This window comes from Nostoc sp. (assembly GCF_036918245.1).
GTDB lineage: Bacteria > Cyanobacteriota > Cyanobacteriia > Cyanobacteriales > Nostocaceae > Nostoc.
Genome location: NZ_JBALEF010000056.1, coordinates 173,015 through 230,685 on the forward strand (window position 1 = coordinate 173,015; position 57,671 = coordinate 230,685).

The following is a 57,671-nucleotide window of genomic DNA, read 5'->3' on the forward strand; positions in this document are numbered from 1 at the left end:
AATTATTGGCAGCTTACTAAATGCTAAAAGGATCGAATAAACAATGAGAGTACTTGATAATCTACGCATACCAGCATTGCTACAAACTCTGCAATTAATTGCTAAACCCACAAAAACTTTAGAAACTTGTGCCGCCAAGTATGGTGACATTTTCACAATGCGGGTAATGGGTTTAAAGTCACCACCGATAGTATTTTTTAGCCATCCCCAAGCAATTAGTGATTGTTTTGCTATCCCTGCACACAAGTTAGATTTTAAGAAAGCAACCCATGTATTTAAACCTTTGTTTGGAGAGAATTCTCTAGTATTTCAAGAAGGGCGATCGCATCAACAACAGCGGCAGTTATTACTACCAGCATTTCATGGCGATAATTTAAAGTCTTATGGACAAGCAATTTATCAAATTACTGAAGAAGTTACGCAAAATTGGACATCAGGTACAAATATTTGTATACACAACTTAATGTCAAATATCACATTAGAAATTATCTTACAGGTGGTATTTGGGATTAGTCATGGTGCGCGTTACCAACAATTAAAAGAAAAATTGAGTTCTTTGTTAGAAGACGTAACTAAACCTTGGTATTCCAGCTTATTTTTCTTTCCTTTGCTGCAACAAGATTTAGGTGCATGGAGTCCTTGGGGAATTTTCCTAAAAAGACGAGAGGAAATTGACAAACTCATTTATGCAGAAATTTCTGAAAGACGTTTGCAAAATGATGCTGCACGTACAGATATTCTCAGCTTGCTGATGTCAGCGCGTGACGTAAATGGAGAACAGATGACAGATGAGGAATTACGCGATCAACTAGTTTCATTATTGCTGTTGGGTTACGAAACTACATCTGGCGTATTAGCCTGGGTATTTCATTTAATTCACTCTCACCCAAAGGTTGAACATCAGTTAATGCAAGAACTAAAGACTTTGGGTGATCTCACAAATCCGGAAGCAATTACACAATTACCTTATCTCACCGCCGTTTGTCAAGAAACACTGCGAATTTATCCTATTGCTTTAATTTGCACACCGCGAATGGTAAAAGATAGAGTGGAAATTATGGGGCATAATTTTACATCAGAAACAGTTTTAGTTCCCTGTATTTATTTAGCCCATCGCCATAGTGAGACTTACCCAGAACCAGAACAGTTTCGCCCAGAAAGATTTCTCAACAAAAAATTTTCACCTTATGAATATTTACCCTTTGGTGGTGGTTATCGCGGTTGCATTGGTGGAGCATTCTCCATGTATGAATTAAAATTAGTAACAGCCATAATTTTATCGCATTTTCAACTAAGTCTTACTGATAAACGTCCAGTGCATCCAGTCCGTCGTGGCATTACCATTGTCCCTAGCGGCGGTGTAAAAATGGTTGTTACCAAAAAGGCAAAACTTAAAAAACAAACAATACTTTTTACTTGATTACTCAATCCTCCGACTTAGATATACCGCAATGTAGATTCGCTCCTTAGTATATAGCCTTTACAGTAAGTAGTAGGAAGATATTTAGGAGATACTAACTCATGCAAGACGAACATAACTTGGAAGAAAAAGTTCTATCTCAGAGTGCTGAAATGATGGTATCCCAAGCGTTAGATGAAGTAGAAAAAATAGACATAAATGTACAAACTGATTTATTCAAAATAGTTCAGGGACAAGCGGATGGAGTTTTGTTTGCAGGTGAAGGATTGGTTATACAAGATGACATCCGCGTGCAGGAAATCAAACTACAAACAGATAGCATTGACATCAATCCCTTAAGCGCTCTTTTTGGTAAAATAGAACTCAATGAGTCAGTAAATGCTATAGGTCACATTGTAGTTACTGAAGTAGATATTAACCGCGCCTTGACCTCAGACTTGATTCGCACCCTGATGCAAAACTTGGAGTTAAATGTAGATGGTGAAATTGCAAGTTTTGAGCCGCAAAAAATTCAGGTATTTTTACCTGGTGAAGGCAAAATTGAATGTAGAGGAAGAGTGTTGTTAAAGGAAATGAGAAATACTCGTCCTTTCGCTTACACTGCGATGATTCGCCCACGGACTCATTCACAACCTGCGATGGTGGAAAGTTTTAACTGCACTGAGGGAGAGGGTATTTCAATAGAATTAATTACAGCATTAATGCACAAAGCCAAAGAACTGATGAATATACCATCTTTTAAATGGGAGGATATAGAGTTTTCTATTAAAGATATAGAAGTAGGAATCGGTAGTTTGACACTGATGGTAAAAGCTAATGTAAAGCAAATACCCTCATCAATAACTGAATTATCTCCTTAGTACTATTGACAATAGTTAAGGATAATTTTTGTAACTCAGGAGTGATGTAAATTTTTTAAAAGTTTTATAGGCTTTTGAAAGCTATTTATTTCTAAATTACAATTATGCAAGAGTATGATGTTGTGCTGATCGGTGCTGGACACAATGGACTAGTTTGTGCAGCTTATTTGCTGAAAGCTGGCTATAGCGTTCTGTTACTAGAAAAGCGTTCTGTTCCAGGTGGTGCAGCAACAACTGAAGAATGTTTACCCCAAGAAGCTCCGGGATTTAAATTTAACTTGTGTGCTATTGACCATGAATTTATTCACTTGGGGCCAGTTGTTGAGGAATTAGAACTAGAAAAATACGGCTTGCATTATCTGGAGTGCGATCCAGTTGTTTTCTGTCCTCATCCTGATGGTAAGTATTTCTTAGGACATAAGTCAGTGGATAAGACTTGTGCAGAAATCGCTCGTTACAATGAACGTGATGCCAAAAAATACGCAGAATTTGTAAACTTTTGGCAGCGAGCGCTAGGTGCAATGATTCCCATGTTTAATGCACCGCCAAAATCAGTTATAGACATCCTTGGTAACTACGACATCACTAAAATAAAAGATTTAGTTTCAGTTATTGGTTCCCCTAACAAAACGCTGGATTTCATTCGCACGATGTTAACCAGCGCTGAAGATTTACTTAACGAGTGGTTTGATGAAGAATTCCTAAAAGCACCACTAGCCAGACTATCAGCAGAACTTGGTGCGCCGCCATCACAAAAAACCCTTGCCATTGGTGCAATTATGATGGCAATGCGTCATAATCCAGGGATGGCCAGACCTCGCGGCGGAACAGGCGCACTTGTGCAAGCTTTGGTGAATTTAGTCACAAGTAAAGGTGGCGTTATTCTCACAGACCAGCATGTTGAAAAAGTTTTAGTTGATGATGGCAAAGCTGTAGGCGTGCGGGTTGCTGGTGGTAAAGAATATCGCGCTAAACACGGAGTTATTTCTAATATTGATGCCAAGCGGTTGTTCTTACAAATGACAGAAAAAAGCGATATTGATGGAGCCGACCCAAATTTATGGGAAAGATTAGAACGCCGCATCGTTAACAACAACGAAACCATCCTCAAAATAGATTTGGCTTTAGACGAACCACTGCACTTTCCACACCACGCCCACAAAGACGAATATCTTGTTGGTTCTATCTTGATTGCAGATTCCGTAACTCATGTAGAACAGGCTCATAGTAAATGTACTTTGGGAGAGATTCCTGATGCTGACCCATCAATGTATTTGGTGATGCCTAGCTATTTAGACCCCACATTAGCACCACCAGGTAAGCACACTGCATGGATTGAGTTTTTTGCCCCTTATCAAATTGCTGGTGCAGAAGGTACTGGTTTAAAAGGTACTGGTTGGACAGATGAATTGAAAAACAAAGTTGCAGATAAGGTGATTGATAAATTGGCAGACTATGCACCAAATGTCAAGAATGCAACTATCGCCCGTCGTGTAGAAAGTCCAGCAGAACTAGGAGAAAGATTAGGTGCGTACAAAGGGAATTATTACCATGTTGACATGACTTTAGATCAGATGATATTTTTCCGTCCCTTGCCAGAAATAGCAAACTACAAAACGCCAATCGATAATCTATTTTTGACAGGTGCAGGAACTCATCCAGGTGGTTCGATTTCGGGAATGCCGGGACGCAATTGTGCGCGTGTATTTTTGCAGGCAAAACATCCCATTAGCCAAACTTTGAAGGATGCAAGAGATTCGATTAAGTCAACTGTCGAGTCAGTGTTTGGCATTAATTAAGTGTTGCACAGACAGAGTTAGGACTTACGCATAAGTTTCATCCCAACCCCTTAAAAGCTATGTTTTTAAGGGGTTATACCAATTTGAAAAAATAATGCAACAAATAGACCATTTGTAGAGACGCGATTCATCGCGTCTTTGAAAGAAACCCCCGCCACCTTCCCTAATTTGCGGGGAGGTGGCAAGGGGTCAAAATAATGTACGGTTTCACAGAGAACTGGTATAAGTCCTGGATTATTTAGGCAATCACGAAAATATCTGTATTAGTCATGGCTAGACCTATTGCTAGTTGAGCAACTTGGATTTGACCGGATGAGCCTGTACCATCAGCATCAAAGAAGAAACCCCCTGTATTATTGTTGTAGATAAAGCGATCGCTGCTATCTTGTGCTACTGAACCGATAAAAAATTGCGTGGCTTGAAGTATACCTTCACTAAGTCCACCTCCAAACCCTATTTTAGAAACATAAATTGTGTCATCTAAGGACGAAAAATCTGTAATATTATCAATATCAGAAGGGGTATTAATAGTAAAAATATCAGATCCAGTGCCTGCCGTTAGAGTATCGTTACCTAAACCTCCAACTAAAGTATCGTTACCACTTCCTCCTATAAGCATGTCATTGCCATTTCCACCATTTAACTCGTTATTACCACTATTACCAGAAATAACATTATTAAGGGAGTTATCAGTCCCATTAATATTATCTATACCTGTTAAGGTGAGGTTTTCTTCATTGGCCGATAAAGGGGAGCTAACGGTTGATGAAACGGTCAGAGGTGTCGAAGTGGGCGTACTATTGGCAACAGTGAGTAAAGTTCTAAATACCTTTTGGTTGCTGCTTAGACTCTCATCAAACTCTTGGATTGAATTAGTTGGATCTAGAAATGAAATAACGTAGTAATTTCCAATTGGGATATTAGGAAATGCACCACTCCAAGCCGCTGTTCCCGAATTGAATGGATTAATCGAAGAAATAGTTGTATTCCCAATTAAGTAATGATAACCAATACTATTAGTGATATTGGCATCAGTAGAAGCGTAAAAAGAAACCGAGAAAGTGTCTGTGGCGGCTGTACCATTGTTGCGAGGATAGACTGTGATGCTAAAATTTTCCCCATATTCGATATTGTTATTACTAAAACTTCCAAGAGTTGTGTTAAACCACACGTCAGAATCTACTAAATCAGCTTTGTCAATGGGTTTGCGGGCGGTAGTGTCTTCGTCAATCCAGTTTTGAATCTCGTTATATCGAGTACTTGTAATTCGGGCAAACTCGTTGTAAAGCGGAGTGTTGTTGGTGGTTGTCTCATTTGAAGCTACTCCATAAATAGTCGGTGCATTGGTATTGGAATTATAAAGCCAGAGAGGGCCTCCACTATTTCCAGGTAAAATATCTAGCTCATTACTACGCAAGCTCAAGTCAGTTGTACTTGTGATTTTTCCACTTTGAGTCCACATATCATAGTTGTCCGATTTTCCATCGCTGTTGGAATCAAACTTATCAGCAGGGTATCCAGTGACATTCATTAAAGTTCCACTGCTGAGATTATCGTCATATCCATAGTTAAACCAGCCAGTGAAGTTTCCAATATTGCGGTCAAGAGTAATCAATCCTATATCGTATTGAAAAGTTTCGCTTTTAGTTTGATCTCCTTGAGTCCATCCTTCAAAAGAACGTGTATAAGCAGATTTGGCTTCACTATAGTATTCATAGTCAGCCCGGTTTGTACCAGCAATGATATTTCCTTTAGAACCAAGCATCACCTCAATTTTATCTGCCCAACCCCCATATCTCGTGTCATACACACAGTGTCCTGCTGTTAAAAAGTGGTAGGAATCAATCATGGCACCAGAACCGTTGACGATAATATCATCAGCAGTATCAATAACCCCATCTGGGCCTTTCCAATGTATTCTTATCTTTCCTATAGCATTAAACGGAAAAGTTGTCGTGTTGCTAACTTTTGTCCGACCATCAGGGGAGAAAACAGACATAGTTTTAGATCCTTAATAGAAAATAATGAATACAAAATATACAAAATTAATGCCAAAATTTATCTCCTGGCATTAGCAATTCGCTAGCAATTTTTATGAACAATGTTTCCTATTACTAAGCTTTTAATACCAATTCTCTATGAAGCTGCACATTATTTTGACTCCTCCCAACCTCCCCGAACTCGCGGGTAGGTGCCGCGGTGGGGTTTTTTCTATGCGTCTTCATAAATAAATGGTATAAGTAATATTAAACCTATAAATCGCCATATATTTAATATAAATTATTTCTACGATTTCTCAATAATTAGAGTTGAATTTTAGTTTTATTTTGAAGAAAAAATAAAACTAACTAATAGAGATAAAGATTGGAAAAACTAGCGATTCTGATATTACTTCTGTCTTCACCCCTGTGATCCTGGCTGATTTATACCGTCGGCATTGGCGGATTGAAGAAGCTTTTCATCAGGGTGAATTACTAGATAAGTGTGATGTTTACGACGAGTAACAGCTACGCAATATATATAGCAACACAAATAATTGTTTTTTGAGTAAAGTAGGTTCTAAGCGATTGCTTTATGTGTATTTAATATGATATTATCATACACGCTTGATTTTAATAAATTTTTATGCATCGTCAAAAAGACTGTTTCTGAAAAGAAATATAAGTAAATTAATGGGTAAAAACTAGTGTATTTTGATAATACTCAAAAAACTAACAAATTTTAACATCATCTAATAATTTTTGTAGGTACAGCATGGTTTTTCGGCACTGCTTCGTTGCATCTGGCTTGATAGCTGTCTTGGCATTTGGCTGTAGTGGTGGGGCAAACTCATCGGCAGAAAATACTACACAGGTTGTCCAAGAAAGCAATGTAACCCAACTTTTTATAGAAGCGAAGGCTACGCAAAAAGCAGAAGATTTCTTTCATCAAGGTAATAATTTATTAGATAGACAAAATTATGAAGATGCCATAAAAGCTTATGATAAAGCGATCGCAATCAAAGTTGAGAGTCCTGAAGCTTGGATTAACCGTGGCATTGCCTTAACATCGTTGCAACGCTACCAAGATGCTCTTGCATCTTACGATAAAGCGATCGCCATCAAACCCGACAAATATGAAGCTTGGTATAATCGTGGCATAGCCCTAACATCGTTGCAACGCTACCAAGATGCGATCGCATCTTATGATAGAGCGATCGCGATCAAACCCGACAAATATGAAGCCTTAATTAACCGAGGCATAGCTCTGACAAAGCTGCACCGCTACCAAGATGCGATCGCATCTTATAATAAAGCGATCGCCATTAAGCAAGATTTGCACCAAGCATATTACAATAAAGCTTGCTCTTATGCTTTACAAAGCAATCTGGAATTAGCAATTGAGAACCTAGACAAAGCAATCAAGCTTGTTCCTGATAAATACAAGAAATTAGCAAAAACTGACCCAGACTTTAGCAAAGTACGTAGTGAAAAGCAGTTTCAGAAATTACTGCAATAGTATTTTGTCACCACCACTCAGTATAGAATATAAGCCTCCTGTAGAAAGGATTTTTTCTTGAGCGGTTTACGATTAGACATGAAAAAATTGTTAATCACCGGAGCCAGCGGTTTTTTAGGATGGCATCTTTGCCAGCTTGCAAAACAAGAATGGGAGATTTATGGCACTTATTTATCCCATTCTTTAGAGATTTCTGGCATAAAAATATTAAAAGCGAACTTAACAAATTTTCAGGAATTGAAACGTATCTTTAATGATGTCAACCCAGCAGCAGTTATTCATACTGCTGCACATTCGCAACCAAATTTTTGTCAAACAAACCCCAAAGAATCGCACGCAATTAATGTTATAGCATCTTGCAATATTGCTGGACTTTGCGCGGATAATTCTATTCCTTGTGCTTTTACTTCAACCGACTTAGTTTTTGATGGCTTAAATGCTCCATATCGAGAAACAGATGCCGTCTGCCCTGTCAATCTTTACGGTGAGCAAAAAGCGATCGCAGAAGCAGATATGCTAGAAAGATATCCCATGACCGCAGTGTGTCGAATGCCGTTGATGTTTGGTGCAGCAACACCCACAGCGAAAAGCTTTATTCAGCCATTTATTCAAACTTTACAAGCCGAAAAAGAACTAAGTTTATTTATAGATGAATTTCGTACACCAGTAAGTGGAACAACTGCTGCCAAAGGACTTTTATTAGCATTAGAAAAAATTAACGGTATCATTCACTTAGGTGGCAAAGAGCGGATTTCACGTTATGATTTTGGACAGATATTAATAGAGGTATTTCAACTTCCTACCACCGGACTTAAATCCTGCCGTCAACAAGATGTGAAAATGGCAGCACCTAGACCAACAGATGTTTCTTTGGATAGTTCCAAAGCTTTTGCATTGGGGTATCAGCCTTTATCTGTAAGAGAAGAATTAGAGGCAATACAATTCAGTTAAGGCTAAGTGTTAAAACTAAAAACGCAAATAGGCTATTTTGGGATGCGATTACCTTCGGTACGCTACCCGGTTGCAATGGAAAAACCTGGTTTTATTGAGAATTTAGGGATGTAATTGATAATTTAAGCCCAATTTTACAAAATCACGTTGCTCCCTTCTTTGACAGGCAAGCGACGGTTTCTTTTAACTTTCTCTCCTCTTAATGATAATAATTCCTATAAAATTGAAAATTTAATTTCCTGAAAGTCATATCTGATTGCATTCTTGCTGTATTCCACTATTATTCAGGCTCGTCAATATTTATTTAGATACCTTTGCCCTGTGCTTATCGGCTAAATTTTTCATTGTCAAAGTTACAGCAGTTTTCATGTATTTGAACCATATCTGTTGTAAGGGCGCAAGGCCTTGCGCCCCTACCGCGTGGTCTATTTACCTGAAAATAGCTATAAATTAAATTTTATTTTTACCTTTGATTAAAGTTTGCTTAAACTCATAATTCTAAAATGGGGTGTTTCAAAAAAAATTGGACAGTTGTTTCTTTTTAAATAAAAAGAAAAAATCATTGATTTTATAACTGGTGATAACAGTTATAAATGTCCATTTGGCAAATAAGTAAGATAAAAGCTATTTTCTTAGCTTGTAATTGCATTGCTTACAGAAGTTTATGGTGAGGAAAACTGAGATGAAATTGGTTCCAAAATTATTGGTTGCTGCTGCTACTCTTACTTTAGGTTTTGCTAGCGTAGATGCAAAATCTGCATCTGCTGGAATTCTTAATTACGCTTTCACAGTTGATAGTCCAGTAACTAAGGGAAATGGCTTTTTTAGCTTTGATGACTCAACCTTCACCAATGACTATAATCCCGAAGCTAGCATTAAGTCACTCTCTTTCAAATTTGATGGCGATTCTACCGTTTACACACAACAAGATGATGCCAACTACCCAGATTTTCCTCTTGTTTTTACAAGCACATCCTTAAGAGGACAAACATATTTTGGATTAGATTATCAGTTCAATGATAAAGCTAATCCTTCCAGCTCTATCAGTTATGAAATTATTGGCGAGGATTTTACCATTTTCTCTAAAACTTCTCCAGATGCGGAACTTATATCAGGCACAGTTTCTTATAGACAAGTCCCTGAACCTACACCTTTAGTTGGCGCTCTTTTTGCTTGTAGCCTTGGCTGGATGATAAAGAAAAATATCGCATCAATCAAAAAGGTTAAAGTCTAACCTTGGTTAAGTTGATATTAACGCTTTCTTTGCCAAGGATTAATCTCTTATTAGTAGGCTTTTATGTGGCAAAGCAACATCTAACACAATGATACTAAGAGAAAAATTGGGAATTAAAACCTAATTTTGGTAAGGGAATTAGTTATGAAGTTTGTCTACGATTAACCTGCCTTCTTGGTCTTAGCTGTTGCTGTACTTTAACTTACCTGTTAGCCAGGAGTAGAGAATGGTAAATTACCGGAATTTTGAGCAATTCCTGCACAGTCGAATGAAACGACGCAACTTAATTATTGGGGCAGGAGCATTGTCTGGTTTAGCGATCGCTAACCAATTTTCTCCTCAAAGAGCGATCGCCACAAGCAGATTTTCCAATTATCCTTTCTCTTTGGGTGTAGCATCGGGCGATCCCTATCCTACCAGCGTAGTGATTTGGACTCGTCTCGCTCCTGAACCCTTAAATGGAGGTGGAATGCCACCTGCTAATGTGCCAATTCGCTGGGAAGTAGCAACCGATCCTGATATGAGACGTATTGTCTCCAGAGGTACGGGACTTGCAACTCCACAACTAGCTCATTCAGTTCGAGTTGTGGTAGAAGACCTGCAATCTGATACTTGGTACTGGTATCGGTTTCTTGTCGGCCAAGACGCTAGCCCCATTGGTCGCACTCGTACAGCTCCTTTAGCAGGTAACTACTTAAATAAATTAAACTTTGCCCTTGTCTCCTGTCAGCACTATGAGCAGGGATACTATACTGCTTACAAATATATTGCCCAGGATGACCTCAGCTTGGTAGTGCATGTTGGAGACTACATCTATGAAGGAGGAATATCAAACAATCGCCCCAGAAAGCACAATAGTGCCGAAATTCTAACCTTGGAAGATTACCGTAACCGTCACGCCCTCTATAAAACCGATACCAATCTGCAAGCAGCTCATGCAGCCTTTCCCTGGATTGTCACCTGGGATGACCACGAGGTAGAAAACAACTACGCCAACGACATCTCGGAAGTCGATACTGAACCAGATCAAAATCGGGCAATCTTCCTGCAACGACGGGCTGTTGCCTATCAGGCTTACTACGAACACATGCCACTGCGCCCCTTCTCGCGTCCCGTTGGCCCCGATATGCAACTTTTCCGTCGGCTCTCCTTTGGTAACTTAGCCACCTTCCATGTCCTAGATACCCGCCAATATCGCACCGATCAGCCCTGTGGTGATGGCAATAAAGAACGTTGCCCAGAAAATTTAGATCCGAATGCAACGATTACTGGCAAGCGTCAGGAAAATTGGCTATATGATGGTTTAGATAGTTCACAGGCTAAGTGGAACGTTTTAGCCCAGCAAGTTGTAGTTGCTCAGATAGACACAAAACCAGGGGAAGGCGAAACCTACAGCATGGATAAGTGGGATGGTTATGTGGCTTCCCGCGATCGCCTTATGCGTTTTTTAGAACAGCGCAAACCATCTAATCCAGTAGTCTTATCAGGCGATATCCATTCCAACTGGGCAATGAATTTAAAGGCTGACTTTAATAACCCAAAATCTGCTTCGGTTGGGAGTGAATTTGTCTGTACCTCAATAACTTCTGGTGGAGATGGGGCAGATACCAGCCCAAATGTTGAAGCTTACTTACGCGATAATCCACACATTAAATTCTTCAACGGTCAACGGGGGTATGTTCGTTGTGCGCTGACTCCCACAACCTGCAAGACAGATTATCTAGTTTTATCAAACGTCACAACCCCGAATGGCACGCTTAGTAAGCGGGCTTCATTTGTAGTTGAAGATGGTCGTCCAGAAATACAACAAGCCTAATCGTTTAATTCCCAGGTATCACAACCAGACAATCACAGATAGAAATAGGTCAATTATCAGTATACCTCTTGCATGAATCCTCAAAACCCCACCCCAACCCTCCCCTTGGTAAGGGGAGGGAGTAAACTTGCTCAATTTCCCCCCTTTATAAGGGGGGATTAAGGGGGGTCTATTAATATTTGTGCAAGAGGTCTAGTGTTTATCGAAGGCAGGAGTTAGAAGTTTTAATTTCTAACTCCTAACTCTTCACTTCAGTTTAATAAGCATCCATTGGCAGACAAGAACAAACAAAATTCCTATCCCCAAAAGCTGAGTCAATGCGACCAACAGCAGGCCAGAATTTATACTCACGAGTCCAAGGTGCAGGATAGGCAGCTTGTTCGCGAGAATAGGGATGCTGCCATTCTCCGGTGATGAGACTTTCGGCAGTGTGGGGTGCATTCTTCAAAACATTATCTTGGGCATCCACCTTGCCAACTTCTATTTCGGCAATTTCTTGGCGAATAGAAATCAACGCATCACAGAAACGATCCAACTCTTGTTTAGATTCACTTTCTGTAGGTTCCACCATGATTGTACCCCCAACAGGCCAGGAGACAGTCGGCGCATGGAAGCCATAATCGATCAGACGCTTGGCAACATCATCGATTTCGATCGCAGCCGATTTTTTGAGCGATCGCAAATCTAAAATACACTCATGGGCAACTAGACCATTTTTCCCCTGATATAAAACCGGATAGTACGATTCCAGTTTTTTAGCAATGTAGTTAGCGTTGAGAATCGCCACCTTAGTTGCTTGGGTTAAACCATCTGCACCCATCATGGCGATGTACATCCAAGAAATCACCAAGATACTAGCACTACCCCAAGGTGCAGCCGCCACAGCACCAATATTAGAGTGCTGAGTTGAGTTGTCGATAGTAACAACAGGATGTCCAGGCAAAAATGGCACAAGATGAGATGCAACGCCAATAGGCCCCATACCAGGGCCACCACCACCATGAGGAATACAGAAGGTTTTGTGCAAATTTAAATGACAGACATCCGCGCCAATATCTCCAGGACGGCAAATTCCCACTTGGGCGTTCATATTTGCCCCATCCATGTAAACTTGTCCACCGTGACTATGGACAACAGCGCAGATTTCCTGAATTGGCTCCTCAAAGACACCGTGAGTTGAGGGATATGTCACCATTAAGGCGGCGAGTTCATTGCTGTGTTTTTCTGCCTTAGCCTTCAAGTCATCAACGTCAATATTACCTTGTGAGTCACAGGCAACAGCCACCACCTTCATCCCACACATCACCGCACTTGCTGGGTTTGTCCCATGTGCCGAGGTGGGAATCAAACAGACGTTACGGTGTGCTTCGCCCCGATTTTTATGATATTGACGAATTACTAAAAGTCCAGCATATTCACCCTGAGAACCAGCATTTGGTTGCAGAGAAATTCCCACAAAACCAGTAATTTCAGCTAACCATGTCTCAAGTTGCTGGAATAGGATTTGATAACCTTGCGTTTGCGACGCAGGGGCAAATGGATGAATTTTGCCAAATTCCTCCCAACTTACCGGAATCATCTCAGCTGTCGCATTCAACTTCATTGTGCAAGAACCCAAAGGAATCATCGATGTTGTTAGCGACAAGTCCTTGCTTTCAAGCCTGTGCAGATAGCGCAACAACTCAGTTTCTGAGTGATAGCGGTTAAAAACTGGGTGGGTGAGATATGTACTTGTACGCGAGAGAGGAAGATGTGAGGATGAGTCAGAAGTTAATTCTTCTAAAGTGAAGGGTAAATCATCTGTGCCAGCGAAAATCTGCCAGAGGTCGATTAAGTCTTCTGGTGTAGTTGTTTCATCCAGCGAAATACCAACAGCAGTGGCATCAAAAACCCGTAGGTTAATTTGAAGTTGTTCGCTAACTGTCAAAATATCTTTTAAATTGCGTCTTCCCAGTTCTACTCGCAGTGTATCAAAAAAATCTTTGGAACTGATACTGTAACCCAAACGCTTCAGTCCTTCCGCCAATAACACCGTCAAAGAATGGATATTTTCGGCAATTTGCTTCAGTCCAGTAGGCCCATGATAGACCGCGTACATACTCGCCATTACCGCCAGCAATACCTGTGCAGTACAGATATTACTAGTAGCTTTTTCGCGGCGGATGTGCTGCTCACGGGTTTGCAAGGCGAGGCGTAATGCAGGCTTCCCTTGGGCATCTTTTGATACACCCACAATTCGTCCTGGAACCAGCCGTTTATACTCTTCCTTCGTAGCAAAGTATGCTGCATGAGGCCCCCCAAACCCCAAAGGAATACCGAACCGCTGAGTGCTTCCTACAGCAATATCAGCGCCAAATTCCCCAGGAGGGGTCAGCAAAGTTAAACTTAAAGGATCTGCTGCTACCGTCACCAATGCACCCTTAGCATGGGCTTTTTCTATAAAAGCGCGGTAGTCGTAAATAGTGCCATCACTTGCAGGGTATTGCAGAACAGCCCCAAAAATTGGTTGATCAAAATCAAATGTTTGATGATCGCCAACAATAATCTTAATCCCTAATGGTTGAGCGCGTGTTTGCAACACATCAATGGTTTGGGGATGGCAGTCATGAGAGACAAAATAAGCATTTGCCTGATTTTTGGAGACACCATAGCTTAGGTTCATCGCTTCAGCTGCTGCTGTGGCCTCATCAAGTAATGAAGCATTGGCAATTTCTAAACCTGTGAGGTCAATAATCAGGGTTTGAAAATTTAGCAGCGCTTCTAGTCGCCCTTGGGCAATTTCTGGCTGATAAGGAGTGTAGGCAGTATACCAACCGGGGTTTTCTAGGATATTACGCCCAATCACAGGTGGGGTAATACTGTCGTAATAGCCCATACCAATGAATGAGCGGAAAACCTGATTTTTGGCAGCAACTTTTTTTAACGATGCCAGTGCTGCATACTCACTTTCTGCTTCTGGTAACTTTAGCGGTTGATTCAGCCGAATTGCCTGTGGAACTGTTTGGTCGATTAGGGCATCCAGGCTGGGAAATCCCAAAACCTTAAGCATTTGTTGGATGTCATCGGAGTTAGGGCCAATGTGTCTTGGCACAAAACTACTTAACTTTTGACTTTTTTCGTCCAGCACTTGCTGCTCATTAGACTTGAGAATAGGGGCGTTCAATACCACAAATTACTCTCCAGATGGTACTATTTCATATTTTGCAATAAATACTCTTAAACTGGGGGCTGGGGACTGGGGATTCGGAAGATATTGGATAGGTGAATAAGAGTAATTGTTAATTACCTCCCCCACTCACCTACTCCCTTACTCTTCCACTCAGCACTCAGCACGGGCTGAACTTTAGCTATCCGCTAACAGCACTCAGCACTCCTACTCCCCTTCTACTTGGGCGCGATACTCATCCGCTGTCAAGGCATCTTCAACTTCGCCAGGGTCATTGACGCGCACTTTCAAAAACCACCCTTCCCCGTAGGGGTCTTCTGACACTTCTTCGGGAGAATTAATTAAGGCTTCATTGCGTTCTATAACTGTGCCTGTTACTGGTGAATTCAGTTCTTCAACGGCTTTCACTGATTCAATTGTGCCAAAGTTTTCTCCCCTGGTAAGAGCATCGCCAATTTCTGGCAGTTCCAAAAAGACGATATCACCCAATTCATGTACGGCAAACTCAGTAATGCCAATGGTGGCAATTTCACCATCGATTCGCACGTATTCATGAGAATCCAGGTATCTGAAATCTTGAGGATATTCAAAAGACATATCACTTCCTCTCCCTTATCAAAAAAATTATTTCTTTAACAGTCATCCAAGCCATATCTGGTAATGAACCTTAGTGTAAATTGAATAACTCACAACACATTATTCCTCAAAAGCCCGGCGCTTATCAGTTGGCAACACGATTTTTTGACCGATAAAAGGGACGTTTAACTACAACTGCTGGATAAGCTTTGCCGCGAATTTCGACTTCTAGCTGCTGACCGACAGTTGCTAGCTGGGTGGGAACGTAGCCTAATGCAACAGGATAACCAAGTGTAGGTGACAGAGTGCCACTGGTAACTTCTCCCACGATTTTACCTGCGGATAACACTTGATAGCCGTGACGGGCAATGTTACGTCCTTGGGTTTGCAAACCTACTAATCTGCGCTGTACTCCAGTGGCTTTTTGTTGTGCTAAAACTTCCCGACCAATAAAATCGCTTTTAGTATCTAAGTGAACTAGCCACCCCAAACCTGCCTCTAAGGGTGTGGTGATGTCATCGATATCTTGTCCGTAAAGTGCCATCGCTGCTTCTAAGCGCAAAGTGTCTCTCGCACCGAGTCCACAGGGGATAACACCAGCTTTATGGAGAGTTTGCCACAATTCTACTCCCACATCCAGGTCTACCATCACCTCAAAGCCATCTTCTCCGGTGTAACCTGTGCGGGCTAGGAAGGCAGGTTTACCTAGTAGAGTTCCTTCTAAATGTCCAAAAGCTTTGATTGGTTGTAAGTCTTCTTGCACTAATGGCTGGAGATATTTAATCGCTTTTGGCCCTTGCACGGCAATTAAGACTTTATCTGGTGAAAGGTCTTGGAATTGCAACTTATCTAGGTCAAGGTGTTGCAATAGCCATGCTTTGTCTTTACCAGAGGTTGCCGCATTGACTATGATGAATGCCTTTTGTGTACCAGTGGTGTCTTCACCTTGATAATAAACAATGATGTCGTCAATAATTCCCGCTTGGGGATTTAACAATACGGTGTATTGTGCTTGACCAACTTGCAAACGACTTAAGTCGGAAGGCACTAGTAGCTGGAGTTGGGAAATCAGGTTTTTACCTTGGAGAGTAAATTTGCCCATGTGGGAAATATCGAACATTCCGGCTGTATTTCTTACAGCCTCGTGTTCGCGGCTAATTCCACTAAATTGCACAGGCATTTCCCAGCCGCCAAAGCTGGTAAGGCGTGCTTTGAGTTCTACACCCAGTTGATATAAAGGGGTTCGCGCCAGAGATTGGGCGTTGTCTTCTTGATTAGCCACAGGTAATTATTGCGATCGCACCTCAACATCTATCATCCTACGAGATGCTTTCTGGTTTTACAGTCTTGTGTATCGAATTGGGTATTGGGCATTGGGCATTGGTTATTCCCTTCATCTCCCATCCCCTGTGTCCCCTTCTGTAAGGTTTAATAGTTAATGGTGGAAATGTTGAGATTTATTAAGAAGAGATTATGAAATATTGGCAACTGTTAGCTAGCTTTGTCTTAGCTATGGTTCTTTTTTTGTTTCCCCTATCGGCGCAAGCTGCAAGTTCTTCCAGTATTACCCGTTCTGTGGGTAATGATGAACTTAAGGGCAAGGATTACTCTGGTCAAAGTTTAATTGGTACTGAGTTTACAAATCTCAAATTAGAGAATGCTAATTTTACCAATGCTGACTTACGTGGTGGCGTATTTAACGGTAGCGTATTGGAGGGAGTAAATCTGCATGGTGCTGATTTTAGTGAAGGCATAGCCTATCTAACAAGGTTTAAGGATGCTGATTTAAGTGATGCTGTGTTGACTGATGCAATGATGCTGCGTTCCACTTTTGATGGCGTGGATGTCACAGGTACTGATTTTACGAATGCAATTTTAGATGGGATACAAGTGAAAAAGCTTTGTGTTAAGGCAAGTGGTGTGAATTCTAAAACTGGTGTGGATACTCGCAAGTCTTTAGGATGTAAGTAAATCCTAACCCCCTTCTTCGCTAGTGGAGAGGGGGATATTTTTTTAACGAATTACGAATTACGCGCAGCGATCGCTAGTGATATGCTTCTCTTAAAAAGCTGGCATAATTTGCCCGAACCGTCATAGTTGTCGGATGACTTATACCTAAAGTCCGTTCACAAATTTTTAAAGCTTTCTCAAATAAGGGTTTGGCTTTCCTGTAGCGTCTTGTATAACGGTAGAGTGCTGCTAGATTGTTTAGGCTAATAGCGACATCGGGATGGTTATTTCCCAGCAGGCGTTTACTCAGTTCTAAAGCTTGCTCATACAAAGGTTCAGCTTGCTTATAACTTCCTGTAGATTCGTAAAGTTGTGCTAAATTATTCAGGCTGGTGGCAACATCGGGATGATTATCTCCCAGCAGGTGTTTTCTGAGTTTTAATGCTTGCTTGAGCAAGGGTTCGGCTTCACTGTAGCGTCTTGTATAACAGTACAATGCCGCTAAATTGTTCATACTCGTGGCAACATGGGGATGTTCTTCTCCCACTAAGCGTTTCCACAGTTCTAAAGCTTGCTGATACAAAGGTTCGGCTTCGCTATAGCGCCCTGTATATTCGTAGATTAATGCTAAATAGCTCAGGCTACTGGCGACATCGGTATGTTCTTCTCCTAGCAGGCGCTTTCTCAGTGCTAAAGTTTGCTCAAGCAAGGGTTGGGCTTCGCTATAGCGTCCTGTAGATTCGTAGAGTACTGCTAAATTGTTCAGACTAGTGGCGACATCGATATGTTCTAAACCAAGACGATTTTGAGTTAGTTCTACACACCGTTGCAACCAAGATTCTGCTTGCTGATAAAGACTTTGAGCTTGATAAAACCAGGCTAATTTGGTGAACAGAGTGATTAGATTTTCATCGCCTAGATATTCGCATAGGTGGGTTGCAACTTCTGTAATGTGCGGGATATGTGGAGTGAGGCTGAGAATATCTTCAGGGTTAAGCTGTTGCGGAATTAGCTTTGCTACCTCTAACATCATGGCTGCAAATTTAGTTTTTGCTTCATCCGCCTGACTTGATTTATCCAACTTCACTTGTAAAAGTTGTCGAATCTGTGGATTTAGACGATAAATTCCTTTACTTTTCTGTTGTAGCAAATGCAATTCTAGTAAATCGGCTATGGCTTTCTCGTTAAGTTCTTGTTTTTTGTCATCTTCTATTGTCTCAATAGATAAGGGAATGTCAGCTAAAGCACACAAACTTAGCAAACAGCCAAAGCTCTGTGCATTTTCATCCAACTGTTCCCAATTCAATTCAAAAGCTTCAAATATACCGTATTCATCAGGCATCAATGAGTTAGCATTGACTACTGGTTCATATTCCACTCGTTTCTTCTCTAGCCGCTTCAGCAGTGTTTCCAGAGACAAATCTGGCATTTTATCCAAATATCGTCCCACTAACTCTAACGCTAAAGGTAAATATCCCAAAAATTTACAAATTCTTCTGGCAACCCAAGCTTCTTGTTGCAGTCGTTCCCGAACCACTAGCGATTTGAATAATTTCATCGCCGCCAATGGTTTGAGGACATCCAATTCGCTATTATATTTTGTGCTTAGGTAAGCTTGTAACTTTTCTAGTTTGTCTCGATTGTTAAAAGTCGCTAACTCAGGATTATTCTGGGCAAACTTGGCATACACCTCACCCATCCACTTTGTGAAAGCAGCAATATCAACGTTTAATTCGCTGGCAAGTTTAACTTTAGTTTTACCTAAGTTTTCTGTCTTAAAATATTTTGCAAAAGCTGCCGTTTGCTCTAGAGATAAGCCATTCGTAGCAGCTTCTTCGGCTAGAAAATTAGCCCATTGCATAAAGAGCTTGTAAAATTTATTTTTGATTCTACTTTGTCTGCATTTGTAAATCTACTCTCTTCGGGGTGAAAATACAATTTGTATACAAACATTTAAAAGCAGTGGCTTGCCGTTATACCATTTCACACAAACCCTGATACATATAGATTTCTCGTAGGGGCACAGCATTGCTGTGCCCCTACCAACGTATTTGTATCATTATTAAAGTGAAACGGTATTAGGCATCGCCATTTGAGGCTTTGAACCTCAACGTTGAGCCTTTGAAGCTGACGATTGAGGCTTTGAACCTCAACGTTGAGCCTTTGAGGCTGACGATTGAGCCTTTGAACCTCAACGTTGAGCCTTTGAGGCTGACACTTGAGCCTTTGAGGCTGACACTTGAGCCTTTAAACCTCAACGTTGAACTTTTGAGGCTGACACTTGAGCCTTTGAACTTCAACGTTGAGCCTTTGAGGCTGACACTTGAGCCTTTGAACCTCAAGTTTCGAGTTTTGTACTCAAATAGACTATGCGATGTCTACGATGGGCTACGCCTACGCTCTATTTTTCGCTGTACTTTGGATATGAGGGGGCATAAGAATCAAACTGCTCCAGGCGCAGAGGACACGGAGAAAGAGATTAAGAGGGAGCGTTAGCGTTCGTGCAGCGTCTCGAAGAGAAGCTTACCGAAGGTATCGCTGTTTGAAGTTAGAATTAATAGCGATCGCTATTCTCCTGCTTGTTGTTTGAGTATAATTGACCAAACTATCGGATAACCACAAACCAGCGTCACGCAAAGCTTGAATCCAGGAGATATGCTTGGGATTATTCCACGTCTTTTTGCTAATATCAGCAAGCTTCCGGTTCCGATAGTAATAATGCCTAAAGCTTGGCCACAACGCCGTGCTGCCCTATCGTCAACAATCGCGGCACAGTCGGAATTTTTTAGTGCCAAACTCAATACTTGTGATTCTCCTTTACCTAAATCCCAAGCTGCTACAACAGGAGCAATAGTATTAACTTCTACTGTTTGTATCCAAGAAATACTGGGTAATTGTGTTGATGCGACATCATCTTTTGTTGTGACTTATTCAAAAACACCTAATGGAACTAAAATTTCTGTGAATAATTGGGGAATTAATTTTGCTTGTTGACTTTTCAAAAGAGCAATCAAAGGTGAAGAGTTAATAATTACACAATTAATCGACATTTGCGAGTTCCTGGGCTAACTCTTGGGCAGTATATTGCAAAAAATCTACTTGGTAGCGTGATAAGGCATTAATAAATTCAGCACGAGTTAGCCCAGCAATCTCTGCTGCTTTGGCTTGTGAAATGTCACCTAATTCATACCATTTAACTGCTGCGGCAATTCGCATTTCTTGGATAAATTCTTCTGGATTTTTACGAAGTGCTGAAAATACTGTTTCTGGTAATTGAATTGGTACTGATCGCATAAATTTATTCTCAGTTTATTAGAGAGCATTGCTCTGCTTAGAGTCAAGAGCGCTAATATTGACTCTTTGAACCTCGAAACAGCTAGCGATCGCTCTATTCTTTACTGTACTTTGGATATGTGGAGGCATGAGAATCGAACCGCAGAGGCGCAGAGGACACGGAGGAAGAAATTAAGAGAGAGCGATCGCCATTTAAAGTTAGAATTGATGGGCGATCGCTCCTAAAGTTTAAACTACAACTGTTGTGTGGCATCAATTTGCTGTGATTTTGTGAAAAGGGTGCGATCATTAGCGAGATGCTTCTCTTAAAAATATTGCATAATTTCCCCGAACCATCATTGTATCGGGATGACCTACACCTAAAGTTTGCTCATAAATTGCCAAAGCTTGCTGATACAGAGTTTCGGCTTCGCTGTAGCGTTCTGTAGCATGGTAAACTAATGCGAGATTGTTCATGCTTTGGGCGACATCGGAATGATTGTCTCCCAGTAAGCGTTTACTCAGTGACAAAGCTTGCTTAAGCAAGGGTTCAGCTTCGTTGTAGCGTCCTGTAGAACGGTAGAGTTCTGCGAGATTGTTCAGGATAGTGGCGACAAAGGGATGGTTGTCTCCCACTGAGCGTTTCCACAGTTCTAAAGCTTGCTGATACAGAGTTTCGGCTTCACTGTAGCGTTCTGTAGCATGGTAAAGTAATGCGAGATTGTTCAAGCTTTGGGCGACATCGGGATGTTCCTCTCCCAGTAAGCGTTTGCTCAGTGACAAAGCTTGCTGATGCAGAGGTTCGGCTTCGCTGTAGCGTCCTGTAGAACGGTAGAGTTCTGCGAGATTGTTCAGGATAGTGGCGACAAAGGGATGGTTGTCTCCCACTGAGCGTTTCCACAGTTCTAAAGCTTGCTGATACAGAGTTTCGGCTTCACTGTAGCGTTCTGTAGCATGGTAAAGTAATGCGAGATTGTTCAAGCTTTGGGCGACATCGGGATGTTCCTCTCCCAGTAAGCGTTTGCTCAGTGACAAAGCTTGCTGATGCAGAGGTTCGGCTTCGCTGTAGCGTCCTGTAGAACGGTAGAGTTCTGCAAGATTGTTCAGGATAGTGGCGACAAAGGCATGTTCCTCTCCCAGTGAGCGTTTCCACAGTTCTAAAGCTTGCTGATACAGCGATTCGGCTTCGCTGTAGCGTCCTGTAGCATCGTAAAGTAATGCGAGATTGTTCAAGCTTTGGGCGACATCGGAATGATTGTCTCCCAGTAAGCTTTTTCTCAGTGACAAAGCTTGCTTAAGCAAGGGTTCAGCTTCGTTGTAGCGTCCTCTAGAACGGTAGAGTTCTGCGAGATTGTTCAGGCTTTGGGCGACATCGGGATGGTTGTCTCCCAGCAAGCATTTATTCAGTTCCCAAGCTTGCTGAAACAACGGTTCGGCTTCGCTGTAGCGTCCTGTAGATTCGTAGAGTACTGCGAGATTGTTCAGGCTAGTGGCAACACCGGGATGGTTGTCTCCCAGTAAGCCTTTGCTCAGTTCCAAAGCTTGCAGATACAAAGGTTCGGCTTTGCTGTAGCGTCCTGTAGCATGGTAAACTAATGCGAGATTGTTCAGGCTAGTGGCGACATCAGGATGTTCCTCTCCCAGGAAGCTTTTTCTCAGTTCCAAAGCTTGCAGATGCAGGGGTTCAGCTTCGCTGTAGCGTCCTGTATAACGGTAGAGTTCTGCGAGATGGTTCAGGATAGTGGCAACACCGGGATGGTTGTCTCCCAGTAAGCGTTTTCTCAGTTCCAAAGCTTGCAGATACAGGGGTTGGGCTTCGCTGTAGCGTTCTGTACAACAGTAGAGTTCTGCAAGATTGTTCAAGTTAGTGGCGACATCGGGATGTTCCTCTCCCAATAAGCTTTTGTTCAGTTCCAAAGCTTGCTCTAACAGGGTTTTGGCTTCGCTGTAGCGTCCTGTAGAATGGTAAACTAATGCGAGATTGTTCAGGCTAGTGGCGACATCGGGATGTTCCTCTCCCAGTAAGCATTTATTCAGTTCCAAAGCTTGCTCTAACAGGGTTTCGGCTTTGCTGTAGCGTCCTGTAGAACGGTAGAGTTCTGCAAGATTGTTCAGGCTAGTGGCGACATAGGGATGTTCCTCTCCCAGTAAGCTTTTTCTCAGTTCCAAAGCTTGCTCTAACAGGGTTTCGGCTTCGCTGTACCGTCCTGTAGCATGGTAAAGTGATGCGAGATTGTTCAAGCTAGTGGCGACATGGGGATGTTCTAAACCAAAACGATTTTCAGCTACTTCTACACATAGTTTGTACCAAGGTTCTGCTTGCTGATAAAGCCCTTGACCTTGATAAAACAAGCCTAAGCCTGTGAAAGGACAAATTAAATCCTCATCGCTGAGATATTGGAATAGGTGGGTTGCAACTTCTGCAAGGTGGGGGATATGTGGAGTGAGGTTGAAAATATCTTCACGGTTAGGCTGTTGAGAAATTTGCTTTGCCACCTCTACCATCTGCGCTGCAAAAGCAGTTTTCACCTTATCCGCCTCACTTAACTCATCCAACTTCATTTGGAAAAATTGCCGAATCAGTGGATGTAGACGATATATTCCTTTACTTTGCCATTGTATTAAATGCAGTTTCCGCAACCGGGCTATAGCTTTCTCCCAGAGTTCTTGTTCATTGTCATCTTCTTTCGTCTCAACAGAAAAAGGAATATCAGCCAAAGCACACAAACTCAGCCAACAGCCTAAGTCTTGTGCTTTTTGATCCAACTGTTCCCAACTCAATGCAAAAGCTTCAGCGATACCATATTCATAACGCATCAATGGGTTAGCCTTGGCTACTGCTTCGTGTTCCAGTCGCTTTTTCTCTAGCCGCTTCAGCAGTGTTTCCAAAGATAAATCTGGCATTGTATCCAGATATCGCCCCACTAACTCTAACGCCAAAGGCAAATATCCCAAGGATTTACAAATTTCTCTTGCAACCCAAGGTTCGCTTTTCAGTCGTTCTCTGTCAACCAGCGATTTTAATAATTTCATCGCCGCCAATGGTTTGAGAACACCCAAAGGTAATTGCGGTAAAGTTCTATCAAATTCCTGGCGCGTTGTCAGCAATACTTTAAACCGAGGTGATTCTGGGGGTAGATAAGCCTGAACCTGTGTTTTGTAGTCGGTGACATCATCAAACACCAGCAGTACTTCACCTTGTTGCCAATTCTGCCAGCAGTATCTCAGTCTATCTGCTAATTCCCAATCGTCCGGTGCAATGAGTTTAAATTTCAATTGGGCAAATCTGAGAATCTGAATTCCGACATCTATTCCCTGTGCAGATAACCAGCAAACCCCACCTTGATAATTCTGCAAATGCTGTTTGGCGTATTGGGTAGCCAGTTCAGTTTTGCCTACTCCACCCATACCCGCCACAGCTACAATTGCAACTTGCCGAGATGTTTGTAATTGCTGGTGCAGCTTTTGTAGTTCCGCCTCTCGTCCCACAAATTTTTCAAATGCAACAGCAGGGGGAATATTTTGATGAATTTCTTTAATTGTGGGTTGGGCATCTTGCCCGCCATTATATTTCCTTGTCAGGCAAGCCCGTAACTTTTCTAGTCTTCCCCGGCTTTTAGAAGCAGCTAACTCAGGATAACTCTGGGCGAATTTGTCATAAACCTCAGTCATCCGCTTTTTGAAAGCAGCAGCGCCGATGTTCAACTCGCTGGCAAGTTTTGCCTCACTCTTGCCTGAGTTTTCAGTCTTCAAACGCTCTACAAAAGCTGCCGTTTGCTCTGGGGATAAGCTATGAGTAGCAGCTTCATTGGCTAGAAAATCAGCCCATTGCATAGACAGCTTGTGAGATTTCTTCTCGATTCTACTTAATTTCTACTTTCTCTCTACTTTGTCTCCATTTCTAGGGAATCTCCTCTTCTTCTGGCAGAAATACCATTTGCATAGAAACATTTAGAAGAGGTTCAGCTGTGAAAACTGCCTTAACAACTCCAGTCAACTCCAATCAAACCACCCAAACTTCGCAATTAATCCCCGCCTCGCCAACATCGGTAGAAAATCCATCTACCTGGATGCGAGATGGATACAGTCCTACTGAAATCATCCTCGCGGCGGCAATTTTAACTTCATTGTCCATTGGGGGAATTGCCTCTGTGATTGTGGCGATTACGGGTTTAGTTAAAACTTTAGTACGCCCGACAAGCGAAAAAACAAAGTAGGGGTACTTGCAAAGGCAAATTCTTCACTTCGTTGCTATCCCGCCTCGGAATCAATTCCGAGGCTAATAGCCTAAGTCCATTCAAACGGACTAAATTTTAGTTAATTTGAGTCAGTTTTAACTGACTTATGGTGTTAGCCTGTGATTTGAATCGCACGCAGGCTGAAGGTATCGCCCGTCACTTGAGACTTTGAGCTTTTGAACTCCAACGTTGAGCCTCTGAACCCGAATGTTGAGCCTCTGAACCTGAATGTTGAGCCTTTGAACCTCGACGTTGAGCCTTTGAACCTGAACGTTGAGCCTTTGAACCTCGACGTTGAGCCTCTGAACCTCAACATTGAGCCTCTGAACCTCAACATTGAGCCTTTTATCCTCGAAGTTGCACCTTTTATCCTCGAAGTTGCACCTTTTATCCTCGAAGTTGGGATTTGCTACTCAAAACAGCCAGATAAATACTCTATCCCTCCTGCCTTCTGCCTTCTAATACTAAGGTGACTGATTTAACACCCATTTCAACCACTGCCCAAAGGAACTTACAACATTCAACCTTTGAACTCCAGGCGCACGGGCGGCGGCGAGTCCATCAACGGCGACTAATGCGGCGTACTGCAAGCCCAAGAAACTATCAACTGCGGCATAAGGGCCACCTAAAGTAATCGCCCCAGCAGCATACATTTGACCTCTATCACTACGCATTTCTACTAATTCAAAATTGTTCGCTACAGTCAATCGCCCCAAATGATTCACTGGGAGATTGTAATGTTTCACCAAATCTGCTAATAGGGGATTGGCATCTACCTTGGCATCCAGTCCGGTAGCATCAACAATAAAGTCAGCTAGCAATTTCGTTTCCCCAAAGCTTTTTTCTCGGATACGGGTAATAGTTCGGTTTTGGGCATCTCGTTCCACATCCAGTACCTCTCCGAAGGTAATTTGATACCAGCCTTCGCTAATCCCTTGGGCGGTAATTTGCTGCCAATCTCGGCGGTCGGCGGTGGTAGTTCCACCCCAGTCTGCTAGTAAACGCTTGCGTTCATCAGGACTAGCTTTTTCTAACATTGCCCGGAGTTCGCCGCCCCAACAGGCTTTCGGCCAGTTAAAGGGTTGAAATTCGTAATGATTTTTGACTAGGCGCGTGGCTCTTTGAAATTTGTTGCCTTGAGGTTTAGGCGATCGCATTAAATGCAAAACTGCAATATTCCGATTTCGTTTTCTAGCTTCGTAAATGCGCTGCACAATCCGCGAAGCCACAATTCCCCGCCCCCGAATCAATACCGTACCACCATGTTGCTCTAGTTGCTCATAAACATGATCGTGGGCTTCATAAGCATTGACTACAGATTTAAAGTCTTGATATTTTTCTCTATAAGCTTGCAAATCTGGGAGAAACTGAATTGCTGGATATCCAGTAGCTAAATGTAAATAACGACTAACTAAAAAAGCATAATTTCCTGGGCCGCGAGAATAGGCTACGCAATATCTACCGTCATCAGTTTTGCGAATTACCCTAACTCGCCCATAGCGATAAATTTGATTCCAGCCTATGCGCTTCGTCTCCCTGTCTATGGAATCAAAGACGTTACCCGCACGGGGAGTATAAGTTTCTGCAAATGTTGGTTCAGCAAACACTTGCCATAAATACTTGAATGCTGACTTTATCTCTCCCTTGGCTAAGTCTCCCCAAGCTTCACGCAAGGCATAACTAGGCCAACCCCAAATATTATCGGGACAAGAGTCAGAATTAGAACGCAATCTTTCATATAAGGGAATTTGCGAATTTAAACAGAGGCGCTTGTAACGGGCATAAGGTTCCGCCTCTAATCCCAAAGCCACAATTTTGTCAGCACGCACACCACTAATTCGCAACAAATCAGCCCATAAAAAGCTACCCAATCCTGCCCCGATCGCTAGATAATCAGATTCATCTACTAGTAATCCCGTAGCATGAAGTGCTTGCACAGAAACCTTTTGTGCCTGAAACGCTAATGGCGGGAAATTACTTGCCACGGGCGTTAGCGGCTGAACTACAGCCAAGCTGGGGTCTGGGTGATTGGTATTTGCGTTGAAGTGAATCGTTGAAGGGGGGCTGGTATCTGGTTCGGAGGCGCTAGCAACAAATGTCACTGCAATCAGATACGGGCCAATTTGCAATGTATCGCCATTAATCAGAACACTACGCGTTTGTGGTTGACCATTGACATACACACCGTTAACACTGCCTTGGTCAATCACTACTAAATGGTCTTGTTCCCAGTCAATTAGGGCATGGTAGCGAGAAACTTCATTACTGTTAAGCAGCATCCGAGAAACGCGTACTCCCCTGAGTTCAGCAGGTAAGCGAGCGAATTCTCGACCAAAAGCGATTGGCATATTCAATAGTGGTTCTCGCCGTTCACCCGTCGCTGGTTCTTCCCAACTCAATTGGATTTGTAAGTCATTTGTCATTTGTCATTTGTCATTGGTCATTTGTCATTGGTCATTTGTCAAGAGTTAGGAATTCTTCCCCTGCTCCCCTGCGCTCCTTCTCAACTACCCGGTGCTACTAATACACTCACAGCCGCAGCTAAAGATGTCCCACACCAATGACAGCCAATTTGTAGATTCTCTCCTGGGGAAACTTTATGACATTTGGGGCATTCTAAGCCATAAACTCCTGGCGGTGGTGCGGAGGGTGTTGGTGGATGGTGGTGATGTCCGAGATTTACTGCTGGATTGGGTGGTAACAAAATTGTTGCTGGAATGCTACCCGTGGAAACGCTTGTAACATTGAGTTTTATTTGTCCCAAAGAGATACTAGTGCCCTCAGTTAAAGGCATTTCACCTTGGACTAATTGCCGTCCATCGACAACGGGGGGATTTTGCGATCGCAAATTCCTGATATAAAAGCGCTGTTGCTGGTGATGAAAAAATATTTCAACGTGCAGACCAGACACAGTAGGATGATTCAGAACAATATCGCACCGGAGGGGGTCGCGACCGATGCGGACAGTGCCATGATTTTGACTTGGCTGTTGTTCGTAAATGTTCTGAGTTTTATCTTGACCTGCATCGTGCCACTGTAAAGTTAGTGCGTTCATGGTTCTAACTTCGTAAATCGTATTTAGCTACTTCAACTTCTTTCTGTGCGATTCCTAACACGATTGAGTCGGTGCAAGCAAGTATTTAGAAAAAATTTCAACAAGCTTTATTTTGCCGACGCTAATTTATCAGCGATGCGTGTTGTTTCTGGTAGCCGATATTTGGGCGTACAGCGTAATACATAGTCAATCGCTGTCGGTAAACTAATTCGATGACCACTGGAGATATATAGAGGTTTTACTCCTGTGCGCGATCGCAAAACTGCCCCAATGGTTTCACCGTTATGTATCAGTGGTTGTCTGCTACCTTTAGTTTCTGCCAATTCTTCATGCTTACCTACCAACCTGGACTTAGCTACACCAATTGTCGGCATATCTATAAGTAACCCTAAATGGCTAGCTATACCTAATCTGCGGGGATGAGCAATTCCTTGACCATCACACAAGATAATATTTGGTGTTGTTTTAATCTTTTCCAAGGCATCGAGGACAGCTGGAATTTCCCGAAATGAGAGGAACCCAGGAACATAAGGAAAGGTTGTAGGACGATGTGCTAGGCTTGTCTCGATTACTTGCAAATCAGGAAAACTCAGTACTGCGACAGCTGCACGGCTAATGGTTCCATCAGCTTCAAAACCCATATCCACTCCAGCAACATACTGGATAGGTTCTTGCAGTTGATCTTCAGTAATTACTTGATTTTGCAGCGTTTCTTGGATAACTATGGCTTCCTCCAGCGTTGAAGGCCAAGCATGATTTCGATAAAACTTCATATTGAAAATTGAAATTAAACTGATTAATATTAATCCTGTGAATTTGGCAACCATAAAAACAAGAGTTTTTAATGTTGAGACAGGGAAAATATATTTTTGCGAAAGTCTGTGAAAGACTATCTTTATACTAAATATTTTAGCCCAAGTTAGCTGATATCTTGCATCATAATGTTACTCAAGGCTATTAAGAGGGAATCCTGAGAATATAAGTTTATTTTTCTAAATTTTCTCTTTTACTGGTTATGACACAGCCAAATATTCTCAAACTTGCAAAGCAGGGGGATGTAGAAGCGATCGCATCCCTGATGAACCGCCACTTACACCCCAAAGGAGTCGCTGCAAAGGTTACTTTCCAAGATGCTTGCTTGGAGGTAATGCTAGAATCTGCCGAAGTACCAAATCAGCAAATTTTAGTTGCATTTATCCGCAAAGGGTTAACGGCTTTAGAGGCTGCATCTATTGAAATAGTGAGAGTTTATGGACAACAAACGGATAAGGAGTTTCCAGCTTGGAGTCAAGAGTTTGATTTGGGCGTAGCACAAGCTGAACTAGAAGCAGTAGATAATGAACAGTCTGCTAGTAATCCTCAACTCCTAACTATTTGTATTAATTTAAGTGGCGATACTGTACAAGGATTAACAAATCAACATTTTGAGTTTATTGCTAATCAAATCAGCACTGATATTTTCTCCTCTTGTAGTGACGTCTTTATTCAAAAAGTAAGCATTACTAATGGTAGTTCTGTGATTACAAAGGAACGGTAGTATTTCATTGACCTTATGTAATCATCTAGAAAAAAGTCTCACGTCTGGATTTTTATATAGAGATATAACAAATCTAACTAAAAATTTGAATATAGAGATATAAAATTTCTGACAATGTTGCTTATAGGTGTAGATGGTTAACCATAAGATAGACGATAATTTATCAATTTTTTGAATTTATTGGTTATGAAGCAGCCGAAGAATCAGAACGTTACTAAGCAAGAACTACAAAAGTTTTACTGGCCATTATGGTTTCCTTATCCTAGTTCTTGGTTAAAAGCATTGATTTTGACTCTATTTTTGAGAGTTATTATATTTGTAGTCAAAAATGCTGGAAAGGTCGGCTATAACATCGTATATTTTGTACACAGCCCGGAATTATTTTTTATATTTACAATATTGTTAATTTTATCTCCAATTCCGATAATTTCTTTGACTCATCACTGCTTATACTTACTTATTAGTCGGTTTGTATTAGAAATTCAAGCACCCGAAATAGGTAGAACACAAGGATTATTACCAGGAATAATAAGTTGGTGGGAAGGATTGTACGCTTGGCTTGTAATTGCAATTTCTACACTGATAGCAGCTTTCTTTTCTACAATACTTCTACCATTATTTTATCCTAGTTACGACAGACAAATTGAATACTATACACAAATAGAAAATATTAACAGTAATCTAATATTAATATTTGGATTGTTCTATCTTTTTACAGGCGCATTGATTTACCAGATTAAATATTTGGTAAGACACCGAATAATATCTGCTTATTCTGGCAACAAAGAAAAGGATACAACTGAATCAAACATTAATTTAAATACAGATAAAGAACTTAATAGATTGCGTGGGGAAATGGGTTTGCACATAATAAAATCAAATATTTCATCAAATAATGAAAAAAATACAATTATCGAGAATCGACGGAAGCATCGTAATTTAAATAAAAAGTTGTTATTCGTTTTTATAATATTTTCAATTTTTCTAGGAATATGCTTTTCTTCAAGATTTGTAGAAATATTCCCCCTAACTTTTAAAAGTTCAACACAAATACCATCAAAGCCTGTATTAGTTACACCCTCACCAGTGACTTCAGAATCGCCGACTGCGTTACTTAAAACTGATACATTTCGAGAGGCAGTAAGTAAAGCAATTAATGCAGCTAACCTGACTCAATCTGCAAAATCTCCAGATGAGTGGAAAATAGTTGTGAGTCAGTGGCAAGCTGCGATCGCACTTATGAAAGCCGTGCCATCTTCAAGCCCAAATTATGTAGTAGCTCAACAAAAAATCAGTGAATATCAAAGAAATTTCAACTACGCTCAGAAAAATTCCCTTGGTAATAAGTAAAGCGATCGCACCTCAAAGCTAAACTAGAAAAAGTAGTGCGTAGCTTGCCGCCATAGGCATCGCTCGACTGTCCGAATCAAAATAAAACCCTATAAAGACCAAAACATTAACTGCCATTCTTCACAAAGAAGATTTGTATGTTGCTGAATGTCCTGAAGTCGGTACAGTTGACCATTTCGGCTTGATCGAGTTGAAAGAAGATATTATCCAATATCTCGTTTGTTTTGCTTGAATCAGATGCGATATCCTCTAAGTTAGAAGACAGTAAATAGACTGTTGAGGCTGTTATCTATCACGCAAAAGCACAATAACATGGCTTTTTCTCATGAATTTCAGCGCTATCGGAGCGTGCGTCCCCTCGATATCCTCTCAGGTCTAGTTAGTTCCATCCTTCTACACTCTATTTTACTGATCGGGAGCAAATATTGGTTCACAGCTTTTATGCCTGAGCCTAAGCAAGAGATTCCAATTGAGGTAGTTGAAGTTTATCCCAATGAAACACACATACCCCAAAAAACCTCATTCCGGGCTACTAAAAATTCAATTGCAGGTGGTAAAGCTTTACCGAAAAGACCTGTTTCTGCTGTGAAGTCAGTTAATTCAGATGCAGATAAAGCCTCTAGTAAGAGTCTTTTTGACTCAACAACCTTATCTTCAGCACAGGTATTCCGGCCAGAACCAAAGCAGCAGAAAGCGGAATCACCAAATCTATCTCTTCAACAACCCAAAGTTGAGCCAACTGCGATCGCAAGACCAACTATACCACCAGCACCCAAAGTTGAGCCAACAGCGATCGCAAAAGCAACTATACCACCAGCACCCAAAGTTGAGCCAACAGCGATCGCAAAAGCAACTATACCAACAACACCCAAAGTTCAGCCAACTGTGATCGCAAAAGCAACAATACCATTAGCACCCAAATTTCAGCCAACTGCGATCGCAAAAGCAACTATACCACCAGCACCCAAAGTTCAGCCAACTGCGATTAAAAGAGCAACTATACCAACAACACCCAAACCTAAAAAAATAGCAGTAGCGCCTAATACCACACCACCGCCAGCCCTAACCCGAAAAACAGCGCTTGCACCTGCTATTACATCACCAATACCCAATCCGAAGAAATTAGGCCAGTCGAGAACACTCTTAAGTGGGCGAACACCGTATAGAGCTCAGTCATGGAAAACAGGTGCAGCAAGCTTGCTGGGTGGTACTCAGAGTGTATCTAGTCGGAATTTTAGCGGTGATTATCTGGCAGCCTTACCTAATTCCAACCGAGATAACCAAGCGACTTCTGGTATTGATGCCAGCAGTCAAGATATAGATATGACCTCTTACTTAAACCAACTACAGCAACAAGTCAAGCAGCAGTGGCTACCAGAAGTGAGCCAGTCTTCCCGGCGAACAGTGCTTAACTTCACTATTAACCGTTCCGGGCAACTAAGCAATCTCCAGCTCGCACAAACCTCTGGATTCAGCGTCACTGATCAAGCAGCGCTCAACGCTATACAGCGAGCTGCACCCTTTGCACCTTTGCCCACAGGATATACCAGTAACCAGCTCCCTATTCAATTTACATTTGATATCAATGTCTATGGGCAGCTAAATTTATCGGGGGACGGCGACTAACAACAGGCAAGCAATTAATTCAATCATGTATTATACCCAGGTAAGCGCATCTCAAATCCTATTGACACGGTAGTTTTGGGGTTCACCCAAAGCACAAATAAGTTCAAAATCACTATACTGAGCCAAGGGGTGGGATTGATATTTTCGTCTTTATGTGGTTCAAAAACATAAAAAGCTATTTGACCCATGTTTTTTCAATCATTTGCGACAATTCGTCCTATTTTGAATGAAAAATTGATATTAAAATAAAGTTTTAAGTTGTATTTCTGTATCAATAACTACAAAATTAAATGCGCTTACGCTGGGATTATACTGACTTTACTTAATGTTAAATAGCGTACTTTTCTAACCAATGAGCAGCGGTTTCGGAGTGTTGCCGATATATCAGTAATTTTGCTTTCTCAGATTAAATCTCCCTAGCTAAGATATTAGAATAAAAATCATTTCGCCCTCGAAGCCAATCATGACAGAAGGAAAGACGCGGCGTAATTTCCTAATTACCAGCATTGCTGTGACAGGAGGTATTGTGGCAACTAATGCTTTACAGCAAAATCCTACCAACACCGCAACACCGCCAACAACCATGCCAGAACGGTTACTCGGACGCACGAAAGTAAAACTCCCGATCTTCGGGTTGGGAGGAGCAGGACAAACGCCACTATCTTGGGAAGGAAAAGAGAGTGATGCTGCGGCAATTATTCAAAGAGCGCTGGAACTTGGCATTCGCTACTTTGATACAGCACCTAGTTATGGGCCGAGTGAAGATTATTTAGGCAAAGCGCTACCACCTCATCGCTCAAAGCTGTTTCTAGCAAGCAAGACCGATAAAAGAGATCGGGATGGAGCATGGCGAGAATTGGAGCGATCGCTTAAACGTCTGAATACAGATTATCTCGATTTGTGGCAGTTGCATCACGTTTCTTTTTCCGAAGAACTCGACACCATCTTTAGTCCATCTGGTGCAATTAAAGCTTTAGAAGAAGCCATAGAACAAAAATTGGTGCGCTTTGCTGGTATTACCGGACATCACGACCCTGAAGTAATTGCCGAAGGCTTACGTCGCTATCCTTTCCACACTACACTGATTCCTGTGAATGCCGCCGACAAACACCACCCACGTCCATTTATCCCGGTAGTTTTACCAGTTGCTCAAGAAAAAAATGTCGGTGTGATTGCGATGAAAGTCCCGGCTTATGGTCGGCTGTTTAAATCAGGTGGGTTGACTGGTATGGAGGAAGCTTTAGGTTACACACTGTCTCAGCCTGGAGTTAATTGTTGCGTGATTGCAGCAGAGACAATTGCACAATTAGAGAATAATGTCAAGATAGCACGGGCTTTTGTACCTCTGAAGGAGCAAGAATTGACAGCGATCGCTCAACGGACTGCTAATATCTGGGAAGATAGCACATTCTTCCGTGCTTGGACTTAGTACAGCCCGCCATAAAAAATGCTCAAATCAAGCCGCAAACTATCAAATCAAGCCAAATTGTATGGTGGACATTGCCCAACTTCATGTTAAATAGTTGGATCGCTTTAAATCAGCATCCCTTTTGCGGTATGGTTTTACCCGCTATCATGTAGATACAATTGTATGCTTACCGCACAACAGGCTCTTGCCTGCGTCAGAGTGTGCCAAATGCTCTCAAATGGGTTATCAACCTATTCATGTATTTCGCTACAACCAAAACACCAAGACCGTGTTTATCCTTGCTGGTGTGACTGAGAGCCTAGAGATTCTAATTTTTTCCGATGGTCAATCGGGGTTTAACGATGACGAAGCCCAACTTTAGTAAAATGTCCCGACAAGAACTTAGAGCATATATTTTAGCTCATCGTGAAGATGATGAAGCGATTGAATCATTAATCAGACGGGGAAATCCTAATAGTCCAACATATCCATTTCCTGAGACTAACGAGGATTTGAGAAAAATGGAAGAGATACTCAAGAAAAAACTGGGTAGTAGTGGAGAGGCTGTCTAATCAGTTGAAAGGTTTGACGATAGGTTCAGATAGGGAAATCTTGCAGATATTACAACTTACTAATCACACTGATAGTATTGTGCTGCTTGCGACATATTAAATTGTAATAGCTTCTCCTGTGCCAACTTGTATCCCAAACTCGGCTTAAAAGGCGAAATATTCAAACTGCGAATAATTTCTCCCGCTACAGCCTTTGCTAGTAACGGTGGTACAGAGTTACCGACTTGTCGAAATCCGTGCCATTTGGTTACATGAAATCTAAACCAATCGGGGTAAGAATGCAATCTCGCCGCTTCCCTGACGGTGATACAGCGCGGCGTAGATGGATGAATCGGTCTCGGAGATGTGAAAGAACCCCTATACTTGTCTGTTCCGGCTCTTAAAGTATTACAGACACCAGCAGGATGCAGCTTATAAAAACGACTAATTTTTTCTCTCTCGCCTTGTTGAGTCTCCTGAAAACGTTGAATAGTTTCCGTAGAATGTTTTGTTCTTAAACTTGAAGAAAGTATTCGCAAATCATATTCTCGTTTGTAAGAATAATCATCGTCTAGGCATTTGATACCGCGAAGTACAAGAGCATAGTTGCTAGGCTTTTCGTATTCTGCCACAACCCAATCTCTTTTTAGTAACTCTGGATATTTTTCTATTTCAGGTAAATCTCCAATTGCATCCCATACTGTAGGACTCAATGGAATATCAGATATTTTTTTAGAATTTAAATTATTTAGTAAAGCTTGTTTAGTAATCGGTTGAGGATATTTCGGTAATTCTATATCCTCCCTTGCGCCTATAAGAAATAATCTCTCACGGGACTGTGGGACTCCGTAATTTGCAGCGTTGAGAATTTGGTAATTTTCTTCTACTTTATAGCCAGATATTTTAAATTCGCTAATTAAGATTTGCAGGATTTGTTTATGTTCGCCAACTGTAATCCCCCGAACATTTTCCATCACAAAAAATTTTGGTTTTAGCTCAAAAACCAGCCGATGAAAGTGAAACACCAAAGAGTTTCGGGGATCATCAACAGCCCGTTTACCAATTAAGGAAAACCCTTGACATGGTGAGCCACAAATTACCACATCAATTTCGCGATCGCCAATCTCAGAGCGATTCCTAATTTCTTCCCCGGTTGTATCCACAACGCTTTTACATAATACTGAGCAATAAGGGAAGTTAAACTCATGTGTTGCACAGTGGATCGGGTCGATTTCCACAGACGCTAGCACATCAAAACCAGCTTGCTCAAAGCCAAAAGTCATACCGCCCGCACCAGCGAATAAGTCAACTGCGATCGCTCTTTGTTTTTTCATCTCATAAGCCATGACACCCCAATCTAATTCGTAATTAACGCGCGGATAAATGCGGGTTCTAGTAAAAACAGGTGTTTTACACTTATTTTATTCATAAATAAACTGATTGATTATCTATTTTCAATTACGAATTACGAATTACGAATTACTGTCTTCTCTACGAGACGCTCCGCGAACGTAGCGGTAGCGAGTCCGCGTACTCTTACAGAGAAGCAAGCTACGCTTTTAGCGTCTGTCTGCGACACGCTGCGCGAACGTAGAGAGCGTCATTACGAATTAATTTGGTCGCATTTGCAAAATTTCTTGAGCAGCGCGATCGCACACCCCAACTTCTCCTAAACTTTGCCGCATTTCTTCATAATCTAGCAAAGTTTGCTCTCTGCGACTGGGATTGAGTAGCAGTTCCATCGCTGCTTGGATAATATTCTCTGGTGTGGCTTGCTCTTGTAAAAATTCTGGTACAATCGGCTTCATCACTACTAAATTAGGTGGCGATGCGAAGGTTATTGAACCTTTGAGGATTTTCCGAGCTATCCACGCAGTCAGACGACTGAGGCGATAAACTACAACCTGTGGCACATTTAACAGAGCGAGTTCTAGATTGACAGTACCAGATTTGCTAATAGCTAAATCAGCTGCGGCAAAAACTTCCATTTGCTGACCTGATATAACTGTCGCTCGTAAACCGTAACGCTCAATAGCCTTTTCAATTGGCTGTCTATAGACTTCCAGTGATAGGGGAATCCAGAAACGAACTTCAGGTAATTTAGCTTGAATAGTTTGGGCCGCTTGAAAAATAATTGGTAAAAGATATTTTAGTTCTTGGTGGCGAGAGGCGGGGAGGAGTGCGATCGCAATTTCTTCTGATGCAATCCCCAGTGTTGCACGAGCTGCTTCCCTACTAGGAGCATCTTGCATTCGGTCAACCAAAGGATGTCCCACCCAACTAACTTTTGCACCTTTTTCGCGAAAGTAACGGGCTTCTTGTGGGAAGATTGCCAACAGCTTATCTGTAAAACCAACAATCCGCTTAGTTCTACGCAAACTTATTGACCAAGCCCACTCTTGGGGAGCGATGTAATACACTACAGGCACATTTGGTAGATGCTGTTTCATATAAGTCCCAATTTCCAGATTGGGAGTCATATAATCGATCAGTACTACTAAATCCGGTGGATTTTGTTTTAGGGAAGCGATCGCCCGTCGTTGCACCTGGAGAGTCGGTAAAACATAAGGCAGCCCTTCTTGAATACCCACTGAGCCAATACTACTGGTATTTCCCAACAGAGTTGCCCCAGCCTCTACCATTTTCTCGCCACCCAGCGCTACAATCTCTAATTCCAACCCAATCGCCACAGCTTGACGCTTCAGCGCTGAAATTAGTAGCGACCCTTGTAAATCGCCAGAGACTTCACCAGTGCTGATAAATATCCGCATTTGATAATTGGTAATTAGTAAAAATGAGGAGTTAGGAGTTAAAAATTTAATTCATCAACTCATAACTCATAAATTATGATGTCTGGAAATTAACCACAATTCCTCATAATCCCACCCCGCCAGTTGCGCTCTTGCTCCCCTCCTCGCTTGCGGGGAGGGGTTGGGGGGTGGGGTGCTTATGGGTAATTCGACAAACATGACATATCTTACATCTCACGATTCATCACTTGCGCCTTTTTTCCCTTTACTGGGAATCAAGCCACGTCTTCCAGGCATCTGAGAAAGTAGCAGGAAGCGTCGCAGATGCTGCAATTCTTCGCTATCCCCTAACAATTCCAACTGTTCCAAAGCATCTTTAAAAGACAAATCAGAACGGTAGAGAATGCGGAAAGCTTTTTTCAGCATTTGTAAATCTGCTGAATCCATACCAGACCGTTTGAGTCCCACAAGGTTGAGGGTTCGCACCCGCGCTGGATTTCCCTCCACCAGCATATATGGGGCTACATCTCGGTCAATACGTGCCATACCCCCCACCATTGCTTGTCTACCAATATGCACAAATTGATGTACACCTAAAACCCCACTTAGCCTAGCGCGTGACTCTATATGGACATGACCAGCCAACGCCACAGAGTTAGCAATCACTACTTGGTCTTCAATCACGCAGTTATGAGCCACATGGACATAAGCCATCAGCAGGTTCCCGTCGCCAATTACGGTCGCTTCACCAGCACCGGTAGCGCGGTTAATCGTAACGTACTCACGAATCAAGTTGTTATCACCAATTTTGACCCAGGTTGGTTCTCCTACAAACTTCAGATCCTGGGGTTCCATGCCAATGGCTGCACCTGTAAAAATCTGATTTTGCGCCCCAATTTCACAAGGCCCCTCTAGCACTGCATGAGCGCCGATTATTGTTTCAGGGCCCACTTTGACATGCGCTCCAATCACAGCATAGGCACCGACTTGCACTGTATGGTGGAGTTCCGATTTCGGATGAATTACAGCAGTTGGATGAATTAGCGTTTTCAAGGGTGAATCTCCAGAACTGTCTTAATAATCCAGCGCCAGGCGGGGTTTTTGAGGCAGCGCGTTACTCTGGTTAAGAGAGTTGTACCGACTACCACCCCATTGAGGCGACTGGCGTTGTTGAGCGTGAAATATTTCAGTGAACGAAAGTGTCGGGCAAAGCAAGTTAAATGTGTTTGTGAGTGCGTCTCGTAGAGAGGGCGGCGAAAATCAAGAAATTATTCAGATGCTGTTGTGGATTTTTTAACTGTTATCCTGTTTCAGGATTCAGTAGGGGCATTTCACGGCTATACCCATACCACGAAAGCAAACTTTTAGCTAACTAAAGAAAACATTAATTCCCCTTCACAAGCAAGTTGACCATCAACTTCGGCACGACCTTGCATCTTACCGAAACGACGTTGTTTTACCCATAACAGTTCCACCGTCATTACTAGTTGATCCCCCGGCACAACCTGGCGGCGAAAGCGGACTTTATCGATACCAGCAAAGACGAACAGTCCGCCTTCTACCGAAGACATTTGAGTTAGGACAATGCCTCCAACCTGTGCCATTGCTTCAACAATTAACACCCCTGGCATCAGTGGACGTTCAGGGAAATGTCCTTGAAAATGGTGTTCGTTGATAGTGACATTTTTAACCCCAACAGCTTTTTTACCTGGCACGTAGTCAATTATTTTGTCTACAAGTAAAAATGGGTAGCGGTGGGGTAGCAATTTCTGAATTTCTTCAGATGTGAAAGTTGTTTTAATCTCAGAACTGATTGTAATCTCATTTATAGCCTGTGGTTCAGTAGATGTAGGTGTAGTCGTATCGATGGTATTCACTTCAGTAAGGATTGACATTGGCCGTGTAGTTGATTTTTTCTCTAAAAGCTGAGTAGGCAGGCGTATATCCAAAGCCTTAATAATCCAGGATTTTAAGCTTTAACTTCAATTTAAAATCTAAAATCCCAAATCTAAAATTCTCTGAGCCAGTTGAATGTGTAAATTATGACTGGCTTTATACGCTAAAAAATGAGCACGAGGAAAAGTTCCTAGTAAACTCAAATCTCCTACTAAATCCAAGATTTTATGACGGACTGGCTCATTTGCAAATCTCAACGGTGGATTTAGCCAGCCTTCTGGCCCACAAACGAGTGCATTATCTAAACTGCCACCTTTAATTAACCCTGTTTTTTGTAAGTGTTCAATTTGATGCAGTAACCCAAAAGTACGAGCAGGAGCAATTTCCGCAGCAAAGCTAGCAGAAGCTTTTCCTCGTTCAGCAGTTAGTGACCAACTATACCATTGATTACCAATAGCAGGCAGGTCAAAATCAATACCGTAACTAAAGCGGGTTTCTGGTGCTGGAAGGGCACATACAAAGGCATCACCTTGATAAACCCATAAGGGTTCTGTAATAGTCAAGGGAACTTGGTTGTTAACGGGTTGTGACACTAAGCCAACTTGGGCAATATTGGCTGTCCACACACTTGCTGAACCATCTAAAAGTGGGACTTCTGGGCCATCAATTTCAATTCGGGCATTATCCACGCCCATACTCGAAAGTGCTGCCAACAAATGCTCTACCGTGCGAACATATACCTCACCCTTACCCAACTGAGTTGAGAGAACAGTGTGACTAACTGCTGCAACTTGGGCTGGAATGATCGGCAAATCCGGTAAATCCACCCGCACAAAGTAGCGTCCACTTCCCGCCTCGGCTGGTAATATCCGCACCTGGGTATTCACACCGCTATGCAGTCCCACCCCTATTTGGGTGATTTGGGCTGCTAGAGTGTGCTGTCGCATAGCCGAAAAGTTAATATATTTCCTTTAGTATTGTTCATCGTCTGTTTTGGTAAAATCCCTGATATTCCCTGAAAAATCTCATTAATCCCTTTATCGGAACAGTATTGAGGTAAATGTAAAAATTAGCAAGCTCATTAGGAAAAAGAATTGTCATTAGTCCTTTGTGATTCACTAATGACCAATGACTAATGACTAATTAAAATCTTTCGCCAATACCAAAATTAATCCGGCTATCACCATCATCGTTTATACCGTAGTCAATCCGAATTGGCCCCAGTGGAGACTGGACGCGAACGCCAAGACCATAACCATAGCCACTGCCATTTTTGTTCAACACTTCAGCGGCCCTACTACTAGTTCCCAGGTCACTGCCGAGATCAAAAAATAGTGCGCCACTGACTACTGAAAAAACTGGAAACCGATACTCAACTGATGCTTGCACATAAGAGCGTCCACTACCTAATGCTCCTTCTTCATAACCCCGGACGGAGTTGCTACCTCCAAGGGTAAAAGCTTCGTAGGGGGGCAAGTCACCGAGAATGGTTCCTGCTTGCAGGTTAAATGCTAAGGTTTGTGCCCCTTTGCTGAGGCTAATCAGCTTAATGGGTAAATATTGGCTGTAGCTACCCCGCAATCTGGTTAGAAAGATGTTGCCTAACCCTACAGGGACTGACTGATCGACTCCAAAGCGGAGATAAGAACCGCTAGTGGGTTGCAGCGGGTTATTACGGAGATCGCGCTGTGCCCCTACTTGAAACAGTAATAAATCGTCTTGACCGCCGCTAGAGAGAGTCAGTGGAATTTCCTCACTGATACGGCTTCCATTATCATCATCAAATACCGCTCCTGTTTTTCTAAGATTGCCATCAGCATCACGGGCAGAAACTCGTTGATACTGTAAACCCGCTGAGGCAGTCCAGACAGAAGTTTTATAAGGATTGGCAGACAAGGGACGGGTAAAGGTGACACCACCGCCTACACGGAGAATGCGGGGGCGATCCTGAGAATCTACATCGGTGGGATTATCTGGATTAAACGTCCTAATGTCTTCATCTTGACCATCGAAAATTAAGGAAATAGAACTGCGGCGGAAGATATTGGTTGTGTAGGAAGTCCGGTAAGGATCTCCTGCGATCCAGGGGTCGGTATACCGCACGTCAAACAGCAGTTCCCGTTCTCCCACCTGTATTTCTGTCCCCAGTTTTTGGTTCCTACCGTTCAGGTTTTGCTGTTGATAACTTACTGTTCCAAAAAGTCCGCTAGCAGAACTAATCCCTGCCCCAGCCGCAATAGAACCGCTGCTACGTTCAGCTACATTCACAACTACATCCACTTTGCTGGGGTCAGTACCAGGGTCAAGGGACACATTCACATCTTCAAACAGTCCCAGCCCATACACGCGCTGTAGGTCTTTTTGCACTGTATTGCGATTGAATACTTGTCCTGGCTTCAACTCCACTTCTCGTGTAATGATATAATCCTGTGTCCGTCCCCGGATTGGTTGTCCCTTTTCGTCTGTTTCCTGACCATCTTTGTTGCGGAACCGGACTCTAATGTTTTCTACTACCCCTTCTGCTACTTGTAAGGTAACAACTCCGTTTTCAGAGACTTGTGGCGCTCCAATCACGTTAGCTAGGACGTAACCTTGGTCTTGATACCGCTTGTTTAACTGCTTGATGCCTTCTTGCAAGTCACGCAAATTGAGGATTTTGCCATACTGCTCCCGAAATACCTCATCCACAGTGTTAGCTGGTAGTACAGAAGCGACACCAGTTCCAGGATTGGCTTGCACTTCTACTTTATTGAGGACGGGGTTAGGCTGCACAACAAAGCTCACCCGCACTCCCAAGGGGGTATCTTCTGGCGCTGCTTGGACGTTGGAGAAGAAGCCAGTACCAAAGATGGCGTTAATATCTTCTTGCAGTTGGCTGCGGGTTGTCGTTTGCCCTGGTTGGGTACGAATTACTCTGTAAACTTGGCTTTCCAGTTCTGGTGATAGTTGGCCAGCCTGGGATCTAACTACTACTTCCGATACCAGTACGCGGGGATCGTTAGCTTCTGGGGCTGTGTTGGGTTGAGTATTGCCCGGAGTTATGGGTGGATTAACATTCTGCGGACTGGGAGTAGTGCCTGGGAATGGAGTATTGCCCGGAGTTGTGGGTGGATTAACGTTCTGCGGACTGGGAGTAGTGCCTGGGAATGGAGTATTGCCTGGAGTTGTGGGTGGATTAACGTTCTGCGGACTGGGAGTAGCGCCTGGGAATGGAGTATTGCCTGGAGTTGTCGGTGGATTAACATTCTGCAGACTGGGAGTAGCGCCTGGGAATGGCGCAGGTGTTCTTTGTTGACTAGCTGGGGGGGGAATATCTGGAGTAGCTGATGGTTCTGGATTTGTGGGTAATAAAGGTTCTGTTGTCGGTGGATTTACATTTTCTGGAACTGGAGTGGTCTCAGGAGTTGGAGAAGGCGTTGGTTGTTGAATTTCCGGCGGTGGAATGTCTGGAGCCGGAGACGGCTGTTGAGTAGGGCTAGGATTAATTTGAGGGGTTTGTGCAGTTGTTGATGTTGTGGAGGTTGGCACAATTACCTTTGGGGTCGCACTTGCTGCTGGGTTGGCAGGGTAAATTGCGACGACGCGGGATTGGGGACGCTCTGCCTCTATAGTTCCTGTAGATTTAGGTTGAGATTCTAGACTTTTACTAGAGTTAACCTGACCAGTGTCCTTTTCTGAGTGTTGATTTTTTTCTAGTGTCAAAACTTCTGTTGTCTGTTTGGAATTGTTGGCGGTTTCTGCATTCGCACTCAATGAGCCACCTAAAGGGGCTACAATTGCTACTGCTGCCAGCAATACGGGAGATAAACGCATTTTACTTATATTCCTCTTCACGACCACACACACACCATCACAAGGCAATAATGCCCTTATGCCAAAGGTAAAACTCAAAACATAATTTTTTTCTTTTGCTTTTTTACTTTACAAGGCAAAAGGCAAAAGGCAAAAGTTAAATATAATTCCTTCTGACCTTTTGGTTTTTACCTGGTTAGCTTATAGTTTCTACTGCTTTTAGCACTCTTTGTAAAACCTCCTGGTAGGCATCCTCTACATTTCCTAAGTCTCGGCGAAAGCGATCTTTGTCCATTACCCGGCGGTTTGAGTCCTTTTCTGCGGTATCCCACAAACGGCAGGTATCGGGGCTAATTTCATCTGCCAAGAGCAACTGCTGTTGTGAGTCCAAACCAAACTCTAGTTTGAAGTCTACTAGGGTAATGCCACACCGCTGCCAAAAGTTATTGAGAAATTCATTGATTTGCAATGCTAGATGTGTAATTGCGTCTACTTGTTCCGCAGTCGCTAGTTCTAGCAGGTACAAGCGATCGCGTGTCAACAAAGGATCTCCTAATTGATCGTTTTTGTAATAAAATTCAACCAAAGGCTGTTTCAGAATTGTACCCACTGGTAATCCTGTTTGCTGACACAGACTGCCAGCAGCAATATTTCTGATCACTACTTCTAAGGGTAAAATCTTTACAGCCCTCACCCGCATTTGATTCGGGGCAGGGCTATCAATAAAGTGAGTCTTTATACCATAAGCCTCCAACTGTTTAAAAAGCTGACTAGAAATACTACAATTAATTTTTCCTTTACCTTCGATGCTGCCACGCTTTTGGGCGTTAAACGCCGTGGCATCGTCCTTAAAATCAGCCAACAAGACTTCTGGATCGTCGGTTCTATAAAGAATTTTCGCTTTGCCTTCGTATAACTTAGAATTAACAGACATAGTGGCAGGTAAAGTTTTAGGCGATGGACAAAAGTTGTCCTTTGAGGCTTCACCATTTTATCTTTAGTTATTAACTATTAGCCATTGGTAACTATTTAAGAGGAAGCAGGGGCAAGATAAAATAATTAATAACCAATGCCCAGCCCAATTTCCTCTTCTCGATTGCTGCTTAATAGCCTGTTGCCAAAAATTTAGAACTAAATCTCTAACTTTTAACAGAGGACAATTAGCTTTTATATATAGTATGTTTACCTAAGTAGTTTTACTAACAGGAATTTAATTATTTTTAAAGGAAAATTTACAAATATATACTAGTATGTTTTAATAATTTGTACCTCAAGGTTTGGACTGAAGCTAATTACAATTTAAACTTCATAAATTAAGATGAGATAAATTAATAACCGGGAGGAAAATCAAATAGTCTCTTTAGTTACTTTAGGGACAAATTTTTTTGTAATATTTACAACATTAAGTATTTCAAGCTTTATCTTCTAGTCGCAAAATCTGAATCAACCAATTCCTGCATCCAATTGCAAAAGGAGTTAGATGATTTGATTTCCCCTAATCTGACGAAAAAAAGATTAGGTTAGCTAGTAAGCTTCAGAAATCCAAACACAAGGTGAATTGAATAAATGGAGAAAAAAATAGTGAACAAGGATGATTTTCTCTTCCCTCGCGGTCGCTACTACGGTCAGGTTAAGCCAGAAAACTTGGTTTTTAATGCAAATCTACAGGAATTTGCTCAACGGGTAAGTTACATTTGCAACTTAGAAACAGGTGGAAAAGTGCCTCCAGGTGCAGCTTACGAACAAATAAAGGATCTATGGAAACAGTTGAAACGCTCCAAAAAAGAGCTAGGAATTGGCGAAGATCCGTTTCAGGATGACCAGGGAGAGGCTCAAGGTTGAATGGGCAATGGGGGATGAGGTATTGGAAACTGACTAATGACAAGTGACAAATGACTACTTAGTAAGCATTGTCCAGACACCATCCCAGGACTCTGGAGGCGGCATTTGTTGGTAATTACGCGCACGCTCTAGGTGGATATCAACAGCTTGGTCTTGGGGTTGGATAGATTTGGCGGACTTGAAACAAGCGATCGCTTGTGAGAAGTTGCGCGATAAATAAGCATCGCGTCCAGTATGATAGTGAAATAAAAACTCTTGAGTGTTGGCATCTAGAGGAGTAGTGCGATCGCCAATTAACTCGTAGATATTAACTGCCTGGTGTTTCCCTTTAGCTCGGATTTTATCTAACTGGCGCACCCAAATGCGATCGCTGCACAATTTGTAAGTAAATTCACTTAAAATAATATCACAACTGTGATCTTTAGTTACCGCTTCCAAGCGCGAACTTAAATTTACACCATCTCCAATGACAGTGTAATCCATCCGTTTGCGGGAACCAATATTACCCGAAACCACATCCCCAGAACTAATCCCAATGCCAATACGAATTTGCGGCTGCGCCTGGATAATTCGCCGTTGGTTAAATTCCTCTAAGCGGCGTCTCATATCTAACGCTGACTGCACAGCCCTCCAAGCATGATTTTCTGTCAATGGTAGCGGCGCACCAAATACCGCCATTAAGGCATCACCAATAAATTTATCGAGAGTGCCTTCGTGGTTAAAAACCGCCTCCACCATCGTTTCAAAATACTGATTGAGCAGCAATACCACCTCAGCTGCACCGAGATTTTCTGTAAGTGTTGTGTAGCCCCGGATATCAGAAAACAAGATAGTTACTTCCTTCCGTTCGCCTACCATTAAAGCATCTTCCCCTAGTGCCATAACTTGTTCAGCGACATGGGGCGTCAGGTAGCGGGACATGGTAGTTTTCATCCGTTTTTCCTGAGTAATGTCTTCTAAGACCACCAAACCACCGCGTACACCGCCTTCTGGATTAGTCAGGGGATTAACAGTAAGATTGATATTGCGCTCTAATGTTTGTACCTCATTAAAAGTGAGAAACTCAGATTGGGGAGTCAGAGGTTGATTCCAGGGAATAAAAATATCGGGGTTAGTGCGATCGCGCAGTGCTAAAATTGAGTACTGATTCCTAAGTCCTGTTAGCGGTAGCGGAGCGTTTAGCCCGTCCTGATTTTCACTCAGCACTTGGTAAAGTCCCAGCATCAAACTTTGCTCTGGCACATAATGTTTAGCTCCAGTTTTTAGACTATCTTCTAGTCGCATTTGGAGATTTTCAATTGGCACAACTTCCCAAACTAGGCGACCAATCAAATTTTGTTCCCACAAAAGCTTGTTGTTCTTACTATTAGCGTCTCCTATCGGACAACCCAGCAACTCTAGGGCTGCATCATTAATCGTGACAATCTGTCCTGCCATATCTGTAGAAATCACAGCATCTGACAGACTTTGTAAAATATCTTTTTGATACTGTTTTTCTAACAACACATTTTCAAACAGCCGAGCATTTTCTAAGGCAATTCCGGCCTGATTATTAAAAGCCCGCATAAACTCTTCATCAGAAGCAGTAAAACTACTTTGTTGCTTATTAATTAATTGTGTAACGCCAATCAACTCATTTGCAGAATTAAATACTGGTAAACATAAGATATTACGAGTTATATAACCAGTTTTCTTATCTGTACTCGGATCAAAGCGGGGGTCTTTATAAGCATCAGAAATATTTAAGGCTTCACCAGTGGAAGCTACATATCCAGCTATGCCACAGTTAGCAGGAATGCGAATTTCTATCAAGTTTGTGCCATCTGCTGCCACTGCAACTTTTGTCCAGAGTTCGTTTAGCTCTTTACGATATAAAAACAGTGTGCTGCGGTCTGCTTGCATTAAAATTCGAGCTTGCTCCATGACTATCTGCAAAGTTGCTTCTAAATCTAAACTTTGCCCTAGTGTCTGAGTTGCCCGCAATAAAGCCGTTGCGCCTCTTTGATTACGAGCCGCTACATAAAAAGATTGGCAGCTTTTCAGGATAATACCAATTGAAGCTGCAAAGTCTCGAAAACGTTCTTCATCATCATGATTAAACGGAACATTCCCAGTTTTATTAGCTAGTTGCACTACCGCTACAGTCTGGTTTTTGCTACTAATAACGGGCATACATAAAATATTACGGATTTTGTAGCCCATTTGTTTTTCAAGTTCTGGGCTAAATAGTGGATGAGTATAAGTTTCAGATATGTTGAGATATTGACCTGTACTGGCAACATGGCCAGGGATACCCACTGTAATGGGAGTCCGAATTTCTAAGAATTTTTGGGTATTATCTTGAGGAACTTTTGACCACAGTTGACCTTTGTCATAGTCAACTAAAAAAATAGCTGTGTGTTCTGCTTGGAGAATTTGACCAATTTTGAGTGTGATAGCTTCTAATACCTTCTCCAACATAGTTTCTAGAGCTTCATTATTGATCAGTTCAATAGCTCTCAGAAATTGCTGGAACTCAGCAGTTATAAAGTCGAGTAAGCAAACAAATTCATTAACAGATAAGTCTTTGACGCGACGCAGTAGGGCGTGAGTACGATTAACTTGAGTCAGTTCAGTTAATGTAGCCAAGACGCTGCCAGGGTTGGGGAGTGTCATGGTAATTTTAGATTTTAGATTTTAGATTTTAGATTTTGGGCATAGGGCATTGGTTATTAATTCTTCTCCCCCTGCTCCCCCTGCTCCCTCATCTCCCTCATCTCCCCACTCCCTACTCCTTTATTTTGTCAACTGTTCAGAAAATATCACCTTTTGATAGTAATCTTGTAGCTGCCTGGTGGCAGCTGCCCAACCCCAACTTTCTGCTTCTTGGCGGGCATTTTGACGGATGATATCTCGTTGTTGTTTTTGTTCTAAGAGTCGAAGAGTAGCAGCTAACGCTCCTTGAACATCTGCTGTTGGCTCAAAAAGATATCCATTTATCCCATCTGTCACAATATCAGGAATTCCCCCGGAACGGGCTGCTACCACGGGACAGCCAGCAGCCATCGCTTCTAGTAGTACTAAGCCTAGTGTTTCTGTACGGGAAGGAAAGATGAAGGCATCAGCACTCGCAAAGGCAGAACCTAACTCTTGCCCCATAAGATAGCCAACAAAATAAGTGTTTGTGCCAGCAAAGTGTTTTTGCAATGCTTGACGGTGTGGCCCATCTCCAACCAATGCCAACCGCGCTTGGGGAATTGCTTCTAAAATTGGTTTGATGCGCTCAATTTCTTTTTCAGCCGAAAGCCGCCCCACGTAAAGTAGCAATGGGCTTTCTGGATGATTTTTTGATAAGCGCGATCGCATCTCTACACTAGCTAAATCGGGGTGAAATAATTCTGTATCCACCCCACGCTGCCATAAATCTACACGTTCAATACCATGTGCTGTCAGTTCCTCTATCATTGCTGTGGAGGTACACAGATTTAAAGCTGCTTGATTATGAGCGCCTTTGAGCAGTTCCCACAGAAAACCTTCCAGCATCCCTAAGCCATAATGCTGGAGATATTGGGGTAAATGGGTATGATAAGAGGCCACCAAAGGGATTTTGAGGATTTTGCTATAAAATATGCCAGACAAACCCAAAACGGCTGGATTCACGACATGAATAATATCAGGCTTAAACTCTTCTAAGATGTAACCAATGGCTGGGCGAGGTAATGCCATTTTCAATTCTGGATACAATGGCAGAGGAAAGCCAGTAACGCCGTAAACTTTAGCGCCTTTGTGTTCTGTGATGCCTCCATCAGGGGCAATCACCAACACTTGATTACCACTGCGCTGGAGATGGTCAACAGTATGGCGCAGGCGCGTTACAATGCCGTCAACCTTGGGTAAAAAGGTTTCGGTAAATAGGGCAATTCTCATAAAAAACTATTCAGTCCAGGCAGATAATCTCAGCTTAAGAGTGCATTTTGCTATTAAACACAGAGTAACCTCTTCGATCACTCTTGGAGAAAGCAATCGCTGCAAGGCTTACGAGACTTCACTTTCCAGGTTTTAGCTACATTTTGGAATTTATATTAGAAAATAAAGCCTCAAATCTTGATTTAGTCATAGTTTCAGTTTTCTGCTTCGATTATTGTTTTCTGAGAGTGATTGGAAGAGCGGTAAACTGTCTCACGTCCTGTAATCAATTCTGCAAAATCAAAATCACTGTAGTAAACGGCAAATTTAGTAGTAGCTGGACGATACGCCTGATAAATAATAACTGTTTGGTCGTCATATTGTGCTAAAATACGACGACCAATTTTAGACCCACGATTTACTGGGGTTTACGCTAATTTCTGTGCCAAGAGACTTTAGGCAGAATTTGTTTGTGATCAACTCGCGTCTGATACTTGATGGCAAAGTTTAACAGAGAATCGAGGAGAGAATCAGAGAGCAGGTGAGGCTGTAAACCTAAATCAAGCAATTTTGTATTTTTAGCGTTGAAGTAATGTTTTTCTTTTTCAACTCTGGGATTATCTAAATGATTGATTTCTACGTTCAATCCGATAGCATTACCAGCTTTTTTCACCATCAATGCCAAATCGCCAACACTAAATTGTTCGGTAAATTGGTTAAATACGCGGAATTCGCCTGGTTGTGCAGGGTTAGCGATCGCTAATTCCACACATCTTACTGTATCCCGAATATCTAAAAATCCGCGAGTTTGTCCACCTTTACCGTAGACAGTTAACGGATGTCCAATAGCTGCTTGAATACAAAAGCGGTTCAGTGCTGTACCAAACACACCATCGTAATCTAGCCGATTAATCAATAGTTCGTCTATCCCCGTCTCTTCGGTTAAGACGCCATAAACTACACCTTGATTTAAATCCGTTGCCCGCAATCCCCAAATCCGGCAAGCAAAGTGGATGTTATGACTATCATGAACTTTGCTTAAATGGTACATTGAACCGGGTTGTTTGGGATAAGGTAGGGTATCCTTGCGTCCATTGTGTTCAATGGTGATATACCCTTCTTCTATATCAATATTGGGTGTACCGTATTCACCCATCGTTCCCAGCTTCACCAAATGACAGTCCGGGAAATCTTCCCGCATGGCGTACAGTAAGTTCAACGTCCCAACTACATTATTGACCTGGGTGAGAACTGCGTGTTCTCGGTCAATCATGGAAAATGGGGCCGAACGCTGTTCACCAAAATGCACTAGGGCATTTGGCTGAAATTGATGTAATGTTTTCTGGAGAAATTCGTAATTCGTAATATCGCCGATGAACAAGTCAATAGATTTACCCGTCAAATCTTGCCAGCGCTGGAGACGTTGTTGAATTAGTGCGATCGGAGTGAGAGTTTCGACACCAAGTTCATTATCCCAGTGCCGCCGCACCAAACTATCTAAAATTCCAACTTCATAACCTCGATTGGAAAGGTAAAGAGCAGTTGCCCAACCGCAATATCCATCACCACCAATAACCAGGACTTTCATCTTCACCAGTTTTTACTCGCTGATAGCTAAATCTATCAGGTTTCTGTACCCTCTTAATCATCATTCTGGGGGAGATGTGGATTTTAAGGGGAATGGGAAGTGGGGAGATGAGGGGAACAAGGAAGAATTATTGAATAAGTCTCTCCCTTGCTGTCTCCTCCCAATGCGTAATGCCTAATACCTAATACCCAATGCCCCATTAAAACTTTGAAATCCGATACTGCTGGGCAATGTAATAAAACAAACGATAGTAATTTTGAAATTCTTGGCTCTTACTCCGTCCCTGTAAATGGTATTTCACTTGACTCTGAGTTAGCGTCAGTGTCATCGAACCTGCTCGTCGATCGACTTCTACAACCAGCACCCCAGATACTCCTTGAACGGTCTGAAAGTTGGATTTTATCTTTTTCACGGACTCTTGATCGTTTGGTAGCTGATGACTTGCCCACCCGCGAATTTCCACTGAGTTATCCTGTGGTGAAATAAACGCAATTCCATCACCATTTTCTGAGGCTACTAAAGAAGTCCAGTTACTCGGATATGGAAATTCAAAGTCATAACGGGAGTTGCTATAAGTTTTCCAGGCGATCGCTCCGGCGTTAAAATCATTTGCAGTACAACTCCACAGCATTATTAACAGGGCAACGACTCCGCTAACGCTGGCGGCAAACGGATAAATTCTTCGCCCCAAACTATAGATTTTATTAGCAGTAGCCATTTACATCACACATTTTGCCAAAGTTACTGATTTTATAGAAATACCAGAAACTCAGATCAATACCTTTGCCAATTTACGAGTTATTCACGAATCGGGAAATGCACCGACAGAGCGTTCATTAAAAATTAAATAATATTCAGGATATTCACCATTCTCTTTTGAACTCTCGGTAGAAGAAGCTCAGACAAGGTGTTTTATCACACAAACTATGGACAATGTATCTCAGACAAATCGGCTAAATTTAGAGCTTTTTCACTTCCAAACAAACACATCTTTGCAATTTCCGCCAAATCTCTCTGTAATTTGCATCGGTAAGCCAAACGACCAAAAACCCCCAGATATTGACGTTTCTGGTTTACCAGATTCGGATGTGGTATCTCGCATCCACGCACAAATTTGGATAAATGGGGATGAATACTATATCACCGACTTGGGCAGTTCCAATGGTACATACATTAATGGTGCAAAACTTCAACCTCAAGTTTTTTGTCCATTGCATCCAGGAGACAGAGTTTCCTTTGGACAGGGAGACAAAATAACTTTTATGTTTAGGATGCAGCAGCACTCTGCATCTGCCACAAAAAATTCTGCACCAAACTCCGCGCCAACAGAAATTACAGCACCTAACATCGTTAAAGAAGAAGATCAAGTAATTTTTGCCTGTAAGCTTATTGGTTTAGGGCTAATCCTAGCAGGGATTACATTTTTAAGTACAAGCATTTATATTAGTGTTTATTTACGCAGCACACCTGGAATTTTACTGTGTATGGGAGGTGTAGTAGCTCTGAATTGGGGTGGGCGCGATAATCGGAAACTGGGATGGGTGTTGATTGGGATAGGAATCGCTCTTTTCATCGCCAGTGGTGTTGTAATCGGCTCGGTGTCTCTTTTTTCTATGCTATTGTCATTCGCTGGCATCTCCTGTGGATATCAGTTGTTTACAACCGGAAAGGTGTTCAACTTTAATCCGCTGACGCTCCTAGTTATTAAAAAATAAGCCAAGTCAGTCCTAATTAATTCTGAGAGGTTTATAATGAGCGATTTATCACTCAATAAACAGCATTTCACCCCCATTTGTAAATAAATGTAACGAAACTGACGTTAAAACGTTTTACCGTCTTGACAACCAATAAAAGAACCGATAACTTGATATACATACCCGGGTAAGACCGTTAAAGAGTTATATGCAAACGCAAACTAAGCAAAAGGTCACTTTGTATTTATCGCCAGAGTTGCACAGAAAACTGAAGATTCGTTCAGCAGTTGATTCCGAGCCAATGTCTGAACTTGCCGAACGTGCCCTTGGTTTTTACCTATCTAATCAAGAATTGGTTGACGAGCTAGAAGATTCTTCTTATGGGCGGACTCATAGAATTTATTCATGCCCAACTTGTGATAGCTCACTAGTCTTACGTGATGGGGAACTGGTTACTTTAGGCAATCAACCAGGAGTAGTTGGTCAAGAGCATCTTTCTCTCAATGAGATGGATGAAGATAAAACCAATGCCAAAGGTGAGGAAGAGTTAGTTCCTTGCTAGATAGATATTCATGATTCGGTTTTCTTTACCAGAAGCAATGTCTCTACTGTCTCTATAAGGTCTCAAGTAGGTCGAAGTATGAACGAAGAGCTCAAGATCCTAATTCAAGCTCAATACCCTTTAATCTACCTTGTTACCTCCGAGGAAGAGCGGGCCGAGCAAGCAATTTCCACAATCGCCCAGTTGTTAAAGCCCCAGCGCCGAGTATTTGTTTGGACAGTAACACACGGGATTGTTGAATATGGTCAACCCCGGAATGTCACCCAACATAATACCGTATCTCCAGAGGCGGCAATTGAGTGGATCATCCGGCAGAAAGAACCAAGTATATTTATTCTTAAAGATTTACATCCCTTTATAGATGCGCCTGCAACTAATCGGTCGTTGCGTGATGCGATCGCTAGTTTCAAAGGTATGCAAAAGAACATCATTTTGATGTCTCCGATGCAGCAAGTACCTATAGAACTGGAAAAAGAAGTTGTTGTTCTCGACTTTACATTGCCAGATATGGCTGAGTTGAATAAAGTCTTAACTCACCATATAGAGCAGAATCGTGGTCGGCGACTGACAACAGAAGCCAGAGAAAAACTTCTCAGAGCTGCTTTGGGTTTAACTAAAGATGAAGCTGAGAAAGTCTACCGTAAGGCACAGGTAACTAAAGAGCGTTTGACGGAAGATGAAGTAGACATCGTTTTATCTGAGAAAAAGCAACTAATTCGGCGCAATGGCATCTTAGAATACATTGAAGAAGATGAAACTATTGATGCTGTAGGTGGCTTAGAAGAGTTAAAAAGATGGCTCAAGCAACGCTCTAACGCTTTCACAGAAAGAGCTAGAGAGTATGGTTTGCCTCAACCAAAGGGAATGTTAATTTTAGGAGTTCCCGGTTGCGGTAAGTCATTAATTGCCAAAACTACTTCCCGACTGTGGGGTTTACCACTGTTGCGGTTGGATATGGGGCGAGTCTACGACGGCTCAATGGTGGGACGAAGTGAAGCAAACTTGCGAAACGCCCTGAAAACAGCAGAATCTATTTCCCCAGCGATTTTGTTTATCGATGAATTGGATAAATCCTTTGCTGGTAGTGGAGGTTCCTCTGATTCTGATGGAGGGACTTCAAGTAGAATCTTCGGCTCTTTCCTCACATGGATGCAAGATAAGAAATCACCAGTGTTCGTGATGGCAACCGCCAACAGAGTAGAACGCTTACCTGGCGAGTTCTTGAGGAAAGGACGCTTTGATGAAATTTTCTTTGTGGATCTGCCAACACCGGAAGAACGGCAGGATATCTTCAATATTCATCTGACCAAACGCCGTGAAGACATCTCTCGATTCGATCTTGAGCAACTAGCCAAGATGTCTGATGGCTTTTCTGGGGCAGAAGTTGAACAAGCGATCGTTGCGGCAATGTATGAAGCTTTTGCCCAAGATCGGGAGTTCACCCAACTAGATATTATTGCTGCACTGAAGGCAACATTGCCGCTGTCTCGAACGATGCAAGAACAAGTAACGGCTCTGAGAGATTGGGCCAGACAGCGTGCACGCCCCGCAGCATCCTCCGTAGCTGAATATCAGCGAATGGAGTTTTAAAAGCTTTCCTCTGCCATCCCAGGGGGAAAGGCTAGCTGAAAATGCTAGCAGTTATAAGAAAAGCCGCATCCTGTTAAGCGCGGCTTCGCCCAAAACAAACCGTTGTCGTTTTTCTCAATCTTCTCATTGGAGGAAACCCAAATGTCTCACTTTAGCACCCTGCGTACCAAAATCACCGATGCCGAAATCCTCAAGGCTTCCTTGCGCGACCTCGGTATCAGCGTAAAGACTGAAGCTGATGTCCGTGGTTATAACGGTCAGCGTGTCCGTTCTGACATCGTTGCCGTGTTGGAAGGCGAATATGACCTCGGCTGGTCTCGCAATGGCGATGGTTCTTTTGACCTAATCGCTGACTTGTGGGGCGTTGCTAAGAAGCACAACCAAACCGAGTTGATCAACTCAATCAACCAAAAGTATGCCGTTAACAAAACTTTGGCTGAAGTGAAACAGCGCGGTCTGCAAAACGCCAATGTGAAGTTGGTATTGCAATAACAATTTCTCTGCGCGTTCCCAAAGCTGCACGGGTTAACCATATAAATAGCGGTTAGCCCGCTTTTTTATCGGGACTGAGATTTATTTCTCAGTCCCTATTTTTTTCATCTAGCTAATTTTGAATATCCTATTTTGAAAAGCTTTATAGTTCCTTTTGGATATTTCCCATTTCTTCTTCTAACTCAATATTTGAAAACTGTGTTCTGTTTGTCTGTTGCTAAAGCCTTTTTAGTGCTTGCTTCATAATAGGAAGATGATTAGTAACCGTAGAAATTCCTCCACCACAACTAATTCCGTTAAATGTATCAGAACCCAGTGAAAGTTTAACTACAGTGCGAAAGCGAATTGGTAAAATAAAAAGAAGCAGTGCGACGGGGAACTAGGTAAATTAAAAAAGGCTGTTTTGAAGCATTACCTAATGTTAAAACTTCGCGCAAGTTTTCGCTGTGAGCAATTATTCCATTTGCATTGTAAGCGATATATTGATTTTTATATAAATCTAATAACATCTGGCGGTTACGATTTAACCACTTGAACATTTCATCTGTTTCTCTTTTAGAGGGAGTTGTGTTCATATATTTAATGTTGTCCGTGGATGTGGAATATTGGCACTATTTTAATTGTCTGGTGCAAGAGGTGAGCTACCAAACCTGACTTAAATCTAAATCTAAAATAAACCCACCATTAGAACTAAAACCCTGCACCTGTATCATTTTGCTTGTTTCTGGTAATGTGTAGTGTGCGATCGCATCTCTGGAGATCCACTTTTGCACCTATAGCTTAGACTTAAAAAAAAGCTTAGTATCGATGAATCAAACTGTAAGTGGTACTCCCAGTCTGGAAGAACACACTCATGAAAATCTTGTTGTTACCAAACAACAGCTATTTGGCAAGCAACTAATTGTCCTTGCCTTGGAAATGCTTCTGGCATTACCTCTGGGTTTACTCCTTGCAAAGTTCCAAATTGGCAGGATTGCCTGGATATTTGGCGGGATTGCGGCTGGTACAGTGGTTCTCCAAGGGTGTCGAATTTTTTATCAATATTCTCCCCAACCTAACCGCACTGCTAGAAAAGTGGGAATGGCACTTGTCGGCTTAACTGTCGGCGCTTCCAATTCCCAGGCTAATCTAGCTAGTATTGCTTCTTGTATTCCCATATTTATTTTTCTTACCTTATTTCTGCTGCTGAGTGGAAGTTGTATCGGTTACATTTACTCCCGCGTCAGCAAAACCAACCTATTTACAGCAATGCTGGCTACAGTTCCTGGCGGTGTAGGAATTATGGCCGCGATCGCTGCCGATTACAATAAAAATGTTAGCTTGGTTGCCCTAGTTCAGGCGATTCGCGTCACCTCTGTAGTTGTTCTAATTCCCTTCATCGCTAGAACATCAACTGGTAATTACTATCCGCAAACGCTCCCAATCAACGCTGCTTGGCTCAATTTCGATCCATCTCAATTAGAATTACTCTTGTTAGTACTCCTAATTACTGGATTAGTAGTTTATTCAGCTATATTATTTAAAATTCCCGCCGGCGATTTCTTTGGTGCATTATTGATTGGTATCGGGTTTAATCCTTTGCTACATTGGCTGCCTTTTGTGGGTGATATTAGCTTTAGTCCGCCGCCTTTAATTAACTTATTGGGTCAAATGCTTCTAGGAATTACTATTGGTGAATATTGGGGAGACAAACCCAACTTTAGAAAGCGGACTGTGGGCTATGCCTTGATGTCTGTGGGCATGACCCTCATCGCCGGAGCGATCGCTGCTATACTAGCGATGCAATTAACCTCTTGGGACTGGTTAACCTGTCTTTTAGTCACAGCACCAGGAGGATCGGCAGAAATGATCTTAGTTTCCCTAGCATTGAATCATAATGTTGAAATTGTCACAACTGGTCATTTAGTGCGACTAATTGCGATTAATAGTTCTCTACCTCTTTGGGTATTTCTGTTTCGCCGTCTGGATAAGCAACTTTCTGAATCACTTTGATTCTCTTAAAAATAAAGGCTATAACAGAGCGATCGCACGGAGTTTGATCAAGATTGTGCACCAGTATTTGGAGTGTTCCACCTATCACATAGAAGCGAACAATCGCACAATTTCGCTCGATGCCAACCTTCCTTGCTCAAATCTGGGACTATCTAATCTATTTAGGAAAAACGAATTTCTTCAATAAAGGAGATGCCATCAAAAATGCCATCTTTAAAAATTTGGGTACTACGAACTCGGTGATTTTCATCGAGTAAAGTCATTGTTTCCATAAATGTAATCAGCGCCTTATCTTGAGTTTTCGTTACCCGAAAGCAAATTGTGTCCTGACCTGCATCCCAAGCGATGGACGAAAAATCAGAATAATTACTAGAAAACAATTTCAGAATCCTATCTTCAAAGTATCCTTCAAAATTAAGCTGGAGATGAGAGCCATCTGAGTATTCATAATTGTTAACCTGTCGGTACTGGCTTCCCTCAATCAAGATGGTAAAACTACCGAAAAAGCTGCGAGAAAAATGTCCGCGTTTATCAGTTTTAATATACTCACCTTTCCAAGTGCCAATATGACGAGTAAAAATTTCCGGAACTTTCTCCAGATCGGGAGATATCACAGGGGTGATAATATCTTTGCTAATTACAGGATCGTTACTCATTAATTTTAGATAAAAACTAACTTTACTTTAAGTTTCACTTGACTAACGACGACCAATTTTCTGGCTCATTTCACGACTCGTGCGTTGATATTCGTGGACAAGGGGTAATCTTTCCGTCTGATAATTTTCCAGAGCTTCAGCAATACTACCACTAGACGTGAGATGTTGCGTTAAAGACAAACCATCTTCCCAACCTGAAGTCATGCCTCTAGCGCGAGTCGAACTTTTCGCGTGAGCTGCATCACCAATTAAAATAACACGACCATCATAGAGTTTCGGCAGGGGATCGATGTCATAGGAATAACGACAGATAATATTTTCCAGAGGAGTTGACTCAATCACATTTCGTGCATCCTCTGGGAGTTTGGCTAATTCTTCGGGAGGAATAGATATATTAGCCGGTTGTAGTGCGCCTATTTCAGAATCCGTCTGCTCTTTTTCTACAAAGAAACCCCAATGAGTCAGATTTCCACCAATATGAAAGAAATTTGCATAAATTCCCCGACCGCGTACATAAACAAAAAAGTTTCCTTCTGGACAGAAGCTATTATCTGTCACAATCCCACGCCAAACTAGATCGCCTAGATAGCATAGTTCTACATTCGGAACCACAAACTGCCGAAC

General features: G+C 42.2%; 51 protein-coding genes (1 of these 51 cut by a window edge). 25 read left to right on the forward strand and 26 right to left on the reverse strand.

Features of this window, described 5'->3' with window-relative positions; genetic code table 11:
• The first annotated feature begins 43 nt into the window (after nt 1-43).
• From V7L12_RS15880 to crtO, 3 genes are all read left to right on the forward strand, one after another.
• Nucleotides 44-1,420: a cytochrome P450 gene (locus V7L12_RS15880; protein WP_335085485.1), complete on the forward strand. Its 1,377-nt coding sequence runs from the start codon at nt 44-46 to the stop codon at nt 1,418-1,420.
• 101 nt (nt 1,421-1,521) lie between these two features.
• Nucleotides 1,522-2,280, forward strand: coding sequence for an LmeA family phospholipid-binding protein (locus V7L12_RS15885; protein WP_335085487.1), 759 nt, complete (start codon nt 1,522-1,524; stop codon nt 2,278-2,280).
• A gap of 104 nt (nt 2,281-2,384) precedes the next feature.
• Nucleotides 2,385-4,079 carry a beta-carotene ketolase CrtO gene (gene crtO, locus V7L12_RS15890; protein ID WP_335085488.1) on the forward strand — a complete coding sequence of 565 codons (1,695 nt, stop codon included), beginning with the start codon at nt 2,385-2,387 and terminating at the stop codon, nt 4,077-4,079.
• Nucleotides 4,080-4,317: 238 nt separating this feature from the next.
• Here the strand turns inward: crtO and V7L12_RS15895 are convergent, their stop codons facing one another.
• The gene (locus V7L12_RS15895; protein ID WP_335085490.1) at nt 4,318-6,078 is read right to left on the reverse strand and encodes a trypsin-like serine protease; all 1,761 of its coding nucleotides are present in this window, start codon (nt 6,076-6,078) and stop codon (nt 4,318-4,320) included.
• A gap of 755 nt (nt 6,079-6,833) precedes the next feature.
• Between V7L12_RS15895 and V7L12_RS15900 the strand changes: the two genes are divergently transcribed.
• The 4 genes from V7L12_RS15900 to V7L12_RS15915 all read left to right on the forward strand — a co-directional run bounded on the left by V7L12_RS15900 (nt 6,834) and on the right by V7L12_RS15915 (nt 11,578).
• Nucleotides 6,834-7,577: a tetratricopeptide repeat protein gene (locus tag V7L12_RS15900; RefSeq protein WP_335085492.1), complete on the forward strand. Its 744-nt coding sequence runs from the start codon at nt 6,834-6,836 to the stop codon at nt 7,575-7,577.
• Between the two features lie 78 nt (nt 7,578-7,655).
• A complete protein-coding gene (locus V7L12_RS15905) occupies nt 7,656-8,528 on the forward strand; it encodes an SDR family oxidoreductase (protein ID WP_335085494.1) in 873 nt (290 codons plus the stop codon).
• 682 nt (nt 8,529-9,210) lie between these two features.
• Nucleotides 9,211-9,762, forward strand: coding sequence for a PEP-CTERM sorting domain-containing protein (locus V7L12_RS15910; RefSeq protein WP_335085496.1), 552 nt, complete (start codon nt 9,211-9,213; stop codon nt 9,760-9,762).
• A 226-nt stretch (nt 9,763-9,988) separates the two neighbouring features.
• Nucleotides 9,989-11,578, forward strand: coding sequence for an alkaline phosphatase D family protein (locus tag V7L12_RS15915; protein WP_335085498.1), 1,590 nt, complete (start codon nt 9,989-9,991; stop codon nt 11,576-11,578).
• 256 nt (nt 11,579-11,834) lie between these two features.
• On the opposite strand, the gene gcvP is transcribed toward V7L12_RS15915, so the two are convergent.
• From gcvP to gcvT, 3 genes are all read right to left on the reverse strand, one after another.
• On the reverse strand, nt 11,835-14,747 hold the full coding sequence (gene gcvP, locus V7L12_RS15920; protein ID WP_335085500.1) for an aminomethyl-transferring glycine dehydrogenase: 2,913 nt from the start codon (nt 14,745-14,747) through the stop codon (nt 11,835-11,837).
• A gap of 204 nt (nt 14,748-14,951) precedes the next feature.
• Nucleotides 14,952-15,341 carry a glycine cleavage system protein GcvH gene (gene gcvH, locus V7L12_RS15925; RefSeq protein WP_069072677.1) on the reverse strand — a complete coding sequence of 130 codons (390 nt, stop codon included), beginning with the start codon at nt 15,339-15,341 and terminating at the stop codon, nt 14,952-14,954.
• A gap of 124 nt (nt 15,342-15,465) precedes the next feature.
• Nucleotides 15,466-16,602, reverse strand: a complete 1,137-nt coding sequence (gene gcvT / locus V7L12_RS15930) for a glycine cleavage system aminomethyltransferase GcvT (protein WP_335085502.1) — start codon at nt 16,600-16,602, stop codon at nt 15,466-15,468.
• 191 nt (nt 16,603-16,793) lie between these two features.
• Between gcvT and V7L12_RS15935 the strand changes: the two genes are divergently transcribed.
• Nucleotides 16,794-17,291 carry a pentapeptide repeat-containing protein gene (locus tag V7L12_RS15935; protein ID WP_335085504.1) on the forward strand — a complete coding sequence of 166 codons (498 nt, stop codon included), beginning with the start codon at nt 16,794-16,796 and terminating at the stop codon, nt 17,289-17,291.
• Nucleotides 17,292-17,364: 73 nt separating this feature from the next.
• On the opposite strand, the gene V7L12_RS15940 is transcribed toward V7L12_RS15935, so the two are convergent.
• Nucleotides 17,365-19,131, reverse strand: coding sequence for a tetratricopeptide repeat protein (locus tag V7L12_RS15940; RefSeq protein WP_335085506.1), 1,767 nt, complete (start codon nt 19,129-19,131; stop codon nt 17,365-17,367).
• Nucleotides 19,132-19,370: 239 nt separating this feature from the next.
• Here V7L12_RS15940 and V7L12_RS15945 point away from each other — a divergent pair, with 239 nt between their 5' ends.
• Nucleotides 19,371-19,766, forward strand: coding sequence for a hypothetical protein (locus V7L12_RS15945; protein WP_335085508.1), 396 nt, complete (start codon nt 19,371-19,373; stop codon nt 19,764-19,766).
• Nucleotides 19,767-19,988: 222 nt separating this feature from the next.
• The gene (locus V7L12_RS15950) at nt 19,989-20,264 is read left to right on the forward strand and encodes a hypothetical protein (RefSeq protein WP_335085510.1); all 276 of its coding nucleotides are present in this window, start codon (nt 19,989-19,991) and stop codon (nt 20,262-20,264) included.
• A 45-nt stretch (nt 20,265-20,309) separates the two neighbouring features.
• On the opposite strand, the gene V7L12_RS15955 is transcribed toward V7L12_RS15950, so the two are convergent.
• Nucleotides 20,310-20,564, reverse strand: coding sequence for a UPF0175 family protein (locus V7L12_RS15955; RefSeq protein ID WP_335085512.1), 255 nt, complete (start codon nt 20,562-20,564; stop codon nt 20,310-20,312).
• Between the two features lie 66 nt (nt 20,565-20,630).
• Between V7L12_RS15955 and V7L12_RS15960 the strand changes: the two genes are divergently transcribed.
• A complete protein-coding gene (locus tag V7L12_RS15960; protein ID WP_335085514.1) occupies nt 20,631-20,789 on the forward strand; it encodes a hypothetical protein in 159 nt (52 codons plus the stop codon).
• A gap of 63 nt (nt 20,790-20,852) precedes the next feature.
• Here the strand turns inward: V7L12_RS15960 and V7L12_RS15965 are convergent, their stop codons facing one another.
• On the reverse strand, nt 20,853-24,377 hold the full coding sequence (locus tag V7L12_RS15965; protein WP_335085516.1) for a tetratricopeptide repeat protein: 3,525 nt from the start codon (nt 24,375-24,377) through the stop codon (nt 20,853-20,855).
• A gap of 134 nt (nt 24,378-24,511) precedes the next feature.
• On the opposite strand from V7L12_RS15965, the gene V7L12_RS15970 reads away from it, so the two are divergent.
• Both V7L12_RS15970 and V7L12_RS15975 read left to right on the forward strand, forming a co-directional pair.
• Nucleotides 24,512-24,760, forward strand: coding sequence for a hypothetical protein (locus tag V7L12_RS15970; RefSeq protein WP_335085518.1), 249 nt, complete (start codon nt 24,512-24,514; stop codon nt 24,758-24,760).
• A gap of 197 nt (nt 24,761-24,957) precedes the next feature.
• A complete protein-coding gene (locus V7L12_RS15975; protein WP_335085520.1) occupies nt 24,958-25,254 on the forward strand; it encodes a hypothetical protein in 297 nt (98 codons plus the stop codon).
• Here V7L12_RS15975 and V7L12_RS15980 read toward each other — a convergent pair.
• The 3 genes from V7L12_RS15980 to nfi all read right to left on the reverse strand — a co-directional run bounded on the left by V7L12_RS15980 (nt 25,246) and on the right by nfi (nt 28,609).
• Entirely contained in the window at nt 25,246-27,204 is a 1,959-nt protein-coding gene (locus tag V7L12_RS15980) for an FHA domain-containing protein (RefSeq protein ID WP_335085522.1), read from the reverse strand. The two genes, V7L12_RS15975 and V7L12_RS15980, sit on opposite strands and share 9 nt — an antisense overlap.
• Before the next feature lie 80 nt (nt 27,205-27,284).
• Nucleotides 27,285-27,836: an FHA domain-containing protein gene (locus V7L12_RS15985; protein WP_335085524.1), complete on the reverse strand. Its 552-nt coding sequence runs from the start codon at nt 27,834-27,836 to the stop codon at nt 27,285-27,287.
• A gap of 107 nt (nt 27,837-27,943) precedes the next feature.
• Nucleotides 27,944-28,609, reverse strand: a complete 666-nt coding sequence (gene nfi / locus V7L12_RS15990) for a deoxyribonuclease V (RefSeq protein WP_335085526.1) — start codon at nt 28,607-28,609, stop codon at nt 27,944-27,946.
• Nucleotides 28,610-28,851: 242 nt separating this feature from the next.
• Here nfi and V7L12_RS15995 point away from each other — a divergent pair, with 242 nt between their 5' ends.
• From V7L12_RS15995 to V7L12_RS16020, 6 genes are all read left to right on the forward strand, one after another.
• Nucleotides 28,852-29,373, forward strand: a complete 522-nt coding sequence (locus V7L12_RS15995) for a hypothetical protein (RefSeq protein WP_335085528.1) — start codon at nt 28,852-28,854, stop codon at nt 29,371-29,373.
• Nucleotides 29,374-29,559: 186 nt separating this feature from the next.
• Nucleotides 29,560-30,723: a hypothetical protein gene (locus V7L12_RS16000; RefSeq protein ID WP_335085530.1), complete on the forward strand. Its 1,164-nt coding sequence runs from the start codon at nt 29,560-29,562 to the stop codon at nt 30,721-30,723.
• 312 nt (nt 30,724-31,035) lie between these two features.
• Nucleotides 31,036-32,349 (forward strand): energy transducer TonB family protein, encoded by a 1,314-nt coding sequence (locus V7L12_RS16005; RefSeq protein WP_335085532.1) that lies wholly within the window; start codon nt 31,036-31,038, stop codon nt 32,347-32,349.
• A gap of 463 nt (nt 32,350-32,812) precedes the next feature.
• A complete protein-coding gene (locus V7L12_RS16010; protein WP_335085534.1) occupies nt 32,813-33,778 on the forward strand; it encodes an aldo/keto reductase in 966 nt (321 codons plus the stop codon).
• Between the two features lie 217 nt (nt 33,779-33,995).
• Complete coding sequence (locus V7L12_RS16015; protein ID WP_335085536.1) at nt 33,996-34,139, forward strand: DUF6888 family protein; 144 nt, start codon at nt 33,996-33,998, stop codon at nt 34,137-34,139.
• Nucleotides 34,120-34,329 carry a DUF6887 family protein gene (locus tag V7L12_RS16020; protein ID WP_335085538.1) on the forward strand — a complete coding sequence of 70 codons (210 nt, stop codon included), beginning with the start codon at nt 34,120-34,122 and terminating at the stop codon, nt 34,327-34,329. Before V7L12_RS16015 ends, V7L12_RS16020 begins: the two co-directional genes overlap by 20 nt.
• Nucleotides 34,330-34,388: 59 nt before the next feature.
• Here the strand turns inward: V7L12_RS16020 and V7L12_RS16025 are convergent, their stop codons facing one another.
• The 7 genes from V7L12_RS16025 to purC form a co-directional block, all read right to left on the reverse strand.
• Nucleotides 34,389-35,642, reverse strand: a complete 1,254-nt coding sequence (locus V7L12_RS16025) for a DNA cytosine methyltransferase (protein WP_442947893.1) — start codon at nt 35,640-35,642, stop codon at nt 34,389-34,391.
• 276 nt (nt 35,643-35,918) lie between these two features.
• A complete protein-coding gene (gene lpxB / locus V7L12_RS16030; protein WP_335085543.1) occupies nt 35,919-37,079 on the reverse strand; it encodes a lipid-A-disaccharide synthase in 1,161 nt (386 codons plus the stop codon).
• 213 nt (nt 37,080-37,292) lie between these two features.
• A complete protein-coding gene (gene lpxA / locus V7L12_RS16035) occupies nt 37,293-38,111 on the reverse strand; it encodes an acyl-ACP--UDP-N-acetylglucosamine O-acyltransferase (RefSeq protein WP_194046773.1) in 819 nt (272 codons plus the stop codon).
• A 311-nt stretch (nt 38,112-38,422) separates the two neighbouring features.
• Nucleotides 38,423-38,953 (reverse strand): 3-hydroxyacyl-ACP dehydratase FabZ, encoded by a 531-nt coding sequence (gene fabZ / locus V7L12_RS16040; protein ID WP_335085546.1) that lies wholly within the window; start codon nt 38,951-38,953, stop codon nt 38,423-38,425.
• Between the two features lie 99 nt (nt 38,954-39,052).
• Nucleotides 39,053-39,901 carry a UDP-3-O-acyl-N-acetylglucosamine deacetylase gene (gene lpxC, locus V7L12_RS16045; RefSeq protein ID WP_335085548.1) on the reverse strand — a complete coding sequence of 283 codons (849 nt, stop codon included), beginning with the start codon at nt 39,899-39,901 and terminating at the stop codon, nt 39,053-39,055.
• Between the two features lie 196 nt (nt 39,902-40,097).
• Nucleotides 40,098-42,767, reverse strand: coding sequence for a BamA/TamA family outer membrane protein (locus V7L12_RS16050; protein WP_335085550.1), 2,670 nt, complete (start codon nt 42,765-42,767; stop codon nt 40,098-40,100).
• A gap of 175 nt (nt 42,768-42,942) precedes the next feature.
• Nucleotides 42,943-43,680, reverse strand: coding sequence for a phosphoribosylaminoimidazolesuccinocarboxamide synthase (gene purC / locus V7L12_RS16055; RefSeq protein ID WP_335085553.1), 738 nt, complete (start codon nt 43,678-43,680; stop codon nt 42,943-42,945).
• A gap of 632 nt (nt 43,681-44,312) precedes the next feature.
• Between purC and V7L12_RS16060 the strand changes: the two genes are divergently transcribed.
• Nucleotides 44,313-44,588, forward strand: a complete 276-nt coding sequence (locus V7L12_RS16060) for a DUF7219 family protein (RefSeq protein WP_335085555.1) — start codon at nt 44,313-44,315, stop codon at nt 44,586-44,588.
• A 54-nt stretch (nt 44,589-44,642) separates the two neighbouring features.
• Here the strand turns inward: V7L12_RS16060 and V7L12_RS16065 are convergent, their stop codons facing one another.
• From V7L12_RS16065 to V7L12_RS16080, 5 genes are all read right to left on the reverse strand, one after another.
• Nucleotides 44,643-47,243, reverse strand: a complete 2,601-nt coding sequence (locus tag V7L12_RS16065; RefSeq protein ID WP_335085557.1) for a GAF domain-containing protein — start codon at nt 47,241-47,243, stop codon at nt 44,643-44,645.
• A gap of 120 nt (nt 47,244-47,363) precedes the next feature.
• Nucleotides 47,364-48,494, reverse strand: a complete 1,131-nt coding sequence (locus V7L12_RS16070) for a glycosyltransferase family 4 protein (protein ID WP_335085559.1) — start codon at nt 48,492-48,494, stop codon at nt 47,364-47,366.
• 194 nt (nt 48,495-48,688) lie between these two features.
• A complete protein-coding gene (locus tag V7L12_RS33220) occupies nt 48,689-48,877 on the reverse strand; it encodes a DUF4291 family protein (RefSeq protein ID WP_442947894.1) in 189 nt (62 codons plus the stop codon).
• 29 nt (nt 48,878-48,906) lie between these two features.
• Nucleotides 48,907-50,061, reverse strand: coding sequence for an NAD-dependent epimerase/dehydratase family protein (locus V7L12_RS16075; RefSeq protein ID WP_335085562.1), 1,155 nt, complete (start codon nt 50,059-50,061; stop codon nt 48,907-48,909).
• Between the two features lie 199 nt (nt 50,062-50,260).
• Complete coding sequence (locus V7L12_RS16080; RefSeq protein ID WP_335085564.1) at nt 50,261-50,779, reverse strand: hypothetical protein; 519 nt, start codon at nt 50,777-50,779, stop codon at nt 50,261-50,263.
• Nucleotides 50,780-50,987: 208 nt separating this feature from the next.
• Between V7L12_RS16080 and V7L12_RS16085 the strand changes: the two genes are divergently transcribed.
• The 4 genes from V7L12_RS16085 to V7L12_RS16100 all read left to right on the forward strand — a co-directional run bounded on the left by V7L12_RS16085 (nt 50,988) and on the right by V7L12_RS16100 (nt 54,399).
• The gene (locus tag V7L12_RS16085; RefSeq protein ID WP_335085566.1) at nt 50,988-51,776 is read left to right on the forward strand and encodes an FHA domain-containing protein; all 789 of its coding nucleotides are present in this window, start codon (nt 50,988-50,990) and stop codon (nt 51,774-51,776) included.
• 187 nt (nt 51,777-51,963) lie between these two features.
• Nucleotides 51,964-52,317 (forward strand): hypothetical protein, encoded by a 354-nt coding sequence (locus V7L12_RS16090; protein ID WP_335085569.1) that lies wholly within the window; start codon nt 51,964-51,966, stop codon nt 52,315-52,317.
• 78 nt (nt 52,318-52,395) lie between these two features.
• On the forward strand, nt 52,396-53,907 hold the full coding sequence (gene ycf46, locus V7L12_RS16095) for a stress-responsive protein Ycf46 (RefSeq protein ID WP_104906609.1): 1,512 nt from the start codon (nt 52,396-52,398) through the stop codon (nt 53,905-53,907).
• Nucleotides 53,908-54,048: 141 nt separating this feature from the next.
• On the forward strand, nt 54,049-54,399 hold the full coding sequence (locus tag V7L12_RS16100) for a DUF1257 domain-containing protein (RefSeq protein ID WP_094350625.1): 351 nt from the start codon (nt 54,049-54,051) through the stop codon (nt 54,397-54,399).
• A gap of 323 nt (nt 54,400-54,722) precedes the next feature.
• Here V7L12_RS16100 and V7L12_RS16105 read toward each other — a convergent pair whose 3' ends face one another.
• A complete protein-coding gene (locus tag V7L12_RS16105; protein ID WP_335085571.1) occupies nt 54,723-54,974 on the reverse strand; it encodes a DUF5678 domain-containing protein in 252 nt (83 codons plus the stop codon).
• A gap of 66 nt (nt 54,975-55,040) precedes the next feature.
• Nucleotides 55,041-55,172 (reverse strand): hypothetical protein, encoded by a 132-nt coding sequence (locus tag V7L12_RS16110; protein ID WP_335085573.1) that lies wholly within the window; start codon nt 55,170-55,172, stop codon nt 55,041-55,043.
• Between the two features lie 34 nt (nt 55,173-55,206).
• On the opposite strand from V7L12_RS16110, the gene V7L12_RS16115 reads away from it, so the two are divergent.
• A complete protein-coding gene (locus tag V7L12_RS16115; RefSeq protein ID WP_335085574.1) occupies nt 55,207-56,391 on the forward strand; it encodes an AbrB family transcriptional regulator in 1,185 nt (394 codons plus the stop codon).
• A gap of 161 nt (nt 56,392-56,552) precedes the next feature.
• Here V7L12_RS16115 and V7L12_RS16120 read toward each other — a convergent pair whose 3' ends face one another.
• Together V7L12_RS16120 and V7L12_RS16125 are read right to left on the reverse strand one after the other, a co-directional pair.
• Nucleotides 56,553-57,047, reverse strand: coding sequence for a hypothetical protein (locus V7L12_RS16120; protein ID WP_335085576.1), 495 nt, complete (start codon nt 57,045-57,047; stop codon nt 56,553-56,555).
• 42 nt (nt 57,048-57,089) lie between these two features.
• On the reverse strand, nt 57,090-57,671 hold the 3' portion of the coding sequence (locus V7L12_RS16125; RefSeq protein WP_335085578.1) for an FAD-dependent monooxygenase. Its footprint extends 489 nt past the window's final position; the window shows 582 of its 1,071 coding nt (coding positions 490-1,071); its start codon lies beyond the right edge, outside the window; its stop codon occupies nt 57,090-57,092.

Coding starts and splice junctions, on each gene's coding strand:
- gcvH (WP_069072677.1), bottom strand. CDS start 15,341: ATGTCTTTTGAATATCCTCAAGATTTCAGATACCTGGATTCTCATGAA.
- V7L12_RS15895 (WP_335085490.1), bottom strand. CDS start 6,078: ATGTCTGTTTTCTCCCCTGATGGTCGGACAAAAGTTAGCAACACGACA.
- V7L12_RS15880 (WP_335085485.1), top strand. CDS start 44: ATGAGAGTACTTGATAATCTACGCATACCAGCATTGCTACAAACTCTG.
- V7L12_RS15955 (WP_335085512.1), bottom strand. CDS start 20,564: ATGCGATCAGTACCAATTCAATTACCAGAAACAGTATTTTCAGCACTT.
- V7L12_RS15905 (WP_335085494.1), top strand. CDS start 7,656: ATGAAAAAATTGTTAATCACCGGAGCCAGCGGTTTTTTAGGATGGCAT.
- V7L12_RS16000 (WP_335085530.1), top strand. CDS start 29,560: ATGAAGCAGCCGAAGAATCAGAACGTTACTAAGCAAGAACTACAAAAG.
- V7L12_RS16075 (WP_335085562.1), bottom strand. CDS start 50,061: ATGAAAGTCCTGGTTATTGGTGGTGATGGATATTGCGGTTGGGCAACT.
- V7L12_RS16120 (WP_335085576.1), bottom strand. CDS start 57,047: ATGAGTAACGATCCTGTAATTAGCAAAGATATTATCACCCCTGTGATA.
- V7L12_RS15910 (WP_335085496.1), top strand. CDS start 9,211: ATGAAATTGGTTCCAAAATTATTGGTTGCTGCTGCTACTCTTACTTTA.
- V7L12_RS16010 (WP_335085534.1), top strand. CDS start 32,813: ATGACAGAAGGAAAGACGCGGCGTAATTTCCTAATTACCAGCATTGCT.
- purC (WP_335085553.1), bottom strand. CDS start 43,680: ATGTCTGTTAATTCTAAGTTATACGAAGGCAAAGCGAAAATTCTTTAT.
- V7L12_RS15915 (WP_335085498.1), top strand. CDS start 9,989: ATGGTAAATTACCGGAATTTTGAGCAATTCCTGCACAGTCGAATGAAA.
- V7L12_RS15900 (WP_335085492.1), top strand. CDS start 6,834: ATGGTTTTTCGGCACTGCTTCGTTGCATCTGGCTTGATAGCTGTCTTG.
- V7L12_RS16080 (WP_335085564.1), bottom strand. CDS start 50,779: ATGGCTACTGCTAATAAAATCTATAGTTTGGGGCGAAGAATTTATCCG.
- V7L12_RS16005 (WP_335085532.1), top strand. CDS start 31,036: ATGGCTTTTTCTCATGAATTTCAGCGCTATCGGAGCGTGCGTCCCCTC.
- V7L12_RS16070 (WP_335085559.1), bottom strand. CDS start 48,494: ATGAGAATTGCCCTATTTACCGAAACCTTTTTACCCAAGGTTGACGGC.
- nfi (WP_335085526.1), bottom strand. CDS start 28,609: ATGAAGTTTTATCGAAATCATGCTTGGCCTTCAACGCTGGAGGAAGCC.
- V7L12_RS15985 (WP_335085524.1), bottom strand. CDS start 27,836: ATGAACGCACTAACTTTACAGTGGCACGATGCAGGTCAAGATAAAACT.
- ycf46 (WP_104906609.1), top strand. CDS start 52,396: ATGAACGAAGAGCTCAAGATCCTAATTCAAGCTCAATACCCTTTAATC.
- V7L12_RS16105 (WP_335085571.1), bottom strand. CDS start 54,974: ATGAACACAACTCCCTCTAAAAGAGAAACAGATGAAATGTTCAAGTGG.
- V7L12_RS16090 (WP_335085569.1), top strand. CDS start 51,964: ATGCAAACGCAAACTAAGCAAAAGGTCACTTTGTATTTATCGCCAGAG.
- V7L12_RS16065 (WP_335085557.1), bottom strand. CDS start 47,243: ATGACACTCCCCAACCCTGGCAGCGTCTTGGCTACATTAACTGAACTG.
- V7L12_RS16050 (WP_335085550.1), bottom strand. CDS start 42,767: ATGCGTTTATCTCCCGTATTGCTGGCAGCAGTAGCAATTGTAGCCCCT.
- lpxB (WP_335085543.1), bottom strand. CDS start 37,079: ATGCGGATATTTATCAGCACTGGTGAAGTCTCTGGCGATTTACAAGGG.
- V7L12_RS15935 (WP_335085504.1), top strand. CDS start 16,794: ATGAAATATTGGCAACTGTTAGCTAGCTTTGTCTTAGCTATGGTTCTT.
- V7L12_RS16020 (WP_335085538.1), top strand. CDS start 34,120: ATGACGAAGCCCAACTTTAGTAAAATGTCCCGACAAGAACTTAGAGCA.
- V7L12_RS15965 (WP_335085516.1), bottom strand. CDS start 24,377: ATGCAATGGGCTGATTTTCTAGCCAATGAAGCTGCTACTCATAGCTTA.
- V7L12_RS15885 (WP_335085487.1), top strand. CDS start 1,522: ATGCAAGACGAACATAACTTGGAAGAAAAAGTTCTATCTCAGAGTGCT.
- V7L12_RS15940 (WP_335085506.1), bottom strand. CDS start 19,131: ATGCAATGGGCTAATTTTCTAGCCGAAGAAGCTGCTACGAATGGCTTA.
- V7L12_RS15995 (WP_335085528.1), top strand. CDS start 28,852: ATGACACAGCCAAATATTCTCAAACTTGCAAAGCAGGGGGATGTAGAA.
- crtO (WP_335085488.1), top strand. CDS start 2,385: ATGCAAGAGTATGATGTTGTGCTGATCGGTGCTGGACACAATGGACTA.
- V7L12_RS16060 (WP_335085555.1), top strand. CDS start 44,313: ATGGAGAAAAAAATAGTGAACAAGGATGATTTTCTCTTCCCTCGCGGT.
- V7L12_RS16025 (WP_442947893.1), bottom strand. CDS start 35,642: ATGAAAAAACAAAGAGCGATCGCAGTTGACTTATTCGCTGGTGCGGGC.
- fabZ (WP_335085546.1), bottom strand. CDS start 38,953: ATGTCAATCCTTACTGAAGTGAATACCATCGATACGACTACACCTACA.
- V7L12_RS15950 (WP_335085510.1), top strand. CDS start 19,989: ATGCCTAAAGCTTGGCCACAACGCCGTGCTGCCCTATCGTCAACAATC.
- V7L12_RS15980 (WP_335085522.1), bottom strand. CDS start 27,204: ATGACAAATGACTTACAAATCCAATTGAGTTGGGAAGAACCAGCGACG.
- V7L12_RS16115 (WP_335085574.1), top strand. CDS start 55,207: ATGAATCAAACTGTAAGTGGTACTCCCAGTCTGGAAGAACACACTCAT.
- V7L12_RS16085 (WP_335085566.1), top strand. CDS start 50,988: ATGGACAATGTATCTCAGACAAATCGGCTAAATTTAGAGCTTTTTCAC.
- V7L12_RS16100 (WP_094350625.1), top strand. CDS start 54,049: ATGTCTCACTTTAGCACCCTGCGTACCAAAATCACCGATGCCGAAATC.
- V7L12_RS16015 (WP_335085536.1), top strand. CDS start 33,996: ATGGGTTATCAACCTATTCATGTATTTCGCTACAACCAAAACACCAAG.
- lpxC (WP_335085548.1), bottom strand. CDS start 39,901: ATGCGACAGCACACTCTAGCAGCCCAAATCACCCAAATAGGGGTGGGA.